Genomic DNA, 57671 nt, shown 5'->3' on the forward strand with positions numbered 1-57671 from the left:
GCCGGATCGGTTGGCCCCCACGCCTCGAAGAACTTCAGAAGTTCCAGCCGCGCGCCATCCTCGCGCCATTCGCGATCCGCTTTCATGATCTCGAGAAGCAAGTCCGCCGCAGCGGCCCGATCGCCGGTCGCGGCGCGGATCTGCGCAAGGTCGAAACGGGCATCGTGATCGTCCGGCTTTTCGGCCAGCCGGCGTTCCAGCTCCGCCGGATCGCCTAGACCCGCGACCTTTTCGGCCAGTTCCAGCCGCGCCTTGATGGAGCCCAGTTCCACCGATTCGGCGATGCCTTCCGGCGCGCCTTCGACCATCTGCTTCGCCTGAGCCGTCTCGCCCGCGTCAAGCAGCATGCCCGCAAGCCCCGCATAGGCGGCGGCGTTGTCGGGAACCTGCTGCAGGATCATCTGGTAGATCTGCGCCGCCTGGCCCGTGTCACCGGCCTCGAGCGCCGCTTCGGCCGCGCCGAGCGCCTGCTCGATCGCCTTTTCCTTGTCGTCGCCCTTCGACGCACCGGCAAGCTTGGCAATGAACTCGTTCAGCTGACTGTCGGGCACCGCCCCCATGAACCCGTCCACCGGCTGGCCGTTGTGAAAGGCGACCACGGCCGGAATCGACTGAACGCCCATCTGGCCCGGAATCGCCGGGTGATCGTCAATGTTCATCTTGACCAGCTTGACCTTGCCGCCGGCCTGTTTCACCGCAGCCTCGATGCGCGGCGTCAATTGCCGGCACGGACCGCACCACGGCGCCCAGAAATCGACCAGAACCGGCTGGTTGCGCGATTCCGCGATCACGTCCTGCTGGAAATCGGCGGTTGTCGTGTCCTTGATCAGGTCTCCCGCCGGCGCGCCGCCCATTGCAGGCGCGGGCTGAGCGGCACCGTTACCGGCCGCGCCGAAACCCACCGTCTGTGCGCCGTAACCGCCCTGATCGGAGGCAAACGGATTGTCGTTCGAATTCATGATGTCTTCCTTCGCACCAGGTGCCAAAACTTGTCCGCTTATGTCGCGTTTTCACCGGCCAGTTTCAAGACATTCCAGCTGTGACCGGTTGCCTCGACGAAACGCTTCATGTCGGACATCGCGATCGAGGTCGTCGCGTCGTTCGTCAGCGGATGGGCGTTGATCACGTCATGGGCGGCCAGCGCTTCGTCGAAAATCAGCGTCACGGCGTTTTGCGTATCGTTGAGGACGCCGAACGCCGTGACCGCGCCCGGGATGACGCCGAGAAACTCCATCATCTGCTCCGGCTTTCCGAAGGACACCCGGCCGCTGGCCCCGATGAACGTGTGAACCGTCTTGAGATCGATCGTCGCATCCTCGTCCACGGTGAGCAGGAAATACCGACCCTTCTTGTCCTTCAGAAACAGGTTCTTGGTATGACCGCCGGCAATCTCGTCGCGAAGCGCCTTGGATTCCTCCACCGTGAAGACCGGCGGATGGTACTTCGTGGTCACCTCGATGCCGAGACTGTCGAGAAATGAAAAGAGATCGTCCCTCGTCTTGTGCGCCGTGTCGCTCATCTGTCAGACCTTGTCCGGTTTGGCGTCTCAATAGGGTCTGGCCCCGCCACTTGGCAAGCCGGACGGCCTTTCGCCGAAAAACTGCGCGACGGCCCCGTATTTTGGTGTTGCATTCGATCTGCGCTTGCGGCATAGAGCGCGGCAGCCGATTTCAAGGCGCGCCGAGCGGGCGTAGCTCAGGGGTAGAGCACAACCTTGCCAAGGTTGGGGTCGTGAGTTCGAATCTCATCGCCCGCTCCAGTTTTCTTCAAGGTCGAGGCCCCGGTTTCCGGGGCTTTTGCTTTTTCGGATATTGTGAAAGTGGAATGCGCGGAAGCGGCTCGAAGGGTCGCGGTTACACGCGGATTACCGTTTTGCGGATTCGGCTGAAAATGCTCGATGTTTAACCGACCGGTATGGCGTCATTCCAAAACTGCTCGTACGCAGATATCTTTAGACGCCCAAGTTCGGGATCGATCCTTATTATCGATGCGTGCGAGCGTTTTGCCAGGTCCCTGAGAGATTGCGTCACCGTGAACACGTCGTGTTCGTCAATGAACACCAATCTGTCGTGTAATTTTCCTTTCGATGTTAGCCGCGCCTCGAGCGGTCGATCACCTCCGAACTGCTGCTGAAAACGACGAACTGCCGGCTCAAATGACGCTTTTACGGTTGCCGCATCAGAAAGAAGTTGAACGAAAATCCCTTCGTTAGCCAACACTGCGTAGTCGGTAAGTACAGTTTCATCCATATAAGGATCTATGATCCAAACTGACCCCAAGGCTGTCTTCAGAATCTTTGCCGCGCCAGCGAGCGCATCCAGATCGTTTCCGGCCTTAATAAACGTGCCCTGCTGCTGGATCGGAGCGTCCAACTCGACATATGCGAGCGCGCGGTACAAGACCGCATTAGCCCGATCACGAACTGACCATGGATCAAGCTGCAATTGTACAGAAGTAGCGGCCGCAATTGCCCCTGCCCAAGTCTCTGAAACCTTTGCCGCAAGTGCTTACGCTCTCCCGAGCCACCGCATGAACTGCTTCATATCGTCGACGTCGGGCTGGTCCTGGAGTAGCGACCCGATTGCTTGTTAAAGTGCGCCGGCGTCTAGGCCGCGGACTCATAAACGCGCAGCCATAGCCGAATGGCGGCGAGCTTGAGGAAGGCGAGGAAGTTAGCGGCGCGTTTTTCACAGCGCGTCGCAACGCGCCGATAGTGCTTGATCCGATTGAAGAACCGTTCGACCTGATTTCGGTGGCGGTACAAATACGGGCTGAAGCAGATCGGATCACGCCGGTTCCGACGGGGTGGGATGGTTGCCCAGCCTCCACGTGAACTCACGAACATTCGTATGTCGGTCGCGTCGTAAGCTTTGTCCGCGAGCACCATTCCGCTGCTCGGCAAGCCTTCAAGCAGAGTGCGAGCGACCAAGCTGTCGTGCTGCTGACCGCCGGTGATTGCAACGTGGAGCGGGAGGCCGTTCGCGTCGACGACGGCGTGGATTTTTGTCGTCAGCCCACCGCGGGAACGTCCAAGGTCTTCTCTGCCGCCGCTCCGGACACAAGTCTCGTGCTGATGGGCGCGCACTATTGTGCTGTCGATCATCTGCACCTCAGCATCGTCCCGATGCGAGATGGCAGTCAGGATACGATCCCAGACGCCTGCACAACGCCAACGCACGAAGCGGTTGTAACAGGTGGCACAAGGTCCATAGCGCTCTGGCAGATCACGCCAAGGCGCGCCAGACCTCAAGACCCAGAAGATGCCATTCAAGACGCGCCGGTCATCGACGCGCGGGATGCCTCGCGGCTTGCAGGGAAGGATCGGGGCAATCAGCCGCCATTCGGCGTCAGTGAGGGCGTGTCGCACGTTCAAGTCTCCTTTTCGGAGCTTGAATCATGCCGGCTGGCCCAAGTTCAATGTCTGCTTTGCCTCCAGATTCGGTCACCCGATCCGCGAAACGAACCGACTGCTTCTGACCCGAAGCGGACGTTTTCTAGAAATCATACGAAAGAAATCCGCTATCCGTTGATGAAACGGCATTCTAGGTCCCGAATGCTCGTCAACAGACAGGCCGCAACTACTGCGACTAGTTCGTTTCGTTGACAGCACGACCTCCAGTTTGCAACATTAATCCCTACTCGTGAACTTCGCTTATTCTCGCATACGATTTCTGTTTTTAAATGCGCCTGACCCTATTGATTTCCGTTTGTCTGATCCTGGCTTCTGGGCCGCTTCAGGCGCAGGATCAAATGGAGCCGGACTGGATAGACAGGACCGGCGAGGCCGGCCCGCTATTCCCCAATCAGCTCGATTCAGCGGGCACCGGCAAGTGCGGCGCATGGTTCCAAACGGGCAGCGGAGCTACCATTGTACCCCACGATCGATTTCGGGATGCCCCTTACAATTACGAGGAAGAGCGCGTTGAGGGGGATGGGCCGGAGGTCGTCAGATATCGAGCAAGCGATGCCTGCGGCCTGCGTTTCAGCAATCTGAACGGCGCTTGGGAAATCCAGGCAGCGAACCTAGGAACGCAAATCGGGAGATTCTTCAACATCGAAGGAGAGGAGCAACAATACGGTCAGGAGCGGCAGCAACTGCTCGTCTCCCATGATCGAGAAACGGGCGCCTTTTCAGCCCGCTTGCTCTACGTTCCGCCCGACAAGGAACCCCGCAGGAGCTTCGGGATCGGGGTCGGCGATCTTCTGCTCGAGGGTCGGCTAAGTGCCGACGATATGTGGCTCGATGGCATTGGATACTTCTCGCTGGCGGACCGAAAGCGATGCCCGGCGGCCATCCGTTACCGTTTGCCGGTTGATTTCATATCGCTTAGCTACCAAGCCTATGAGGACAAGGCTTCAACGCCTCTCCTCAGACTGCATTGGCCGATGATGGATGTCGCAGAGGACTGCAGCTTCAGTATTCGAAAGCGAGGTTCTCCGCTCAGCCACAACTGGATCAACTTCGAGTTGCCGGAGCGCGTTCCGTGAACCGAGTGATCGTTCTGCGGGCGGCGGCTCTCGTGCTCTTTTTGGCTGCCACGGCGGTCGGGGCCTTTTTGCTGACACAGCGCCCGTCGAAGGATGAGGCCAGCGTGATCGCGGCGCTGGAAGAAGCTGTCATTGCGCTTCGTTTCCCGGGAAGCACCGTCGAAGAGGCAGCCGCCGAGTTGAAGACACCGGAGAACGCCGCGGCCTTTGTAAGGGAGCGCGTGTCCGAGACTGGCTATAAGGGCGCGATCTTCACCCCGGAAGACGTCCTGCAGCAACGGGTCGGCAACAGGATGGACCGTGCCCGGTTGCTGGTAGCGCTGATCGAGGCCCAGGGCGGCACGGCGCACATCATGGCGGACGGACGATCTGCGCAAAGAGCGCAGATGACGGAACCGGAGACTCCCGGGGCACTGGTCAAGCTCGCTGCACGGTTGCATGTGAATACCGACGAGGCGGAAACCCGAGCGATGGAACGCCACCGCGACAGGCTTCTGGCTATCCGCGATGAGATTGACGCATCGGAGGCGCTTATCACGGAACTACTTGGACCCAGGACTGTGCCTGAACCGTCCAGCGTGTCACCGGTGCCGCATCTGTGGGTCGAAGGCGAGGACGCGCAGGGCGCGGCGTTTGCGCTTGCGATCGGACCCGACCCGGTCCCGGCAGCAGGCGAGAACCTAGAGGCCGCACCCAACTCGTTGGCTTTGAAGGTGATCGGCATCGGCCGTGATGGCGCCCGTCACGTTTTGTTGGACTATAAAGGTCCGGTCGCCAGCACGACGAGCCTATCTTTCCAGCCGGTTGTCGGTCCGGTCGAGGCGTTCGGGAAACCGCCGTCACCGGAATCCGTGCCCCTCTGGGCGCCCGTGCTGGTCATAGGCGATAAATTCGTCGGCGGCACACCTTTTTCCCCCTTGGGCGCGGCGGTTCCCGCGACAGAGCCGGGACGGCCTCCGTTGCTGCCAGAGCCGAACGGAGGATCAACGCCCGCTCCTGACATCGACGACCTTCGTGCCGTGTCCATCGATACTTCCGGCTTTCCGGAATTGCGTGCCACCCTTACTGGAGGTTTGCCCGAGGGCGAGTACTGGCAGGCCCCTTGGGTCGATGTCTTCGACGATGGCATCGCGCGGCACGCGCGCATCTCCTCGCTCCCACAAGGAGGGCAGACCGTTTTGCTTCTGATCGATGCCTCCGCGTCGATGGCGCAAGGCTCCCGGGTGTTGCGCGCGCGAGATCTTGGCCGGGCCATCGTCTCGCATTTGCCTGTCGGCACGAAACTCGCCATCGCCGGTCTGAACGGTGAGATTCCGCTCGTGACTCGCCGCCCGGGCATCATAAGCGCGCATGACCAGCAGACGTTGGGTGAGGCCGTCGACGCCGCGCTGGTCATGGGTGATGGGTCCAATCTTCCGGATATGCTCGAGACCTTGTTGAACGATTCCGAGTTGAAGATGCAGGCGGCAGATATCATCCTGATCGGAGATGGTGCATTTAAAGCGTCTGAACGTTCCGAACTCGGTTCCCTACTTTCCAGCAACCTTTCACGATTGTTCAGCGTTTCAATCGACGCGCCCGGCGACGCCTTTGCCCCCGTCGGAGATGTCATAGAGTGGAAAACGTCGGAGTCTACCGTAGCCGAAACCGCGAACATGATTTTGCGGGCGCGGGGTTCGCAAGTCACTTTCGCCTGGCAAGCCCCGGAAGAGGTGCGTGAAGGACAAAGGCGCAGGGTTGAATTCAAACCGGTCGCGAAGAACTCCCGGCCTGCCACGATCGAATATGTCACGCCCGCACCAGATACGGGAAAGCGCGACGATCCGGGCCTTTTGGCGTCTCTCGCTTTGGAAATCACTCTGCCGGACGGCGGGACAAAGCTGCGGCCATTGTTTGCACTGGGCGCCGATGCGGATCCCTGGAACCTGGAAACCGGCTACCGACTGACGATCAGTCCGGGCCCGTCCCCCGATCGTGTGCTGGCGACCGCCGCGCTTGAGGAATGGCTCGCTCTTGCGAGGGCGCGTAAAGCTGGCGAGGAAGCAGCGGCAACGCGTGTCGAGACCATAGGTTTCGCCGCGCTCCAGAAAGTATCGTCGCTGGTTGGCTATCGGGCTGTCGTGACGGGGGTCGCGCCGGCGACTACATCGCCGATCGTGATGCTGGAGCACTATACGCCGTTTCCGCAGGAGAATGCCCTGGCGGTGCGGCGCAGCCTCGATCTGGTCATGGATGGTGGACTGCTGGACGGAGCAGGGCCGAGAGCTGGCCTTGCCGTTGCAGCCGCCGAGGCGGCCTTGACGGGCGGGGCCAGCGTTAATGACAGGATTCGCCGCGCCGACGACAGGACCGTCCTGCGCTCCAGCGATACCTTGCCCGGCTGGTCCGGCGTTCTCGACATGGATGGCGGCGAGGCAATCGCGTCGCCGGCTGCCGGTGCGGCTTGGGTGCTTCGCGAAGCCGGCGGGCTGGAAGCGCGGTTGTTCCGTCCTGTCGCCAAGGGGGCCAGCGACGTCATGATTGCAGGGGAATTCGCTGCCATCCGTTCGCGACTGGAAATGGTGAGCATCACATCGGGCGCCGCTGGTTCGGTAGCCGGTGTGAGCGGCGTATTGAATGGCGGGGTTGTCGGTTTGCTGGACCAGAATTTGCGGCTCTGGTGCTATTCCTCGGTGATGATGGGTTATGTCGCGGACCAGATTTCGAACCTGCCGACTCCAGGCGGCGGAGATCCGGCTGCATGGAGGGCCAGGGCGTTGGAGCTTTGTGAACTTGCCAATGCAGATGGACTGGCGGAAGCCTATTTGAAAAGCGTTGGTATTGGCATGGCGGGTGGATTGCTCGGTGATCAGTTGAGTGCGCTCAGCGGAGGTTTGTTCTCATTGGAACTGGCGCGGCGCGCGGCGGAAGTCTACCGAATCTTTCCGCGAACATTGTCTCCGGGCGAGGCCGGCGGCATCAGCCTTTTCTGGAACGAAATCCTTTGGTTCTCCGAAATATCCGCTGCGCTGGACACGGCGATTACAGCGGATCCGGGGGAAACATGATGCATTTGGATCTGCCCGTTGGCTGGGAGTCACCCGACCCGAACAGGGCTCGGCAGCTAAAGGCGCAGTTCCTTACTGAACTGGAGCCCGATCATCCGCTACACAAGCTTCCGTTCGAGGTTGTCGGCGTCCATTCGGGACAGGACACAGTCGTCGTGTGCACATCGGATCCCGATCTTTCGTTCCAGGCGATGCACTTGAGCTGGGCACGGAACGAAACTCAAACGCCACACGAAGTCGAACGTTTGGCCGATTTGCCGCTGATATTTGAACCGCCGGCCGACAGCGTGGATGAAGTGACGTTGTGGACTGATGGCGAGACGGAGAAAGGTCTGGTGCTCGTCCAACATCTCCTGAACGGCGACCAACTCGTCACTTGTCTGGATTGGCCCTACGGACTTTCGATCCCCAAAACAGCGAGGGATCTTGAAGGGGCTGGCTGGCGACAGGTCAGGGGTCCGCTGAACCCGAGGGCGCCATTAGACGGAGCCATGGTTCCAACGGGTCAAACCGTCGAATATTGGGTTCGGCCGATTGTCGATGACTTCATGCTTTTCCGCGTTGTCGCGACACCGGGAGAAGCGCTTTCCCTACGGCAGTTGATCCCCCCGAAGCCGGATGTCATCGAGTTCGATACAGAAGACCAGTTCCGTTTATATCTTCCGCGAGGTTTTGCGTGCCGGTTTGTGTCTCCGGTCTATCCGGGATACGGGCTGTCTGGATTTAACGATCTGGATAGAAGTCACACCCCCTCTTCGGACTGAGGGTTGGCGCACTGTCCGTTTACTCGCGAATACCAATACGATTTCAGCTGCTCTCTGGTTTCGCCACAGGATGCACATGGCCGCTTTTGGCACGTTTCGGACATGGCAGCGCTTTCGGCAATGTCCGGATGGGCGCCGAAAACAGCGATCAACTGATCGTCGTGTATGAGTACAGGTCCTAGAGTATATCTCGAACCGTTCATCGGGCGAGCCGACGCGCCACGCAGACCCTCGCCGACCAGCTCAGGTACAACATCTCCGGCTATCTCGACGGCAATCCCCTGAATGTCGTGAACCGAGGGGCGGCGGCGCTCAGCCCGCGCCGATGTCGAAGACCCTGCGGTCGAGCTCTGCCCTGCGCCACACTGGTCCGATAGCGCTTGGCTATCGACCTTTGAAGCTGCTAGCATCTTCCCCTACGACATCGATCCCGACCAGCGGAGGGCAATCATGAGTATGTTTTTGAAGCGCAGCCTGATCGCAGCCGTCGCGCTGAGCCTTTGCGCCGGTTCCGCCCGGGCCCAGGAGCTCACCTCAGGCCAGGTCCTCGCCGCCCTGTTTCGCGCGGGGGATTCCCGGCCGGTGGTGATAGCCGATCCCGGTTTCCGGACATACCTGTCCGAAGCAGGCTTTCGCGCCGATCTGCCGGGCGCGCTGGCCGCGGTTCTCACGATCAACGACCCGGATGCGCCGAGTGCCGCGGAGCCACAACTTGTCACTGTGCATCATGAGTGCGCAGCGAAGGATGACGGTTTCCGGTGCGACCTGTTTCTCGATCTGGCAGGCGTGGAGGACGGAGACGGGATGGCGTCGACGGTCATCTTCCGGTTTCAACTGGAGCCCGATCCGGACGCCACGGCGGGCCAGGTGCGGCTCGCCGACGGCGTCACCATCCTGACCGCGGGCTGACGGATGGGCTGGGTCGGGGGGCTCGCAAAGCGGGCATTGCTCTATGTCGTCGTCAGCCTGGCCGTCGTGCTCGGCGTCTTCTTCGGCGGTCAATTGCTGTTCCCGGAGGCCTTCCAGCCGACGCCCGCCGAAGACAAGAACCTTTTCACCGAGATCGACCGCGAGGACCTGTCGATGGAGGGCCGCACGCGGATTCAGGTCACGATCGCGCCCGCAGCGCCCATCGGGCCGCATCTGAACTCCCTGCACGAGGTCCTGTTGCGCCAGGCCGCGCGAAACCTGGCGGACGCGAACGACGCCGATGCGGTCCATGTCGTGCTGGCGGTCGACGACCGCCTCGCGGCCGCGCCGCCGCTCGGCGAACTGCAGTTCGCGCCCGACGGTCGCGGATGGTCCGGCGACGAAGGCTGGACATATCGGTTGCGCATGCCGCAGCCGCCTTTTCCCGAAGAAGCCGGGCAAATCATGCAAGCGGTTCTGGAGTATCGCGCGGCGACCGACGCCGGGGCGCGGTCGGACCGGGATCTGGAGGATTTCATACGCAGTTCGGTCGAGACCAATTCCGCCGCGATCCGGTCGGTGCTGCAGCCCAATTACGAGACGACCACCGGGAACGCGGAAGATTGACCGGCGGCTATCGCGCGCAGAGGGCCTGAGCCAGCGAAGCGATCTCCTTGTCGGCCTTGCCTTCCGCATCCGCCAGTGCCGGCAATGACAGCCTTGGCGGTATGGACTGATTGCATGTCGGCCTCGCGCCGCAAGACTCCAGAAGCTCGATGGCAAGTTCCTCCGCGGTGGCGGCGACGCCCAGATCGAGCGCCAGATCGTCCATGCACTTCGCGGAGTCGCGCAATACGGTCGCGCCATCTTCGGACGACGGCGCATTGGCGTCCGTCGAGACGTCCGCGGACGCCATCCGCGCGGCTTCGGCCATTTTCGTCAGGCGCTCCTCCAGCGTGAGGACATCGCGGGCGGTTTCGAGCAAGCGAACGCGCAACATGCCCTGCTGCGATGGCTGAAGCTCGGCAGGTGTGGAGAGAGCCGCTTCGATGTCGCCGCCGAGAATCGGCAGCCTCTCCGCGATATCGATCATGGAGTCACCCAGAGGCTCCGCGCCTTCCAGTACCTCCAGACCGTCGAGTGTTTCGACAAGCGCCGCCAGATCGGACAGGTCCTCGGCCGACGCCTTCCATTCCGGATCCGCGACCGATGCTCCCGATCCTCCGGAAACGGACGCCATGGCTCGCTCCAGCAGCCGCAAGACGCCTCCCGCGTAGAGGCTGTATCGTTCGGCTAGCGCGGCTTCGAACGGGACCGCCCGCGCCACCGCCTCCTCCGCCAGAACGCTCGCCTGTCCGAGCGCCGACGCCGCGCGCTCGAAAGCGGCGGCCCGCGCATCGAGACCCATCTGCGCCCCGCACCGTTCCGCTTCGTTGAGCACCGGCGCACACGTTCCGCCGCAGGTTTCGATGGAAACGGCCAGACGTTCGGCGCGCAAGAACGCCCGGTCGCTCATCGCGCGAAGGTCGCCCGGATCGGCCAGCAGCGAGGCGTTGGAGCACGCGGCGGCCGGATTGGCCTCGGGAGGCGCGAACGGGGCCTTATCGACCGATTTCAACACCGTCTCGAGTTCCTCGGTCGGCGCGTCCTTTCCGAACGCGGTCAACGCTTCGCAAACCGGACAGTCCTCGGCCTTCGCGCCGACGGACGCGGACAGGTATCCCGCCAGCGCCAGTGCGATCAGACTGACTTTTCTCGCATCACTCATGACCGGCTTCCTTCCCTGCGATTGTCGTGGAGGCCGCCGCTGTCCCGAAGCCCGACGATACCGTCAGTCCGGAGAATGGGCAGCCCATGTTCCATGCTAGCCGCCGTCCGGCGCGAACTTGCTGCGCAATTCGGCCTCTACGCTAGGATCGAGGCGGGAATACTCGAAATACCGCAGCAGATTGTCGGAAATCGCGCAGGTCTCCCGATCGCTGATCCACGGCACGTTGAAGGATGCGGAGATCGTGTCGTTCGACGCGAGGTACTGCATTCTGGCTCGCAGGTCGCGGCTGCCCGGCGCGCAGGTCGCCCCAGTGGCCTGCGGATAGCGGTAGCGGAAAGAGCCGTCCGAGATCAGCAAGGTGGAGGGATTCGCCCGAAACGAGAAGAGAAGGTTGCCGGGCGTATAGCCATGATCGGCCCAATGGCGCCCGGCTTCGATCATCGCCGCCTCGTAGAGCGTTCCCTGCGCGCTGTCCGTGTTGACCAGGTCGGTTTCCCCCCTGGCCCTGATCTCGACGACCGTGCCCCACTGATCTTTCCACAACCCCTCGATACCCAGCCGGAAACGGTGATTGAGGTCGGGGCCGTCCTCCCGGGACAGCCAGAGGAGTTGCCCCAGATCGAGCTTCACCGGCGTCGCGGGATTGCTGTCGAGGCTGGGCCACGGCGTCGCGCCCGGCCCCGGCGACACCGAGAGCTGCAGGTAGCCATCGCCGTTCGTGTCGATTCCGACGCCCCGTCCACCGCCCAGCGTCGCCCGCCAGCCGGTCGCATTCCCCGCCCCGCCCGTCACGGTCATGGGCGTTTCATCGAGCAGGACCTGCGGCGCCCGGTCCAGCGGCTGCGAGAAGCGCATTGCGATCGTCAGATCCCCCAGGAAGCTCGGCGCGCCATTGCGTGCGACCGACAGCGCCAGCGGCTGCTCGCCCGCTTCTTTCATGTATCGAAGATAGGCAAGCCGCGCCTTCAGCCGCGCCCGCATCTCCTCGACGCCGCGACCCGCGCGGAGCGCCAGGTCGTATTGGCCGGCGAACCAGACCGCGGTGACCAGTTCCTGATTAAAATCCCTCATGACCCCTTCGCTGGTCGCTTCGGTGATGGAAGCGATGACCGCCTTCATTCCCGTGACGAGCGCGAAGTTCTTGGCCTCGGAGCCGAGCTTTGAGACGAAATTCCTGAGCCCCGGCAAGGACTTCAACGTCTGCAGGGACGACTGGGTCGTGATGGCGTCCGCTCCTGCCGCGAGAAGCGTTTCGATCGTATCGCCGATGATGACGTCTTTCGCGTTGCCGGTGGCGATCGGAAGATCCCCGGTGATGCCGACAAAATCCGACGTCCAGCCGATGAAATCGAAGCTCCAGTGATCCAGAAGAATGGCAGCCCACTGCTTGCCGAACGCATCGTTCGCTCCGCCGAGACTGGTCTGCGACAATGCGGTGATTTTGGAGTTCTTCTTTGCGAGTTCCAAAACCCCATCCAGGCCTTCAACGACCGTTCCCGCATTGATCGCACCCGTCACGGCCGCCGCGAGTTCCAGCAAGGCCGGCGCGATAACCTCGTTTCGCTCCGTCAGCGCCACATATTTCGCGAGAAACACCAGCCTGAAATTGGAGGATTGCTGATAACCGATGAGATCGCCGCGCGCCCGGCTGAGGGTCTCGAGGATCTTCTCGGCCTCGGCGATCTCCGACTCGATGCGCGCGATCGCGCCATCCAGCAGCGCCTCGTATTCCGGATCGTCCGCGCCGCCCTCGGCATCGGCGTCGGGGTCCGGCGACCAGACGCCCGTATAGAAGACGTCACCGCCCGCATCCATGGTGACTGCGGCGAGGTGCGGAGGCGGATGGCGAAGAACCAGCGTGGTATAGGCTTCGAAGGCCTTGGCGACCTGATCCTCGAAATATCCCAGCGTTCTCGACATTCTTTGCGCCGCGAGGTCGGCCGCCCGCCATTTCAGGTAGAATGTGCCGGCTTCGAGTGGCTCGACCTTGAACAATGCGGCACGCGCCGCCTCCAGCCTCGCCTCTGCCTGACGCCTCGCCGCGCGCGCCGCGTCCCTTGTCTTCAGGGCCTCGCTGGCGCGTTCGGAGACACGTTCGCCGCGCGCCGGCCTGAGTTGCTGATAGAGCCTGTCAGCCTCGACCTCGCGCGCGCTGGTGGTTTCGACGGCCTTCTGCGCATCGATCACAGCCTGTCCGAGTTCTTCGGTGCGGCGATTGTATTCCACCAGGGAGGAGAGATAGGAGCGTCGCGCCGCCTCCGCGCGCGTCTCCACCGCCTCAATGCGCGCGACAAAGTTGCGTTCTTCCTTTTTCGCCGTCTCGTAGGCCAGCCGGCTCGCCCGTATCTCGGGGCCGATGCGCGGCAGATCCTCGATCGTCTGGGCCGCCGCCGGCACGGCCGGCAACGTCCACAGCGCAAGCCCGACCATGGCGGAAACGAAGCGCGTTTTCCGTGACGAAGAAGCACTCGTCATGGCGTCACCGCCTGAGACCAGCGTGAGATCATCGCCATTGAACCGCCCGCCGGACGAAATGCGCACCGCTGAATGTCGTGCCGGACATCGCTCCCCCCGAAACTGTGCGCCAGCGTCAATTACGGCATCTCAAGACGAAGACCCGACCTGTCGCAGCGCAATCGGCAAATTCGTGCTTTCTTGACGCAAGGTCATATCTGACAACAGGCGCATCTGTCTTGTCAACTTGGGCAGGCATTCGGCGCAGACGCTTCGAACCCGCAGGGCCAGCAGGCCCGACCGGGCGTCCGAGCCTCCGTGACAATGCGGAGATCGCTCTTGCCGATGGCATCTTGTCCGTACAGCGAGCATGGTTGAAAGCCCGCGATAATTACGGCGACACTTACCAAGGGAAGGATTACCGATGTCCGATCGCGCCGCCCGCCGCAAATCCCTCACCGAAGCCGACCGCCTGCAATTCGTCCGGGAAGCCACGGACGCGCATCACAGGCTTGCACCCTACCTAATCGCCCTCTCGCCTCTCAGCGATGACTACAAAGCCATCCAGCGGCTTTCTCAGGCGCTACGGGCGGCAATCCGTGAGGTAACTGGCGAAGAGCCAGGGAGCAGCGCCGGTTTCCGAGGCTTTTGCTTTTTCGGACATTGTGAAATGCGCGGACGGGGCGACAGGTGTCGTGCTGCGCGACGTCGAGCCGGGTTCTGCAATCGCTCTGAGCAGACTTATTTCTTTGGCAAGGCCCAAGACCTTGTCGCCCGCGACAGACCGCCGTTCTCGGCCCTCAATGAAAATTGCGCCCCCGAGGCATGGCCCTAGCGGTGGACTCGTCATGCTTCAGCGTCTCGTAATCGCCTCGCAGTTGCGGCGCATCCTTGAGCAGTTGCGCGAGCCGTGAGCGCGGTCTCAGCTTTTCGCGGATTTCGATGACCGGCCGGCGAACCTCGTCGGCATTCGCTAGGCCCGCATCGCCGAGCTCCATGTCGCAAAGGTCATCGCGTTCCAGTTCGGCAAGCATCGGGGTCAGATCCTCGATCCGGTCGGCGACGACGTGGATCACACCCTTTTCGTTCTGCAGCCGGCCGGAAACGCGCACCAGCCGGGAACCCAGCACAAGCGCACGGTAACGCTCGAAGGTCTTCGGCCAGACGATGACATTGGCGACCCCGGTCTCGTCTTCCAGCGTCATGAAGATCACACCCTTGGCCGATCCCGGCCTTTGCCGCACGAGAACGAGGCCGGCGACATCGGCCCGACGCCCGGACGGGACAGCGTCCAGTGCCTCGTGGCGCATCACCCCCTTGCGGTCGAGCCGGCCGCGCAGGAACGAGACCGGGTGCGCCTTCAGCGACAACGACACATAGCGGTAATCATGCACCACCTGTTCGCCGGGCGGCATCGGCGGAAGCCGCATCTCGGCCTCGCCGGCGATCTCGATGCCGGCCTCGTCCGGGTCGGCGGCCGCGCTTCCGCGCTCGAACAGCGGCAGGTTCTCCTCGGCGGATTTCGGATCCAGCGCCCGCACCGCCCAGAGCGCGGCACGCCGGCCGAGCCCGATGGAGCGGAAGGCGTCCGCGTCGGCAAGCCGCTCGATGCATGCCCGGTCGAGCCCGGAGCGCAGCCACAGGTCGCGGACCGAGTCGTAGCCCGCGCCGCGCCGCGCGGCGAGCAGCGCCATGTCCTCCTCGCGCAGGCCCTTGACCTGCCGGAAGCCGAGCCGCACCGCCTTTATCGCGTCGATGACGGTCTTCATTTCGCGGTGGCGCGGTGCGATGCGCGCGGCGGTCTCCGCCTCGTCCGCGTCCCGGTCTTCCAGCGCGTTGTCCCAGGCCGAGGCATTGATGTCGACGGGACGGATCTCGACGCCATGCTCGCGCGCGTCGCGCACCAGCTGCGCCGGCGCATAAAAGCCCATCGGCTGCGCGTTGAGGATCGCCGCGCAGAAGACATCCGGGTAATGCGCCTTCAGCCAGCAGGACGCATAGACGAGCAGGGCGAATGAGGCGGCATGGCTTTCCGGGAAGCCATATTCGCCGAACCCCTCGATCTGGCGGAAGCAGCGTTCGGCAAAATCGGCCTCGTAGCCATTGGCGACCATGCCCTCGATCATCTTCTTCTGGAAGGTATGGATCGTGCCGACCCGCCGGAACGTCGCCATGGCCCGGCGCAGCCGGTCGGCCTCGCCGGGCGTGAAGCCGGCGGCGACGATGGCGATCTTCATGGCCTGTTCCTGGAACAGAGGCACGCCGAGCGTCTTGCCGAGCACGCCTTCCAGTTCCCGGCTCGGATAGCTGACATCCTCGAGACCCTGGCGGCGCCTGAGATAGGGATGCACCATGTCGCCCTGGATCGGGCCGGGCCGCACGATCGCCACCTCGATGACGAGATCGTAGAAAGTGCGCGGCCGGAGCCTCGGCAGCATGGTCATCTGCGCCCGGCTCTCTATCTGGAAGACGCCCAGCGTATCGGCCCGGCAGATCATGTCGTAGACGTCCTGCTCCTCCTTCGGGATCGAGGCCAGCGACAGTGGACGGTCGTAATGATCCTCCAGCAGGTCGAAGGCGCGGCGGATGCAGGTCAGCATGCCGAGCGCGAGGATGTCGATCTTCAGGATGCCGAGCGAATCGAGATCATCCTTGTCCCATTCGACCATGGTGCGCCCGTCCATCGCCGACTTGGTGATCGGCACCACCTCGTCAAGCCGGTCGCGCGTGATGACGAACCCGCCGACATGCTGCGAGAGATGCCGCGGGAAGCCCATGATCTCCGAGGACAGCTGCAGGACGTTGCGCGTCGTGCGATCGTCAGCATCGAGACCGGCCGCCTTCGCCTCACGGTCGCCGAGATCGGCGTTCGACCAGCCCCAGATGGAGCCGGAGATCGCGCCGGCGACATCCTCCGAGAGGCCGAAGGCCCGGGAAACCTCCCGCGCCGCCGACCGCGCCCGGTAGGTGATGACGGTCGCCGCCAGCCCGGCCCGTTCCCGGCCGTATTTCTCGTAGATGTATTGGATCACCTCCTCGCGGCGCTCATGCTCGAAATCGACATCGATATCGGGCGGCTCGCGCCGCTCCGGCGAGATGAAGCGCTCGAACAGGAGATCGGTCAGCGCCGGATCGACCTCGGTGATGCCGATGCAGTAGCAGACCGTCGAATTGGCCGCGGAACCGCGCCCCTGGCACAGGATGTTCTGCGCGCGGGCATAGCGCACGATATCGTGCACGGTCAGGAAATAGGGCGCATAATCAAGGTCCGCGATCAGCGCCAGTTCGTGGCGGATCTGGCTCGTGACCTTCTCCGGGATGGTCACGCCGTAACGATTATGCGCGCCCTCCCATGCCAGCCGTTCCAGCTCCGCCTGCGGCGAGGCGCTTTCGCCATAGGGCTCCTCCGGATATTGATAGCGCAGTTCCTCAAGCGAAAAGTCGAGCTCGCCGAAAAAGGCCATGCTTTCGGCGATGGCGGCAGGTTCGGAGCGGAAGAGCCGCGCCATTTCCTTTGCCGGCTTCAGATAGCGTTCGCCGTTTGCCGAAAGACGATAGCCGGCCTCGCCGAGCGGACTGTGCTCGCGGATCGCGGTCAGCACGTCGCCGAGAACGCGGCGCTGCGGATCGTGATAGATGACGTCGCCGACCGCCATCAGAGAAACGCGCGAGGCGGCGGCGAAAGCGCGGCTCGCCTCGAGCGTCGCCCGGTCGCGCCCGTCATAGCCGGGGGTCAACGCCAGCCGAACCGCCCGGCCGAAGCCGGATCGCAACGCGTTCAGAAAGGCGAGACAGGCCTCGTCCAGCGCCTCCGGGCGCGGCAGGACGGCAAGCGCCAGCCGCTCGCCCCATTCGAGCAGGTCGCCGCGCTCGAGCAACGGCGCGCCCTTCTCGCCGCGCAGATTGCCGGCGGTCAGAAGCCGGCACAAGTTTCCCCATCCGCGCCGGTTGACGGGATAGGCGAGCACGTCCGGCGTGCCGTCGCAAAAGACCAGCCGCGCGCCGGGCCGGTAGGAAAGCCCCGCCTCCTTGGCCGCCATATGCGCGCGCACCGTACCGGAGACCGTATTGCGGTCGGCAAGCCCCAGCCCGGCAAGCCCCAGCTGCTTTGCCGTGACCGCCAGTTCCTCGGGATGCGACGCGCCGCGCAGGAAGGAGAAATTCGATGCGGCGGCGAGTTCCGCATAGGCCGGCTCATCCTCCGTCATGCGAACATCCCGTGCAGGAACCACTCCGGCGCGACACCACCGCCCGCCGCACCGTAAAGCCCGCGGCGAAACAGCCAGTAGCGCCGCCCGTCCTCATCCTCGACGCGGTAATAGTCGCGGGGCGCGGGATGCAAATCTTCTGGCGCCTCGTGGCCCCACCACTCTCCAGCGATCCGCTCCGGCCCTTCCGCCCTGGTGACACGGTAATGCGCGCGGCGCCAGCGGAAGTGCTGTGGCGGACCTTCAGGCACGCCGGCCACCACCTCCACCGGTTCCGGCCGGGCGAGAAGCCTCGCGGGACGCGGCACGGCGGGCGGCAACGACATATTATTTGCCGGCAAAGGAGATCTATCTTGTGAAGCGGGCCGCAACTCTTCGGCGCGCTCCGGCTCGTGACTTTCGACCGCCTGCAGCCGCGAAACCGGGTGCCGTGCATCCACCGGCGCATTGGCGCCGAGCCGCGCGGCGATGCGGTCGAGCAGGATGGCGAGATCGGGATCGCCACCATCCGTCCCGTCGGAAAAGTCGCCCTGCCCGTCATCCATCGCGCCGTCCGCCAGCACGGACAACCGGACCACGTCGAAGCCGAAACCGGCATCCAGTTCGTCGCCGACGCTCGCCAGCCGTTCGCGGAACAGCTTGACGACGGTTTCGGGATCGCGCACCGGGCGCGACGCGCCGACACAAAGCCGGTAGACGACGCCGTCGACCCGAAACAGCGCATATTCCAGCGCCCGAGCGCCCGCGCCGCGACGTTCCAGCCCGCCCTGCAGCCGCATCGCCAGCGCCAGCAGCAATTGCTCGACATCCTCGATACGGCCGACCGGCTCGGCAAGCCGGCGCTCCGCCGACAGCATCGGCACCGGAAGGCGCGGCGAGATCGCCTCCTCGACAGCGCCGAGCGCCTGGTCGAGCCGGAGCAGGCACTGCCGCCCGAAACGGCGGGCCAGCGGCGCGCGCGGCGCTTCGGGGAGCTGGCGGACGGTCTTCAGACCGACCTTGGCGAGACCGGCCAGCGTCTCGCCGTCAAGCCTGAGCGCGGCAAGCGGAAAAGGGCCGAGCACGGGCGCCTCCGCGCCCGGTTCGACGATCAGCGGCCCGTCGGCAAACCGTGCCGCCGCCCAGGCGGCCCCCGGCGTCGCGGCGACCGAGGCACACGCCGTGAAACCCTGCTCGAACAGCCGCGCGAGCAGATCGGCCAGAAGCCCCTGCTCGCCGCCGAACAGATGCGCGCAGCCGGTGATGTCGAGAAACAGCCCGTCCGGTGCGTCGAGCGCCACCAGCGGCGTGTAGCGGTCGCACCAGTCGGCCAGCGCGGTCAGCAGGCGGCGGTCGGCCTCCGCGTCGGCGGGCACGATATCGAGATCGGGATGGGCGGCGCGCGCATCGGCCAATCCCTGACCGCGCCGAAGGCCCCGCGCCTCCGCCGCCGCGTCGAGGCCGGCGATGCGCATGGCGTTCTTCTCCTTGTGCGCGGTGACGAGCGGCGGCGCTTCAGCTCCCGTCTGCCGCCATGTCCTGCCGTGACGGCCCCGCGCGATGCGGTCGGTCGAAAGATGCGGAAAGGTCAGCGCCAAGATGCGCCGCGCCGGGGAATGCGACGAGCGTGCCGCGTTCGCCGGCGGCGGCGTCACGGCGGTCGCGGCGGCGTTCGTCCCGTTCGGTAAAGAATATGCGTTCATGGCTGTTCCAGTGCAGCAGATGGGTCCGCCCGGCGGGACCGGCCTTGTTCTTCTCGATCGTCACGGCGAATCCCGGCGGACCGATGCCGCCCGGCACGGCGCGGGCATGCGGCGTGCCTGCCAGCACCATCGCCGGCGCGGAAGGAGCCGGCGCGAGGACGAGGCGGAGCGGAGCGGCGGTCGCGTCGGCCTCCGCCGACTGGCGCAGCAGCAGGACCGGCCGCCCGGAAGCCTGACCGCGCCGATGCAGGCGCTGCGTCTCGCGCAGGCCAAAGCCCGGCGCCGCGCCACGCATGTCGAGCACCGTGGCGGCGAGGCCGCGCGTGCGCGCCGCTTCCTCGGCGACCCACAACGCATCGCAAAGCCGTTTCGGCTCGACCAGCAGGAGCCGCTCCGGCGCGAGACCGAGCGCGCAAAGCCCGCGCCCATGCGGCAGCCCGGCCTCGGCAAAGGCACCACGCGCGCCGATCCACAGGACGGGAAGCCCCGACAGAAAGCCCGGCGCGGCCGCCAGCGACAGCAGCGCGGCGACGAAGCCGGAGGCCGTTCCCGCATCACGCGCCGCGCGGGCGTGGATCTCGGTCAATCCGGCCAGCGCGATGCCGCCATTCAGTTCCCGGTCGAAGTCCGCGACGCCGGTGGCGAGGACCGTGTCCCGCCCGGCTTCCGGGCCGTCGGACCAGCCCCGGCCGCCTTCGGCAAGGGCCGGCGGAGCCTTCTCGATACTGGCAATCTGCCGGCGCAGGGACAAAAGCGTCGCCCGCGCCGTGGCGCGTTGTGCTGACGCCATGGCGTTCGTCCCGTGTTCCTGTTTCAAAATCCGGCCGCAGCGGGTTCATTCACGCATTCGCGGCTATGTTCTTGTTATGTTCCTATTGATTCCGACAAACCGCCAAAGAGTCAAGACGGATGGAAAAAAGAATTTATTCCTCTAAATCCGCGTCATTTTCCGCCCCCTCGCGCGGGCCGCCAAGACGCGATATAGAGGGCGTGAAAACGATGCAGAAAACACCATGGACCGCACTGACCAGAGCGGCGACTGGGCCGACCGGCTCTCGCCCGACCTCGCCACCATCGAATCGATCGCGCTGACGGCCTATTCGCACCTGCCGCAGGAATTTCGCGCGCTCACCGGCGACGTGCAGATCGTCATTGCGGACTTCCCGACCGAGGAGATCAGCGACGATCTGGGCCTCGAAACCCCGTTCGACCTGCTCGGCCTGTTCGAAGGGCGCGGCGTCGCCGAGCGCTGGAACCCCGGCACCGGCGAGCAGGTCAACCGCATCACGCTCTATCGCCGCGCCATCCTCGACTACTGGTCGGAAAACGAGGAATCGCTGGGCGACATCATCACCCATGTGCTGATCCACGAACTGGGTCACCATTTCGGCCTCTCCGACGCCGACATGGAACGCATCGAGGAAGCAGCCGAGTAAGGCCGGGCGATACTGCCTGGCAGGATTTCGCCATCGGCACCGCAAAAGGGCGGTTTTTTCCGCAGGCTTAGCGGAGGTAACGCGAACCCGGAACGTCGTCCGCTTTTCGCTCGCCTGGCGCGGACAAGTAACTGAGCGCCGCACCATTGATCTCGCGCAGGAGCTTGCGCTTCATCGCCGCCTCGTAATCGGCAAAATCGCGCGCGATCTCGACGAAGGCGCCCGGACCGTGGATCACCTCGGCGCGGTAATAGGCCACCGGGTCCGGCTTCTCGCCCTCGATGACCAGGCCATTCACCGTGACATTGGAAAAATCGAAATTCTTGAAGGCGAGCGCCGGCTCGTAACCCTCGTTGTTGACGCCATCGCCCGACACATCGACCACGGCGCGCGCGCAGGAAAGCGGCGCGCGCGACAGGCGGATCGCCGAATGGCCGAGCGCGTAACCAAGCGCCGTCGGGAATTCGTCGAACCCGCGCTCATGCAGCCCGATCGCCCCCGCGAAGGCGAAGACATCCGCCTCGCTGGCAAGAAACGTCCACGGCACGATGTCGACGACCTGGGTGCGCCCGCTCCATTCGAACGCCATCGCCTGAATACCGCCGGCCTCGACGATCGCCTGCACGATGGAGGGATCGCGCAACGCACGCGACAAGCCGCCCATCTGCAGGGCGAACTCGTTCTCGTCGATGCTGGAGGACACGTCGAGCGCCAGCACCAGCGACACGCCGCATCGCGATTGAGCGGAGACCGGGCCCGACATGAAGCCGAAGAGAAGAACTATCGCGACAAGAACCCGGATACCGCCGCTCCTATTGTTCGCCGAGTTTCATCGTGGGGTCGTATTCCTCGCCCTCGACGGTCTTCACCACCGCCTGCGCGCAACGCAGGGAATGGGTCTGGGCATCGAAAGCATAGGACGGCGAGCCATGCAGCGACCAGCCCTTGTTCAGCGCCGCGGTCACCTTGTGGCAGAAGGTCGAATCGTCCGGGCCTGTCAGCAGGCGATAAAGCTGCATGAATTTCCTGTCCTTTCAGCCGCCCTGCTGGAGAGCGGCAAGCGCCAGCGTGCGGCGCGCTTCTTCAAGATGCAATCGTTCCACCATGCGTCCGTCAAGCCCGATCACGCCGGCATCGCGGTTTTCCGGCCGCTCGAACGCTTCGACGATCGCGTTTGCTTCGGCCTCGCGCGTCTCGGAAATGCCGAAAATCTCGTTCGCAACGGCGATCTGGCCCGGATGGATCAGGGTCTTGCCGTCAAAGCCCATCGCGACCGAGCGGCCGCATTCCGAACGGAAACCCTCCTCGTCGCGAAACGCGTTGAAAACACCGTCCAGGACGTCGAGCCCGAAGGCGCGGGCGGACAGGACGAGATCTGCCATGAGAGGCCCCAGCACCGCATGGTCCCGGCCGGGCAAGCGCAGATCCTTGGCGAGGTCGTTGGTGCCCGCCACGAGGCAATCGAGCCGGGAACCCGGCGTTTCGCCCCATTCGGCGATCTGGCCAACATTGAGAAAGGCCTTCGGCGTCTCCATCATCGCCCACAGCCGGATCGTGTCGGCGGCGTCCGTTTCGGCCAGCATGTCGGCGACATCGGCAATATCGCGCGGCAGGTCGACCTTGGGGATCAGGATCGCGTCCGGCTTGCAGGCGCGCGCGGCGAGGAAATCCTCCGGGCCGAACGCGCTCGAAAGCGAATTGATGCGGATGACGCGCTCGCAGCGGCTTTTCGGGTTCGCCTTGAAATGATCGCGCAGCCTTTCACGCGCCTCCTCCTTGGCGGCCGGCGCGACAGCATCCTCCAGATCGTAGATCACCGCGTCGCAAGGCAGCGAAACGGTCTTGGCGACGGCCTTTTCGTTGGAGGCGGGCACGTAGAGAACGGAGCGGCGAAGGCGAAGCGGGCGCTTGGTCATCGCCACGTTTGACAATATTGCGCGACACCCCGCAAGTAGCGTTGCGAACGGAGTCGCCCATGACCCATCAAAGCTGCGATATCGCGATCATCGGCGGCGCACTGGCCGGCGCGGCGACAGCCTGGCACCTCGCCCGGCTCGATCCCGGCGCCTCCATCGCCGTGTTCGAGCGCGATCCCGCCTTTTCCCGCGCGGCCACAGCCCTTTCGGCCTCGGGTATCCGGCAGCAATTCTCGCGCGCCGAAAACATCGCCCTGTCCCGGCGCTCGCTGGATTTCATGCTGAATGCTTCAGAAAATTTCGGAGACGAAACGAATATCGGCTTTCGCGAAAATGGCTATCTCCTCCTCGCAAGCGATGCCGGCCGCGAGACGCTCGCCGCCAATCATGCGGTACAAAAGGCATGCGAGGCCGATGTCGTCTTGCTCGATCCGGCCGCGCTGGCCCAAAGATTCGGCTGGCTCAATCTGGAGGGCGTCGCCGCCGGGTCCTTCGGACTGTCGCGCGAGGGCTGGTTCGACGCCATGGCGCTGCTCTCCGCCTTCCGGCGAAACCTGAAAGCGCATCCGAACGTGACACTCGCAACCGGTTCGGTCGCTTCGATCGACAGCGCTGATGGCAGGGTCAGCGGTCTGCGCCTCGATGACGGCACGCATTGGCACTGTGGCACGATCGTCATCGCCGCCGGGCCATCCTCCGGCGCGGTCGCGCGCATGGCCGGCCTCGACTTTCCGGTCGAGCCGCGCAAGCGCACCGTATTTTTCTTTCATGCAAGGGACAGTTTTCCCGATATGCCGCTGACGGTCGACCCGACAGGTCTCTATGTCCGACCCGAGGGTGACGGCTACATCACGGGCATTTCTCCGCATCCGGACGCGGACGGTCCGGCCAACCCCGACGATTTCGACCCGGACTGGCCGCTTTTCGAGGAGACGATCTGGCCGCTTCTCGCAGAACGCGTTCCCGCTTTCGAGGCGATCAAGCTGCATTCGGCATGGGCCGGTCACTACGACTACAATCCCTTCGATCGCAACGCGCTGATCGGCATCGTGCCCGGTATCGGCGGGCTCTACGCGATATCCGGTTTTTCCGGCCACGGTGTACAGCAGGCCCCGGCGGCGGGCGAAGCGCTCGCCGAATTGATCCTTTTCGGCGAATATCGATCGGTCGATTGCACAGCCTTCGCGCCCGATCGCGTCGCCGCCGAACGGCCTTTCGCCGAGCGCAATATCATTTGACGCACCGACAGCGCTTCATTTTTGCTGCGCGCTTTGCTATTGGCCTGCCGAGAATTCCAAGCGAAAGCGGTCACCATGGACAAGTTCACCACGCTGAGCGGCGTCGCCGCGCCCCTTCCGATCGTCAATGTCGACACCGACATGATCATTCCGAAGGACTATCTGAAGACCATCAAGCGCACCGGCCTGGGCAAGGGCCTGTTCGCCGAGATGCGCTACAATGAGGATGGCAGCGAGAATCCGGACTTTGTCCTCAACAAGCCAGCCTACCGCAATTCGAAGATCCTTGTCGCCGGCGATAATTTCGGCTGTGGCTCCTCGCGCGAACACGCGCCTTGGGCCCTGCTGGATTTCGGAATTCGCTGCGTGATCTCGACCTCGTTTGCCGATATTTTCTACAACAACTGCTTCAAGAACGGCATCCTGCCGATCGTTGTCAGCCAGGAAGACCTGGACAAGCTGATGGACGATGCCGAGCGCGGCTCCAACGCCACGTTGACGGTCGATCTCGAATCCCAGGAGATCAAGGGTCCCGATGGCGGCTCGGTGAAGTTCGATATCGACGCCTTCAAGAAACACTGCCTGCTCAATGGCCTCGACGATATCGGCCTGACCATGGCGAAATCCGCGAAGATCGACACGTTCGAATCACAACTCGCCGAAAACCGCCCCTGGGCCTGACGCACCCTTGAAGCCCTTTATTCCCCGGCGGCTCGAGCCCGTCATATTCGGATTGCTGCTGACCGGCATGATGAGTGCGCTGGTGTCCGGCCTCTCGACCTTTCTCGCGGCCGGCGCCGTGGCCGGTTTCGCCGCGCTCTGGGCGAAGGCATGGCTGTCGTCATGGGTGCTCGCATTCCCGTCGGTACTTGTCGTCACGCCGATTGTGCGCAAAATCCTCCACAGGATCGTCAAGCCCGACTGATCCGGAAAGCGAGGCGGGACATGAAGACGTTCATCGGTTGTCTGGTTGCGGCCATGGCGTTTGCCGGCATGGCAATGCCGGTCAAGGCACAGGATAAGGGAATCCCTTTTGCCGGCGGAACGATCCGCATCGCCGAAAACGACGATTACGAACGTGTCGTCACCTTCGATGACCGCGAGATCGCGCGCGACTACATGGTCTTCTTCGACCGGATCGTCTCCATAAACGACACCGAAGTCGCCTTGATTTCCATCGGACCGGGCGGCAATGCCTGCGGGGCCAACACGCTGATGGTCTGGCCTGACGGGGAAGGCGGCGTGAAGACCGATTCGCTGCCCGGCGACTGCGGTTGGCCTACTCCGGCCGTCTCCGATTACCGTATCCTTTTCGTTCCCTGGGTCGGGCCTGGGGAGGAACTGGCGATCCGCAGCTGGCAGCCGGATGCGGGCTTCTCGATGGCCGGAATGCTGCGATTCGCCCCCGAACCGGGCACGACGTGGTCGGACCTGAGCGCCGACCCCGCACGCCACCCGATCGACTACTTCCTGAACGAGGCGCTGTTCGCAGTCGCGTCAAACGCGCTGGGAGACGATCTGGAGGAATATGCGACGGGCTTGCGCGTCTCTTCGGAAATGGAGGAGGTCGGCGACGCCCTGTTCGCCGCCAGCGGATGCGTGCCACATAATTGCGGCGGCGCCGATTCGCTGCTCGTGGTCGACCTGAAGTCGGAAACGGCCTGGTTCGCGCAGATGCGCGGAAACACCGTCGCGCACTGGCCGGAACTCGACAAATGGCCCGAGCCGGCACGCGCACAACTGAGCCGCCTCGGCATCAACTGATCGAACGCATACCGGTCCGCCAGATTGACATTCGTTTTTCCTTCGGAGCAAAAAGGATGGCGGGGGTCGGCAAACAGTTTGCCGGTGAAGCGTTTCAGGGAAGTTTTTAAATGGCGGCCACGGTTCTCGACACGACAATACGGATCATCGCGGAAAAGACGGAAATCGATCCGGACAAGATCAAGCCGGACACCGAGCTGGAGTCGCTTGAAATCGAATCGCTCGACCTCGCGGATATCATTTTCGAGCTCGAAGACGAATTCGACATCGATATCGACCTGAACGCGGCGTCCGCATGGGACAAGCTCAAGACCGTCTCCGATATCGCGGATTCGGTATCGGCCCTGATCGACAAGGGCAATTGAATGACAAGACCGCGCGTGGTCGTCACCGGCATCGGAGGCCTTTGCTGCCTCGGCCGGAACGTCGATGAAATCTGGCAGTCGATGCAGGCGGGACGGTGCGGCATCGGTCCGCTCACCATCCCCGACAAGGACGACCTGAAAACCGAAATCGCGGGCGAGATAAAGGAACTCCCGCCGCACGAATTCGACCGCCGCAAGCTGACCTCGACAGGCCGGATCGGCCTTCTGGCGGCGCTTGCAGCTGCCGAAGCGCTGCAACAGGCGGGGCTATCGGTCGAAGACCGCCCACCGATGCGCATCGGCGCGGTAACCGGTGTCGGCGTCTATGGCGGCGATGCCGTCGAGGCGGCCTACCGGGCGATCTTCCTGAATCACAAGAAACGCACAGATATTTTCACGGTGCCAAAGGCGATGCCGTCCACCGCCGCGGTGCACACCAGCATGATCCATGGCCTGACCGGCCCGGTTTTCGGCGTCACTTCCGCCTGTTCCTCCTCCAATCACGCATTCTTGTCAGCGCTCGACCTCCTGCGGGCGGGCCGTGCTGACGCGATCGTCGCCGGCGGCTCGGATGCACCGCTGTCCTACGGGGTCGTAAAAGCCTGGGAATCCATGCGGATCCTCGCCAAGACCGGCTGCCGGCCGTTTTCCGCCGACCGCGAGGGCCTGGTGCTCGGTGACGGCGCGGGCGCGCTGGTGCTGGAAACGCTTGAAAGCGCGCAAAAGCGCGGTGCGCCGATCCTGGCTGAGCTGCTCGGCGCGGGCATGTCGGCCGACGCGAGCGATATCGTCGCGCCGACGCTCGAAGGTCCGGTCACAGCCATACGCGAATGCCTTGCCGATTCCGGCCTGGATATCTCCGACATCGACTATATCAACGCACACGGCACGGCCACGCTCGGCAACGACCGCACGGAGACTTCGGCGATCCGCGAGGTTTTCGGCAAGCATGCGGACGGGATTTCGGTGTCTTCCACGAAATCGATGCATGCCCATTGTCTTGGCGCATCCGGCGCGCTGGAAGCCATTGCCTGCATCAACGCGATCCGCGACGGCGTCATACCGCCGACGGTGAACTATACCGAGCCCGATCCGGAATGCGATCTCGACATCACGCCGAACGAAGCCCGCAAGCGCGATGTAAGCGTGGCGGTCAGCAATTCCTTCGCCTTCGGAGGCGCCAATGCCGTCGTGGCGTTCCGCGCATACGATCAGGCGTAATCGCGCACCAGCGCAATCGGCTTTTCACCGGCATCATCCTGTCCGGCCGTGACATAGGCTGCAATCGCGGCATGAACGCCTTCGTCGCGAAGCACGCGGCGATGACCGAGCCCGCTGGTCGTATGCAGCCGGACATGTCGTCCGGCCCGCGCCATGCGCAGCGCATCCGTATAGAGAACGTCCGTATCGTCCATGTCGTGAACGACAAGGACCGGGAGATCCGTATCGGCGAGTTGGTCGCCCGCAACGAACAGGTCGAGCGACCGGCCCAGCAATGACAACACGCGCCGCTCCAGCGCCTCCTGCGCCACTGGCGGCAAGCCGATTCGGCGGCCGAACCAGCGAAACAGCGCCGGCAGGGAATTGGGTGCACCAATCGTGACCAGCCTCTCCGGCCGCCGTGCGGGGACGCACATCGCCGAGCCGAGCGCCGTGTTCAGCACGACGGAACCGCCGAAGGAATGCCCGATCATCGCATCGAATGGTCCGTAATGACGCCATGCGGCATCGACCGCCTCGATACCTTTGCCGAGATGCAGATGGCGACCGGTCGATGCACCATGACCCGGCAGGTCCAGCAGCACGGTGTCGATACCGGCATCGTTGAGTGATCGGGCAAGCGCCAGCAGGTGCAGCGACCGCGAATTCCAGCCATGCACAAGCAACGCCTTTCGGCCGATGGGTCGCGACGACGGCATGTCCCATGTCGCGACGAGGCCGCCAGCGTGTTGCAGCATCAGGGGACGGACGCCCTCCGGCATTCCCGTGGTCCCGGACGTTCCCTTCCGCCGCGCCGTCCGCGTGAAGAGCCTGAACGCGAAATCGGCGGTGGTTTTCGGCCAGAGGGTGCCCGCGCGTGCGACCAATCCCTTTGCAATTCGTTGTCCCGCATGCATCATCGGCAAAAGACCTTATGTTCAACCATGAACAGAATAGTACAACTATGAACAATAAACAAGGTGCCGCGCAGGACTCCGCCGTCGAAGACGCGCCGATGTGGGCGAATCCGCGATTCCGCAACTGGATCGCCGTCGCCCGCGCCTGCCATCTCGTTCAGCAGGAACTGGCGCGCAAGCTGAAGTCGCTCGACCTCAAGACGCCGCATCTCGACATCATGGTGAATCTCGTCCGGTCGCCGGGCATCAGCCAGCAGGACCTCGCCCGCAAGCTGTTCGTCGGCCGGTCCAACATGACCATGCTGCTGCCGCAACTCGAAAAGCGCGACCTCGTGGAACGCCGGCCAGATCCGGGGGACCGTCGGGCTCTGCGCCTCTACCTGACGCCGCAAGGCGAGGCGCTTGCCAAAGAGGCGATCGCGATACAGGCCGGAATCATCAACGACATCATGTCGCTGTCGACGCCGGAGGAATGCGAGTTGGTCGGCGATTGCATGCGCCGTATCGCCGATCACCTGCTCGGCCATTCCGATGATGCCGACAAGACGGAGAACACACGATGAAAACGCGCCGCCTGGTTTCCACCGGTTCGCCCTTCGAGAAGGAGGCCGGCTATTCGCGCGCCGTCGTCCAGGGTGACTGGTGTTTCGTGTCCGGCACCACCGGCTACGATTACGCGACCATGACCATGCCGGAAAGCGTCGCGGCGCAGACCGAGAACATCCTTCGCACCATCGACGATGCGCTGGCCGAAGCCGGTTTTTCGCGCGGCGATGTCGTGCGCGCGCAATATACGGTGACCGACGCATCTTTTGCCGACGAAGTATTCCCGATCCTGGGACGATATTTCGATGGAATCCGGCCCGCGGCCACAATGGTCGTCGCCGGATTGATCCGGCCGGAAATGAAGATCGAGATCGAGGTGACCGCGCTGCGGGGCTAGGCGCCTCGCGGCAGAAAGCAACGGCCAGTTGAATTCGCGCCGTACAGCCTCTATTGCCCTCATCGACACTTCAAACCGACGGATATCCAGATATGACGACGCGTTCCCTCTTCCTTCTCCCCGGCGACGGTATCGGCCCCGAGGCCATGACCGAGGTTCGCAAGCTGATCAGCCACATGAACGAGAAGGAAGGCGCCGGCTTCGTCACCGACGAGGGACTGGTGGGCGGCTCGGCCTATGACGCCCATGGCAAGGCCATTTCGGACGCGGACATGGAAAAGGCGATGGCGGCCGATGCGGTGCTGTTCGGCGCGGTTGGCGGACCCAAATGGGACGGCGTGCCTTACGATGTGCGCCCCGAAGCCGGCCTCCTACGCCTGCGCAAGGACATGGCCTTGTTTGCCAATCTGCGCCCCGCCATCTGCTACCCCGCGCTCGCCGCGTCCTCCTCGCTGAAGCCGGAAGTCGTGGAAGGCCTCGACATCCTGATCGTGCGCGAACTGACCGGCGGCGTCTATTTCGGCGAACCGAAGGAGATCATCGATCTAGGCAACGGCCAGAAGCGCGGTATCGACACGCAGGTCTACGATACGTTCGAGATCGAGCGCATCTCCGGCGTCGCCTTCGAACTGGCGCGCACCCGCGCCAACAAGGTCTGTTCGATGGAAAAGCACAATGTGATGATATCGGGCGTGCTCTGGAAGGATGTCGTCACCGAGACCCACAAGGCGAAATATTCCGATGTCGAGCTGACCCACATGCTGGCCGATGCCGGCGGCATGCAGCTCGTGCGCTGGCCCAAACAGTTCGACGTCATCGTCACCGACAATCTCTTCGGCGACATGCTGTCCGACGTTGCCGCCATGCTGACGGGCTCGCTGGGCATGCTGCCTTCGGCGTCTCTCGGCGCGCCGGACCCTGTTTCCGGCAAGCGCAAGGCGCTCTACGAGCCGGTACACGGTTCCGCGCCCGACATCGCCGGCCAGGGCATCGCCAACCCGATCGCCATGATCGCGTCTTTCGCGATGTGCCTGCGCTACTCCTTCGGCCTGATCAACGAGGCCGACCGGCTGGAGAAGGCGATCTCCACCGTCCTCGACAAGGGTCTTCGCACCGGCGACATCATGTCCGACGGCTGCACGAAGGTGACCACAGGCGAAATGGGCGACGCCGTGCTCGAAGCCTATGCCGGCGCCGCCTGACGCGATAAAGGGCCGTTGTGCGGGATTCGGAGATCGCCTTTCGTCACGCAACAGCGGCTATTGTGGCACATCGAGCGGCGCGCCGAAGCCTGACAAGCCTCGGCGCGCCGTGCAAATGGCCTACTGCCAGGTCGTGAAGCCGATTGACAGGGTCTTGGGCGATCCGCCGGAAAGCGCATTGATGCGGAACTGGGAAATCCGGCCTTCGTTCGTCTTGGCGCAGATATAGCTGCCGACCGGAAGGTCGCTCAACGACACGCGATCCCGGGTCATCCGTGCGGAGGCGCAGCCCGCCGCACCGCGATTGGCGCGGTTGCCGACGCCGATCCGCGCGCCGTTCTGCGGAACGAGATAAAGCAACGCCCGAGTCTCCGCCTGGAACCAGAAATCCGCGCCGTTGCGCGTCACCGCGCCACGGTCCAGATCGAACAGGTAGGTCTGCGGGATATCAAGCCGCCCTGTCGCCGAGGTTCTTGGTCCGCCACCGCCGGACGCCTGGCAATCGAACCCGCCGCGCGCGGCCCGGCAGGTCTGGCCCCGCGGCGCCTCGCGCTGGATGCTGCCCGACGACCCATAAATGCACATCAAGGCGGGCTTCCCGCCGATGGCCTGCACCTTTGTTTCCGACAGCCGGTTGATCATGGGTGTGGTCCACCAGCCGGAAGGGAGATTGTCGGTGATCGTGCGCCGCGCCTGGTCGAGCGGGCAACGGATGAAGTCGGCGCTGGCTTCGGATGTCGCGCCCGCAATCACGGCCAGGACGGCCGCGGCCTTGATGAGGATGTGCATGGTCTTTTCTCCTTGCGTCGCCGGAAGCGGCGTTTGCGGTGAGACTAAACACGGCCGACTGAAGCCCGATGTTGACTTTCGCACAGTCCTGCATCAAAACGCCGCCACCATGAGCACCGCAACGTCGAAAACCACGAAGACGACCTGACCGCTCCGCCCCTCACTCTCCCGGGGGCGGGACGAGTGGTGCTTGCCAAGCAAAGGGGAGAGAGGAGCAAGAAGGGCCATGGGCTTTACAATCGCCATCGCAGGCGCAACCGGCAATGTCGGTCGCGAAATGCTCAACATACTGGAAGAACGCGGTTTCCCGGCAGACAAGGTCGTGCCGCTCGCCTCGCGCCGCTCCATCGGGCAGGAAGTCTCCTACGGCGACAAGACACTCAAGGTCCAGGCGCTGGAAAACTACGACTTCTCGGAAGCCGATATCTGCCTGATGTCGGCAGGCGGCAACGTGTCCAAGGAGTGGTCGCCGAAGATCGCCGCCAAGGGCTGCGTCGTCATCGACAACTCCTCGGCCTGGCGTTACGACTCCGACGTTCCGCTGATCGTTCCCGAGGTCAATGCCGATGCGGTCGAGGGCTTCCGGAAAAAGAATATCATCGCAAACCCGAACTGCTCCACGGCGCAGCTCGTCGTCGCCCTGAAGCCGCTGCACGACGCGGCGACCATCAAGCGCATCGTGGTATCGACCTATCAGTCGGTCTCGGGTGCCGGCAAGGAAGGCATGGACGAGCTCTTTACCCAGACGCGCGCGGTCTTCGTGTCCGATCCGCTGGAGAACAAGAAGTTCACCAAGCGCATCGCCTTCAACGTCATTCCCCATATCGACGTCTTCATGGAGGACGGCTACACGAAGGAGGAATGGAAGGTCCTGGCCGAAACCAAGAAGATGCTCGACCCGAAGATCAAGGTCACCTGCACCGCAGTGCGCGTGCCCGTCTTCATCGGCCATTCGGAAGCCGTCAACATCGAGTTCGAGAAGCCGATCACGGCCGACGAGGCACGCGAGATCCTGCGCGAGGCCCCGGGCTGCCTGGTCATCGACAAGCATGAGGACGGCGGTTACATCACGCCGTATGAAAGCGCCGGCGAGGACGCCACCTATATCAGCCGCATCCGTGAGGACGCCACGGTCGAAAACGGCCTCAACATTTGGGTCGTCTCCGACAACCTGCGCAAGGGCGCGGCATTGAACACGGTGCAGATCGCCGAGCTCCTGGTCAATCGTCACCTGATCGAGCCGAAAAAGAAGGCTGCCTGATTGGCGAGTGTTCGATACCGGGCGGGGAGGGGAACCTTCCCGCCTTTTTCATGCGCCGCACTGCGGCAAATTGTGCATTCCGAGCGGACGCACTGGAATGCTTAGGTTGATATCAATATAATTCGGCGATGAAAAAAACATCTGCCTTTCCCTTCGAGTCCACGCTCGAGGTGCGCGACGCATGCCTGTGCCTGCATCTGCAACGCGCCGCGCGCAAGGTCGCGCGCATTTTTGACGACGCCTTTCGGCCGCTCGGCATTACCAACGGGCAGTTTTCGCTCCTGATTTCGCTCAACCGACCGGAACCGCCCGTCATGGGCGATGTCGCCGCACTGCTGGCGCTTGATCGAACAACGTTGACAGCCAATCTGAAACCGCTTGAACGGCGCGGCCTCGTGGTCGTTTCTCCCGATCCGAACGATCGTCGCAGCCGGCGTCTGGCGTTGACCGCCGAGGGCGAGGAACTGATGAACAGGGCCTATCCGATCTGGCGCGAAACCCATGCGCTGATCGACAAAATGATCGCCGATCCCGACCGCCTGCGCACCGATCTGCTGGCCCTCTCCTGAACAAAAAAGGCCGGCTACGAGAGCCGGCCTTTTATGTTCATCTGTCGTCCGGGGCCTATTCGGCGGCTTTCGGAAACTCGTGGATGTTCTCATAGGGCTCGGACTGCTCTCCGGTCTCGGCCTCTTGGTTCTTCGGCTGTTCGGCAACTGCCTTCTTCTTGCGACGAAACAACTTGGCGAGCAGGCTGCGATCATCCGCAATCCAGGCATTGTCGCGCGTGAACACCATCAGGGCGGCCGGGGTCACCACGAGCGTCAGCATGGTGGAGAAGGCGAGGCCGAACACGATCGCGCTCGAGAGGGAGATCCACCATTGCGTCGATGGTGCGCCGATCGTCACCTCATGGCTCAGAAGCGCCAGATTGACGCCGAAGGCGATCGGCAGCACGCCCAGAATGGCCGTGATCGCCGTCAGCATGACCGGACGCACGCGTTCGCGGCAGGTTTCCAGGACGGCTTCAAGCTTGTCCCAGCCTTCCGAACGCAGATGCACGTAGGTGTCGATCAGGACGATGTTGTTGTTCACGACCACACCGGCCAACGCGATCGTGCCGACCGCTGTCATCACGATCACGAAAGGCTGTTGCATGATCAGAAGACCGAGCAGGACGCCGACCGTCGACATGACCACGGCTGTCAGCACCAGCCAGACATAAGTGAACCGGTTGAACTGGGCGAGCAGCAACGCGAAGATCAGGAAGATCGCGACCCCGAACGCCTTGCCGAGGAAGGCCGAAGCTTCCGCGCTTTCCTCGTTCGAGCCGCCAAGCTTCCAGCGCACGTTTTCCGGCAAGTCGAGCGTGGGCAGCGCGTCCGCCACCTGCTGCTGGAAAACCGAATCCTGCGCGCCTTCGGTGAGGTTCGCGGACACGATGACCGTGCGCGTGCCGTCGATGCGCTTGAGAGTGCCAAGGCTCTTGGCCGGTTCGCGCGTCACGAAATTCGAAAGAGGAACCGAACCCTGCGGGGTCTCGATCCGCAACTGCTCGAGTGTCGACAGGGTGCGCCGGTCTTCCGGCAGGCGCAGCCTTATATCGACCGCATCATCGGCGCCGGCCGGACGATAATCCGACAATTTGAGGCCGGTCGTCACGAGTTGCACGACAGTCCCGACGGAACCCGGCCCGATGCCGTATTTGGCGGCCTCGGTGCGATCCACCTTCAGCTCCCAGTCGATCGACGGCGGCGGCGCACCGTCCGAAAGGTCGATGACCTCGGGAATCGTACGCAGGTAATTCGCGACTGTCGCCGCAGCCTCGTCGAGCCCCTCCGGATTGCTCGCGGACAGTTCGACCTGGATCGGCTTGCCTTGCGGCGGACCCGCATCCGGAACCGAAACCTCGGCCTCGACGCCGGGAAGACCGGAAAGCGCGCCGCGCAGATCCGTCAGGATCTCGCTCGCTTCCTTGCGCTCGCGCCAGTCGACAAATTCGTACTGGATCGTTCCGATGACATCCTCGTCCGGCGAACCACCCATTCCGCCACCACCGCTGGAAGCGCCGACGCGGGTATAGACGGTTTCAATTCCGGGCCAACCGAGCACACGCTCCTCGACCGTGGATACGGCCTCGTCCTGCTCGTCGAGCGACAGGTTTCCGCGCGCATGCACATAGACGAGCCCGTATTGCGGTTCGACGCTCGGGAAAAACTCGGTCCCGCTATTATATTTGCCATAGGCGAAGACGATTCCGACCATCAGGGCCGAAACGAAGCCAAGCGTCGGCAGCGGATGACGCACCGCTTTCTTGACGACCGCCATGTAGAGCCCGTCCGGCTTGCGCTCCTCGACCACGGCCTTGCCGAAGATCGAGCCGAGCGTCGGCGCGAAGAACAGGGCGTAGAGAATAGAGGCCGACAGGGTGAAGATCAGCGTCAGCGGCAGATAGCCCATGAACTCGCCGACAATGCCGGGCCAGAACAGAAGCGGAGAGAACGCGGCGATACGCGTTGCGGTTGCCACCACGACCGGACCGAACATGCGCCGCGCGGCTTCCGCGAAGGCCGGGCCCGAAGGCATACCCTCGGTCATGCGCCGCTCGGCGTATTCCGTCACGATGATCGCATCGTCGACCAGCATGCCGACGGCCAGGATCAGGCTGAACAGCACGACGAGGTTGACGGTCAGCCCGGCCAGCGAAAGCGCAAGGATGCCCATCAGGAACGAAGTCGGGATCGCCAGACCGATCAGGATCGACGACCGGATGCCGAGGAAATAAAGGATCACGATGAAGACGAGGATGACCGCCGTCAGAACCGAGTTCTGGAGGTCCTCGAGCAGCGTGCGGATATCGGTCGACTTGTCCTGGCTGTAGGTGACTTCCACACCGGTCGGCAAGTTGGCCTTGAACTCCTCGGCCGCCGCCTTCACGCCGTCCACGGTCTCGATCAGGTTTGCGCCGGTGCGCTTCGAAACCTCGATTGCGACAGCCCGCTTGCCGTTCAGCCGCGCCTTGCTTTTCTCGTCCTCGAAGGTGGACCGGATCGTCGCCAGGTCCCGGGCGCGCACGACGGCATTGCCGTTCGCCGCGATCGGCAGGTTGGCGACATCCTCGACCGTCTCGATCAACGCCGGCACCTTGACGGCATATTTGCCCTCGCTGCCTTCCAGCGTGCCGGCCGCAACGAGCTGGTTGTTGGCCCTCACGCCGCCGATCATCTGGTCAAGCTGGAGATTGTAGGAGGAGAGTTTCGCCGGATCGATGATGACCTCGACCATCTCGTCGCGCGAACCCTGCAAATTGGCCTCGAGCACGCCGGACACGTCCTCGATCTTTTCCTGCAATTCCTTGGCGGCACGCGTCAGGACTCGCTCCGGCGCATCGCCTGAAAGCGTCACGACCAGAACCGGGAATTCCGAGATGTTGACCTCGTTGACGGACGGCTCGTCGGTCCCGTCGGGAAATTCGCGCTTGGCGTCGTCCACTTTTGAGCGGACATCCTCCAGCGCCGTCGAAAGATCGGCGTCGGGTTCGAATTCAAGAACGACGTTGCCGCCGCCCTGGTAGGCGTTGGACGTCATCTTGTCGACGCCCTTGATATTCTGAACCTGGGTCTCGACGGGCCGCACAAGCATGCGTTCCGCATCTTCGGGCGAGATGCCCTGAAGATGCAGGCTCACGTAGATCACCGGAATCTGGACATCCGGCTCGGCCTCTTTCGGCACGTTGATATAGGCCACGGCGCCCGCAATGATGATGAAGATCAGCGCCGTGATCGTCAGTCGCGCGTTGTTGACCGCGACTCCGAGGAAATTCAGCATGTTCAGATCGCTCCCGCGGATGCTTCCTCGATAAGCCGCTGGATGGTCTCCCCATCGGCCTCGACCGGTTTCACCTTCACGCCGTCACCGACGAAATTCTGGCCGGCGACGATCACGCGGGCGCCTTCCGGAATGCCCCCGAGTATCAGCGCACCCGTGGAATCGTCGACGATGTCGATCGGGTGGAAGACGACGACATCATCTTCGTTGACCGTGCGCACGCCGATCTCGCCATCGTCGTTGAGTGCCACGACGGAACGCGGTACCGGCGTCGCCAGGACCGGCTCGCCCCGCAGAACGACTTCCGCAGTCATGCCGGCCGGGATTGCGAGTTCCGGGTTGGATACCTCGACTTCGACCGTATAGGTGCGGGTCGCCGCCTGCGCGGATCGGCTTATGTAGCGGATCGTTCCCGTCACCGTGGATCCGTCGACCAGCCGCAGATCGGCCGGGTTGCCGACCTTGACCACGCCAAGGTCGCTTTCGTTGACTTCGCCGGTGCCGATAATCGGATCGAGCGCGATGAGAGTGGCAACCGGCGTCCCGGTCGATACAGACGCGCCTTCCTCGACATCGACGGAATCGACCACCCCGTCATAGGCAGCCACGACTTCCAGTTTGTCGACTTCGGCCTGCGCCGCCTCGACCTGGCTCTCTGCGGCACGCAACGCGGACTGCGCGGCATCGCCCTGCAGTTTCGCCAGCGTGCCCTGTTCAACGAGCTTCATCTTGGCTTCGGCTTCCGCCTTCGCCTGTTCCAGCGCCTGTTCGGCTGAACGCAGCGCGGAAATACGGCCTTCCGGCGCGATACGGGCGATGACGTCGCCTTCCTTGACGATAGCGCCTTGCTTGACGGCCAGTTCACCGATGATACCGGCGGCGCGAGCCGTCAGCTTGGTCACCTTGTCCGCCTTGGTCACGCCGGAAATATTGACCGACCGTGCGTGCCGGATCTGCGGGATCACCGCGACACCAACAACCTGCAGCGGTTTGGATGGCTCGGAAGCGGCGGCCTGTTCGGCCGGCGTTTCGCTCGCACTTTCCTGGGCGCTTCCAACCGACGAGAATTCGCCGGTGGCGATCCATGCGGCCGAACCAAGGAAAACAAGAATGGCTATGTAGCGGTTCGCTTTCATATTCGTCTCTTCGATACATCGGGAACGGGCCGGCGCCAGGAAACTGACTTCAAATGGCCGCGAGCACTACTTATTCAACACTTCCGATCCCATGACCGGTCGATTCTTAACATTTACGGGACCGATTGTTGTTGGATTACCACATATTGCACTGCACAAAACAATCCATCATCGACTACGCGAATTGAATCTCTCTGTTAAGAGGCAAGTTGCGAAATAGTATTCCCTCTTGGGAATCTCGTGAACGCAGAACGATGTTCAGCGCATACGCCGTTTGACAAATTGACAAAATAACGAAAAATGTCATACCGTCAAGTGATGATGCTCCACACCACCCCAGACAAACGCGGAACGATCCTCGCCGCCGCCTTCGAGGTTTTCATAAGCTACGGCTTCCGGAAAACATCGATGGACGATATCGCGCGCGCCGCCGGCATGTCGCGTCCGGCGCTCTATCAGGTCTTCCGGAACAAGACGGAGATTTTCCGCGCCGCCAGCCAGAGCCTTCTCGTCAAGTTTGGCCACGAGACGCGTGCCGCTTTCGATAGCGACAAGCCCTTCGCCGAGCGGCTTTTCAACTCCATCGACCAGAGCATTCTCTCGCTGCACCGCAAGATCGATGCGACCCCGCATGGCGCGGAACTCATGGGCGTCAACGCGGAAGTCGCAGGCGACATCGAGGAGAAATGGTGCGACATGATGGTCGATGCGATTGCCGAGGGCGTCACCGAAGCCGAAAGCAAGGGCGAGATCGCGCTCGCGCCGCTCGGTGTGGATGCACACCGGGTCGCGACAATCGTCATGCAGGCCATGGAAGGCATGAAGGCGAAATACCTGCGTGGAGAACCGATCGAGGACGATGTTCGCCACATGGTGAATTTCGTCGCTGGTGCCCTCGCCATTTCCATAAGAACCACCAGCGAGTGCAAATCAGGTCTTGGCTGAACATCAGCATTGGAATGCGCGTTCGAGCCGAAGGCGAGAGGCAGCGCATTTTGGTTCGATTGCGACCTGAAATGCACTAGCCGCGTTTCGTGCGCAGCCTGTTCATCGCTTCGCGCATGCGGTGACCCGTGGTCTTCTTCGACGCCTCCGGCAGGATATGCGGGCTGATCTCCTCCGAGAGGTCCAGCGTCGCGCGTTCTCCGACGGCATCGAAGCTCTGCTCGAGAAAATCGGCCGCCGCCGCACGACCCATCTCCTTGAGATAGAGCAGGAAATTCCACTCCGCATTGATCTTGGACGAAGCGGAAAGCTCCTCGACCACCGCGTCGGCGGCAATCCGGTGCATGCGGATGTCACGGTAATTCATGCCCTCCAGCCGACCGGCATTGATCAGCCGCCGAACGAATTCGATAGCCCTGAATTCGCGCAACAGACCCGCATTGAACGTGATCTCGTTCATGCGGTCCTGGATTTCCAGCGCCGTGCGCGGTGTCTTGCGCGTCTCGATCGGATTGATCTGGACAAGCAGGCAGTCATCTGTGCCGGAGTCATAGAAAAACGGAAACAGCGCCGGATTGCCGCCGAAGCCGCCGTCCCAATAGGGCACCCCGTCGATTTCCACGGCCTGGAAGATCGTCGGAATGCAGGCCGACGCCATCACCACATCCGGCGTGATCTCGTTATGGTCGAAGACCCGGACCTTTCCGGTCCACACATTGGTCGCGGAAACGAAGGTCTTGATGGCGGTGCATCTGCGCACGCGATCGAAATCCACCCGCCTTTCGACGACGTCGCGCAGCGGATTGAGATCGAGCGGGTTGAGATCGTAAGGCGAAAACACCCGCGAATAGAGGTCGAAGATGCGGTAGCTCGGCGAATTTTCCATGCTCCAATTGCCCCAGAGCATGTCGATCGGCGTACGTTGCACCGGCGAGAACCGGCCTTTCAGACTCACCGCGTACCAGAAATCGTGCAGCGCCTCGCGCGCACCGTCGCGCCCGTCCCGCTCATAACCGTCCACCAGCGCGACGGCATTCATCGCGCCGGCGCTAGTGCCGGAAATCCCGTCGAATGCGAGCCGCCCGTCTTCCAGCAGCGCATCGAGCACGCCCCAGGTGAACGCGCCATGCGAGCCGCCGCCCTGCAGCGCGAGATTGACGAGTTTCGGTTTCTCAGCCTTGCCGTTCTTAGCCATGGCTAGAGCGCGGTCCAGCCGCCATCGACGGAGATCGTTGTCCCGGTGATCTGCTCGGCATTCGGCGAACAGAGGAAGACCACCGTGCCGCCGATCTGTTCGACCGTGGCGAATTGTTTGGAGGGCTGGCGTTCCAGCAGCACTTCGCGCACCACCGTATCGCGGTCCATGCCGTATTTCTCCATCGTGTCGGGAATTTGCGCCTCGACCAGCGGTGTCAGCACGTAGCCGGGACAGATCGCATTGCAGGTGATCGGGTCTTCGGCCGTCTCCAGCGCCACCACCTTTGTCATGCCGACAACGCCGTGCTTGGCCGTGACATAGGCCGATTTGTAGGGCGAGGCCGTGAGGCCATGCGCCGAGGCGATGTTGACGATCCGGCCCCAACCGGCCTCGCGCATCATCGGCAAGGCGGCGGCCATCGTGTGGAAGGACGAGTTCATATTGATCGCAATGATCCGGTCCCAGGTCTCGACGGGAAAATCCTCGATCGCCGCGACATGCTGAATGCCGGCATTGTTGACCACGATATCCACGCAGCCGAACTCCGCCGCCGCCTTCGTGATCAAGGCGCGACATTCATCGGCCTTCGACATGTCCGCCTTGATATAGAGCGTCTTGTTGCCGTGCTTTTCGGCGATCTCGCGGGCCAGCGCATGGTCCTCGTCGCGATCGCTATAGGAGTTGATGACGACATTGTGCCCTTCGGCGGCGAGCGCGTGGGCGACGCCCAGCCCGATGCCCGAATTCGATCCCGTGATGACAGCCGTCTTCGTCATGATAAGTCTCCGCGAGGTTTCTGCTGCGGTGCAACATAGTGCGCCGCAATCGCGATGTCAGGCTTAGATTGCCTTGACCTTGCCAAATCGATCGAATCTTTTCGCGGATGACGGCGGGACCGGGACGCGTTTCCAAATCCTGTCACGCATTGCCGATAATCAGGGGAATTGATGAATCCGATGACCGTTCATATCTATGGCTATCCGGGCTGCACGACCGTGAAGAAAGCGCGCGAATGGGCCGAGGCCGAGGGACTGGATCCGCACTATGCGCATTTCTCGAAACTGCCGGACCTGAAAGCCAGCCTCGCCGAATGGATCGAAAAGGCCGGCATCGATTCCGTCTTCAACGACCGCGCACAGACGCTGAAGAAGATGCCGGAATCCGAACAGCAGGCGATCACGGCGAGCGACGACGCGAAGATCGCAGCCATGGCCGCTGATCCGCGCCTGATCAAGCGGCCGGTCGGCACGGATGGAAAGACGGTGCTCACCGGGTTTAAACAGCCGGAGTGGGAAGCCGCCTTCCGGTGACATGCGGGCGCGATTGCGCCCGATCCGGCGACACGATATGGAAGCCGCCAATGGCAGGCACAGGTAACCGATGAGCCAGTACCAGAGCGAACCCCTTCTCCGCCACCGCACCGTGGGCGTCGATGTCGGCGGCGTGATCGTCGGCGGCGACGCGCCGGTCGTCGTCCAGTCCATGACCAACACAGACACGGCCGATATCGACGCGACAGTCGCGCAAGTAGCGGCATTGCATCGCGCCGGCTCGGAGATCGTGCGCATCACGGTGGATCGAGACGAGAGCGCCGCGGCCGTGCCGAAGATCCGCGAAAGGCTGGAGCGGCTTGGCGTCTTCGTGCCGCTGGTCGGCGATTTCCACTATATCGGCCACAAGCTTCTCGCCGATCACCCGGCCTGCGCCGAAGCCCTCGCCAAGTACCGGATCAATCCCGGCAATGTGGGTTTCCGCGAAAAACGCGACCGCCAGTTCACCGATATCGTCGAGATGGCCATCCGCCACGACAAGCCGGTACGCATTGGCGTCAATTGGGGCTCGCTCGACCAGGAACTGCTCACGCGCCTGATGGACGAGAACCACGCGAACGGCGCACCGCTGACCGCCCGCGAGGTAACCCGCGAAGCCATCGTCCAATCGGCGCTGCTTTCAGCCGACCTCGCCGAGGATGTCGGCCTGCCGCGCTCGAAGATCATCCTGTCGGCCAAGGTCAGCCAGGTGCAGGACCTTATCGCCGTCTATATCGAAATGGCCCGCCGAAGCGACCATGCCCTGCATCTCGGCCTCACCGAGGCCGGCATGGGCACGAAGGGCGTCGTGGCGTCCTCCGCGGCCATGGGCATCCTGCTGCAACAGGGAATCGGCGACACGATCCGCATCTCCCTGACGCCGGAACCCGGAGGCGACCGCACCCGCGAGGTCCAAGTCGCGCAGGAACTGCTTCAGACCATGGGCTTCCGCCAGTTTCTGCCCGTCGTCGCCGCATGTCCGGGCTGCGGCCGGACAACCTCGACCGTCTTTCAGGAGCTCGCCCAGACGATCGAGGGCGATTTGCGCGAAAACATGCCGGTCTGGCGCGACAAGTATCCCGGCGTCGAGAATCTGAAGGTCGCGGTGATGGGCTGCATCGTCAACGGACCCGGCGAATCCAAACACGCCGATATCGGCATTTCCCTGCCTGGCACCGGCGAAACACCGGCCGCACCGGTCTTTATCGACGGCAAGAAAGCGGCGACCCTGCGCGGCCCCGACATAGCGCGCGATTTCCAGGCGATGGTCAGCGACTATATCGAACAGCGATTCGGTGACGGAACGCAAAGGAAAGCCGGCTAATGAGAAGGCGGCGAGGGGCGGTGTCCGCCGCAAATCGCGCCCTTTCCGCTATCGCGGCGCTGCTCCTGTCCGCTCATCCTGGATTTGCCGAAGATGACGGCGTTCGCGTCGTCCTGCCGTTGCAACTCGACGGTGCGTCTCCGGATGCCGATTTCGAGCGCGTTGATCCCGACGAGGACAAGAAAACCTACGATATCGGCGCCTTGTGCGACATGATCGCGGCATCTGCGGACGAGCATGGATTGCCGCGCCCGTTTTTCGCCCGCCTCATCTGGAAGGAAAGCCGGTTCGACATCAATGCCGTCTCGCCGGTCGGTGCGCAGGGCATCGCGCAATTCATGCCGGCGACCGCCCTGCGGCGCAAACTGCGCAATCCATTCGATCCGGAACAGGCACTTCCGGCGTCGGCGGCCTATCTCGCCGATCTGCGCCGGGATTTCGGCAATCTCGGCCTTGCCGCCGCAGCCTACAATTCCGGGGAGGAGCGCGTTTCGCGCTGGCTGGTGCGTGGCGGACGCCTGCCATACGAGACCGAGGACTATGTCCTGACCATTCTCGGCAAGTCCGCGGAAAATTTTCGCAACATGACCGAAGACGACATCCAGCAGCCGCTCGACGCCGAAAAGCCCTTCGCGGAGGCATGCCGCGCACTGCCGGTGAGACCGGCGACGGCCACCCTCTATGCATCGACCGACATTCCGCCCTGGGGCGTGCAGGTCGCCGGCAATTTCAATCTCGGGATCGCGGTGAAGAAATGGGAACGCATCCGCGATCGCCACGCGCGGATCATAGGCGATGTCGAACCCGCGATTTTCGCCAAGCGCGGCGCGATCGGTCTCAAGGCGATGCATGTGGTCCAGATCGGAGCGTCCGACAGGCGCGAAGCGAGCGATCTGTGCAATCGGCTCCGAATCGCCGGCGCTTCATGCGTCGTTGTCCGGAACTGACCCATTCCGTTTCCGAATCGATCCCTGAATTTTAGAGTTTTCAGGATCGCTTCCAGGCTACGATTGACGATCGGCGACGAACCGCGCCGCCTCGGCAAGCACCGTTCCCTTCGCACCAAACGGAGCAAGAAGCGCTTCCGCCGAACCGACCAGCCGGCCCAGTTCGCCCCGCGCCCAGTCTTCCCCGCGCAGGCTGACCAGCGTCGCCTTGCCCGCGTCGGCATCCTTTCCCGTCGCCTTGCCCATGGCTGTCGGCGTCTGAGTCACGTCAAGCAGGTCGTCGGCCAGTTGGAAAGCGAGACCGATGATCTCTCCGAAGGACCGCATGCGGGCGACATCCTCATCGCCTGCGCCGGCGACCAGCGCCCCGGCCTCGCAGGCAAACCGGATCAGCGCGCCCGTCTTCATCGCCTGCAGCGTGACGATACCGTCGGCGTCCGGTTTCTGCTCCGCCGCGGCCAAATCCAGCGCCTGTCCCCCGGCCATGCCGCCAAAGCCCGCGGCACGCGCCAGCCGGTTGGCCAGCTCGGCCCGGATATCGCCAGGCAATCCGTTGTCCCGACCGCTCACCAGATCAAAGGCGAAGGTCAGCAGGCTGTCACCGGCGAGAATCGCCGCCGCTTCGTCATAGGCGCGGTGAACCGTAGGCTGGCCCCGACGCATGTCATCATCATCCATGGCCGGCAGATCGTCATGGATCAGGGAATAGCAGTGCACGCATTCCAGCGCGGCGGCGGCCGGTAACGCCTGACCCTCCGCTGCGCCGAACAGCCGTGCTGTCTCAAGGACGAGGAACGGCCGGAAGCGCTTCCCTCCATTCAGAACACCGTGACGAATCGCCGCCATGAGGCGTTCCGGACGCATCGTCTCGCCCGGCAACGCGACGGAACCGAGCACCTGCTCCAGATAGGTTTCGATTTCGGCGGCGCGAGCGGTGAGCGCTCGAGTGAAAGACGTGTCGGACATGGCTTTCCGATGGCCGCTCCGCGCGTTCCGGTCAAGTCCGCAACACGATCCATGTTGCGGGGTCCCGTCGAATTGCCTAGGAATCTGCGACGCCGCGCCCGGCAGATACGCAACGCCCAGGACCATCGACGATTTGGCCCCGAAACGGAAAACCGCCGCCGCGGCCGGCAGGAAAAGCGGAAACGCATCCTCCGGGAAGAAAAAATCCCGCTGGTCCGCTGCGGCGTGGCGCAATCGCGGCGCCCGCGTGCTGCGCTACGGGCTGATCGGTCTTGCGGTTCTGCTGATCGCGCCGGTCGTGGTTGCCGCCCTTTATCGCATCGAGGCGGTCCGTCCGATATCGACCCTGATGCTGCGCGACACCGTGCTGCTCAGGCACTGGGAGCGCGACTGGGTCGAGTTCGACGCGATCGCTCCCGTCCTGGTCCAGTCCGTCATGATGTCCGAAGACGGTCAGTTTTGTACCCATAACGGCGTCGACTGGGGCGCCCTGAACGCGGTTATCATCGATGCGCTGGACGGTTCTCCGACGCGTGGAGCATCCACCATCACCATGCAGACCGCCAAGAACCTGTTCCTTTGGTCCAGCCGCTCCTTTCTGCGAAAGGGCCTGGAAGTGCCGTTGGCGGTATGGATCGATCTCGTCCTGCCGAAAAAACGGATCATGGAGATTTACCTGAACATCGCCGAGTGGGGTGACGGCATTTACGGCATCGAGGCGGCAAGCTGGACCTATTTCGGTCGCCCGGCATCCGAATTGACCGCGCGACAGGCGGCGCTCCTGGCGGTGACCCTGCCGAACCCATATCAGCGCGACCCGCTATCCCCCGGACCGCGGCTCAGCCGGTTGGCGAATGTCATACTCGGACGCGCGGCCTCATCCGGCGCTTATGTCCGCTGCCTCTACTGAGAGCGGCACAAAATTTGCCGGCGAGTCTGGTCAAGACGCATTTGAGCGTGTATAGGCCCGCAATCTTTTTCAAGCACATGTCGGGCGATTGTCGACCGGAGCGGTCAGCACACCGGCTCGCCTGATGTAACTGGAGACGTAAAATGGCTGTTCCGAAGCGAAAAGTGACCCGCTCGAAGCGCGGCATGCGCCGTTCGACTGACGCACTGAAAAACCCGTCCTATGTCGAGGACAAGAATTCCGGCGAACTGCGCCGTCCGCACCATATCGACCTGAAGACCGGCATGTATCGCGGTCGCCAGGTTCTCGAGCCGAAGGAAGGCTGAGGCCTTTCTCGCCTTCGAATGCGTATCAGGCCCGCATCCACGAGGATGCGGGCTTTTTCTGTTTGAGTTTTACTTGTCGATTTCCGCGGCCATGATGGCGATGGCCTTCTGGTAGACCCCGGCGGCATTCCAGCCCTGGATCGCCCGGAAATTCGCCTGTCCCGGCTGATATCCGGCACCGCGCCGCCATCCATGCGCGCGCAGGAAATTCGCCGTCGAGGCGAGCGCGTCCCACTGCGATCCCGCCAGATCGACCCGTCCATTGCCGTCGCCATCGACGCCATAGCGAAGAACGCTGCCCGGCAGGAACTGCGTGTGCCCGACCTCGCCATGCATCGCGCCTCGGGTTTTTGAAGACAGGACCCCACGATCGACCAGCTGAAGCGCGGCATAAAGGTGTTCGGTGAAAAACGCCGAGCGGCGGCAATCATAGGCGAGCGTCGCGATGGCCGAGACGACATTGGCGTTGCCCATGAAACGGCCAAATCCGGTTTCCATGCCATGGATGGCAAGGAGCGGCCCGGCCGGAACGCCGTATTTGCGCTCGATCGCCGAGAAGAAGCTGGCGTTGGACGCCTTGCGCCGCCTGCCCTGCGAGATGATCGTGCTGGAACCACGCACCTGCATGAACTTCTGCAGCGAATAGCGGAAACTCTTCTGATTGCGGTCGGCGTGGATGGTCTTTGTTGCGTAGCGGGTGCCAGCAAGCGCCTGCAGCCCCCTGTTTCGAATGCCGTTCGCCTTGGCTTCGGCCGCGAACTGGGCCTTCCAGCGCTCGAAGCCGCCGGCATTGTTGCCGCACTGGGCCGCGTGCCCGACACCGGTCAGCATCGCCGTCGCGACGACCACACCCAATGCCAGTCTCGCCAATCTCGATTTCATGCCATGTTCTCCAGATGAAGCGTAAATTCGGTCACCCCGCGCGGAACATGCCCTATTCAAACTGAAAAGTCAGCGCTGATTTCGTACCAAAATCACGTCCATTTAGCGCCCGCCAAAGATCGCAGTGCCGACCCGCACGCTGGTCGCACCAAACCCGATAGCCGTTTCGAAATCGCCTGACATGCCCATCGACAACTTCTCGACATCGTTCTCGCCGGCGAGCTTTCGCAACAGCGCGAAATGCGGTCCCGGGTTTTCATCGAAGGGCGGAATGCACATCAGCCCCTCGACCGTCAGGCCAAGTTCATCGCGGCAAAGTTTGATGAATGCCGCGCAATCATCCGGCGCGATCCCGGCTTTTTGCGGTTCCATGCCCGTATTGACCTCGACATAGAGCCGCATAGGTTTGCCCTGTTTTTCGATTTCCTTCGCGATGGCGCGCGCGATTTTCTCGCGGTCGACCGTCTGGATCACGTCGAAAAGGGCGACCGCTTCCTTCGTCTTGTTGGATTGCAGCGGCCCGATCAGATGCAACTCGACATCGGCATAGTCGGCTTTCAGACCCGGCCATTTGCCCTGCGCTTCCTGGACGCGGTTTTCGCCGAACACCCTCTGGCCCGCGTCCAGCACCGGCCGGATCGCGTCGGCGTCAAAGGTCTTGGAAACGGCGATCAGCTCGACATCCTGGCTTTGGCGACCCGCCTCCCGCGCTGCCGAATCGACGCGGCTTCGCACGTCCTTCAAACCATCCACTGCCGACATGCATGCCTCCGGCTTCGTTCTGGCCGATCCGGCCGGTTGTTGACGGCTTGCCCTTTTACCGGCAAGAGACCGTTGATTTGTTTCGCGGCGCAAACCTGCACGCCGCCACGAAGAATTCAAGAGTTTCAACTCCATGACGACCGAACGATACAATCCGCGCGAAGCCGAACCGAAATGGCAAAAGGCCTGGGCGGACGCGAAGCTTTTCGAGACCGACAACGACGACCCGCGGCCGAAATACTACGTGCTGGAAATGTTCCCCTACCCGTCGGGCCGCATCCATATCGGCCACACGCGCAACTACACGATGGGGGACGTCGTCGCACGCCACCGCCGCGCGCTCGGCTACAACGTGCTGCATCCCATGGGCTGGGACGCCTTCGGCATGCCGGCTGAAAACGCCGCGATGCAGAACAAGGTCCATCCCGGCGAATGGACCTACGCCAATATCGAGACGATGCGCGAGCAGCTCAAGCTGATGGGCCTGTCGATCGACTGGTCGCGCGAATTCGCCACCTGCGATGTCGATTACTATCATCGCCAGCAGATGCTGTTCGTCGATTTCCTCGACAAGGGCCTTGTCTACCGCAAACAGTCCAAGGTGAACTGGGACCCGGTGGACATGACCGTGCTCGCCAACGAACAGGTGATCGATGGCTGCGGCTGGCGCTCAGGCGCTCCGGTCGAGCAGCGCGAACTGACGCAATGGTTCTTCAAGATCACGGATTTTTCCCAGGATCTGCTTGATTCGCTCGACACGCTCGACGAATGGCCGGAGAAAGTGCGCGTCATGCAGCGCAACTGGATCGGCAGGTCCGAGGGTCTGCAGATCCGCTGGGAGCTGACCGGGGACACGGCCCCGCAAGGCGAGACCGAGCTCGAGGTCTACACGACCCGCCCCGACACCATCTTCGGCGCTTCGTTCATGGCGATCGCGGCCGATCATCCGCTGGCGAAAAAGGCCGCGGAAAACAATCCGGACCTTGCGGCCTTCTGCGAGGAATGCCGGCGTGCTGGCACCTCGGTCGCAGAGCTCGAAACAGCCGAGAAGAAGGGCTTCGACACCGGTATCCGGGTTGTCCATCCCTTCGATGCCAGCTGGACGCTGCCGGTCTATGTCGCCAATTTCGTGCTGATGGATTACGGCACCGGCGCGATTTTCGGCTGTCCGTCTGGCGATCAGCGCGACCTCGATTTCGCCAACAAATACGGCCTGCCGGTCATCCCGGTTGTCATGCCGAAGGATGCTGATGCGGCGACCTTCCAGGTCACCGAGGAGGCTTATGTCGATGATGGCGTCATGATCAATTCGCGCTTTCTCGACGGCATGAGCCCGGAAGCCGCCTTCGAAGAAGTGGCGAAACGGCTCGAGGAAACGGCAATCGGGAACGCCCCGCAGGCCGAGCGCAAGGTGCGTTTCCGCCTGCGCGACTGGGGTATTTCGCGGCAACGCTACTGGGGATGCCCGATCCCGGTCATTCACTGCGATGATTGCGGTGTCGTTCCAGTACCGAAAGCCGATCTTCCGGTTAAATTGCCCGACGATATCGACTTCGAGAAGCCTGGCAATCCGCTTGATCGCCATCCGACCTGGCGCGACGTGAACTGCCCCGCCTGCGGAAAAGCCGCGAAACGCGAAACCGATACGATGGATACGTTCGTCGATTCGTCCTGGTATTTCGCACGCTTTACCGCACCGAAAGCCGACAACCCGACCGATCCGGTCGCGGCCAATGACTGGTTGCCGGTCGACCAGTATATCGGCGGCATCGAACACGCGATCCTGCATCTGCTCTATTCGCGCTTCTTCACCCGCGCGATGCGCGAAACCGGCCATCTCGACCTCGCCGAACCATTCAAGGGCCTGTTTACCCAGGGCATGGTGGTGCACGAGACCTACCGCACTGGAACCAGCGCGAAGGGGCAATGGCATGCGCCATCCGAGATTCGCCTGGAGGACAATGGCGGAAAGCGCCGCGCCATCGTGATCGAAACCGGCGAGGAAGCCGCGATCGGTTCTTTGGAGAAGATGTCCAAATCGAAGAAGAACACGATCGGGCCGGAAGAAATCACCCAGAGTTACGGCGCTGACACCGCGCGCTGGTTCATGCTTTCCGATTCGCCACCCGACCGCGACGTGGAATGGAGCGATCGCGGCGCCGAGGGCGCGCACCGTTTCGTCCAGCGGATCTGGCGCGTCGTATCCGGCGCGGCACCGACAATCGCTCCGGGAAATCCCGACGAGGCCGGCGCAGAAGCGCTCGCCATGCGCAAGGCGGCCCACAAGGCGCTGAAGGCGATCGGCGAAGACCTGTCACGGCTCGGCTTCAACCGTGCCATCGCCCGCGTGCACGAACTGGTCAACGAAATCGCTCCGGCGGCAGAAAAAGCCGGAAAGGGAGCTCCGGCCGACAAGGCAGCCGCCCATGAGGCGCTTTCGATCCTGGTGCAGGTCATCGCACCGGTCATGCCGCATCTTGCGGAGGAATGCTGGCGCGTTCTTGGCCACGAGACCATGGTCGCCGAAACCGCATGGCCTGAATTCGACCCGGACCTCGTCCGCGAGGATACGATCACGCTCCCGGTCCAGATCAACGGAAAGCGCCGCGGCGAAATCTCCGTGGGCAAGGACGCCGACAAGGAGTCGATCGAAAAGTTGGCGCTGGAGGCGGATTTCGTCATTCATCACCTCGGCGGGGCCGCGCCGAAAAAAATCATTGTGGTTCCCAACCGCATCGTCAACATTGTCGCCTGATGCAGACGGGAGCCCGATTGCAATGAAAAGGCTTGTTCGATGATAAGAATTGGCGCGAAGATCGCCGCCCTCGCCATCACGGGCTTTCTGGCCACGGCCTGCACGGTTCAGCCGCTCTATGCGCCCTCGGGTCCGGCATCCACCGTTCAAAATGCAGCGCTTGCCTCGATATATGTTAAGCCGGCTGACGATCGGGTCGGTCAGCAGGTGCGGAACGCGCTGATCTTCCTCCTGAATGGCGGGTCGGGCCAGCCGGCCAATCCGGCATACGAACTCGACCTCAAGGTTTCGAGATCGAATCGCGGAACGCTCGTCATCCAGACGCCAACCGATGGCGAACCGACCGCGAGCACCGTCACCGTGACCACGAATTACACCCTGACCGACACGGTCGACGAGACGAAGATCTCCGCACGTCGTGCCAGTGCGTCAGCGTCCTATGATGTTTCGGGCCAGGAATTCGCCAATGCGCGCGCCGAGCGGGATGCCGAGAACCGGGCCGCCCGCGACGTCGCCGAACGAATTCGCGCATTGCTCGCCGCCGACCTGGCGCGCGCAGGCAGGCAGTAGGCGTGAGCGAACTCAAGGCCGGTGAAGTCGACCGGTTCCTCGCGAAACCGGACACTTCGAGGCTCGTCTATCTCGTTTATGGGCCGGACCGTGGCCTGGTTTCCGAGCGGGCCGAAAGGCTGGCGCGTTCGACCGGTGTCGATCTTTCCGACACCTTTTCCACCATCAAGCTGGACGCCAATGAACTGGCAAGCGATCCCGTTCGCCTGGTCGATGAAGCATATACGGTTGCGATGTTCGGCGGCGACCGGCTGATCTGGATCCGCAATGCGGGCAATCACAAGGACGTCTCGGCAAACATCGAGAAAATCCTCAAGGAACCGCCCGACGCCGTGAAACTCCTTGTCGAGGCAGGCGACCTGAAGAAGGGAACCGGCCTTCGGGCGATCGTCGAGAAATCGCCAAACGGGATCACACTCCCTTGTTATGCCGACAACGCGCAGACTCTCAACGGACTGATCGACGCCACGTTCGGCGAAGCGGGTCAGCGCCTGTCGCTCGATGCGCGTCGCTATATCCAGGATCATATCGGGGGCGACCGGCGCGCGTCGCGGGGCGAACTCGAGAAACTTGCGCTCTATGCCCATGGCGAGGAGGAAATCACGCTCGACATGGCGCGCCAGAGTATCGGCGACGCGTCGGCGGTCTCCTTCGATGAAGTCGTAGATGCGGTCATAACCGGCAGGTTGGCGGATTTCGACGATTCAATGCAAGCCTTCATTTCCGGCGGATCGAATCCCCAGCCGCTGCTTGCCGCAGCGATCCGACAATTCCAGCAGCTCGATCTTCTGCGCGCCGAAATGGACAAATCGGGAAAGCCGGCGGGTGCCGTCATCGCCGCCGCACGGCCGCCGGTGTTTTTTACCCGCCGCAAGACGGTGGAACAGGCGCTGACACGCTGGACGGCACAAGGAATTCGCCACGCATTGAGACGGTTACAGGATTGCGTTCTGGAAAGCCGCATGAATTCGGCGTTGACGGTGCCGGTTGCGAGAACGGCTTTGCTCGCCATCACGATACAAAGCGCAAGAAGACGTTAGCCGGCTTATAATATCGGGAATTCAGACGCCCTGAAGCCGATGGCAAAGCGAATCGAGCTGTTCCAAAGTCTTGTAGCGAACCTTCAGTTCCCCGCCCTGACCGCTATGGGCGATTTCGACACGTAAGCCGAGTTGATCGGTCAACAATTTCTCCAGGGCCAGCGTATCGGCGTCTTTCTGTTTGGCGGCAGCGCCGACGGACCGGCTGGTCTTTTGCGTACCGTCCGCGTCTTGCGCAAGTTGTTCTGCCTGTCGCACCGAAAGACCGCCTTCGACTATGCGACGCGCAAGGGATTCCGGATCGGACGCGGTGATCAATGCCCGCGCATGGCCGGCCGACAATGCACCGATACGAACCTGCTCGCGGACGGGATCCGGCAGCTTGAGAAGGCGCAGCGTGTTGGCGACATGGCTTCGGCTCTTGCCGATGACATCACCAAGGTCGGCCTGGGTATAGGCATATTCGTCAAGAAGCCGCTGATATCCGCCCGCTTCCTCGATCGGATTGAGATCGGCACGCTGGACGTTCTCGATGATCGCCAGTTCGAGCGCGATCTTGTCGTCCACGTCACGGATAATGACGGGGATATCGACAAGCCCGGCCCGCTGGGCAGCACGCCAGCGCCGCTCGCCCGCGATAATCTCGAACATGTCGGCATGGCCGGCCTGCGGACGCACGACGACAGGCTGGATAATGCCATGCTCGCGGATCGAAGCCGCGAGATCGGCCAGGTCTTCCTCGGCGAATTCGCGGCGCGGATTGTTCGGATTGCGGACGACAAACTCGATCGGCAGCCGGCGATCGGCGGGTTGCGGCTGCTTCGCCTCTTCCGCGGGCTGGTCCATTTCACCGATCAGTGCCGCGAGGCCGCGTCCAAGTCTTTTGCGGGAAGCGTCGTCTGCCATGGTCGTACCGTTTGTTTCGTTATCGAATCGCTTCAGGCCGCCGTCAGCCGGCGTTCACGCCGGATCACTTCCGACGCCAGTTGCAGATAGGCCTGGCTGCCGGCGCAACCCAGATCGTAAAGGATCGCCGGTTTTCCATGCGATGGTGCCTCCGAGACCCGGACATTGCGCGGGATGACCGTCTCGTAGACCTTGTCTCCAAGATGCGACCGCACATCCTCGACGACCTGCAAGGCAAGGTTGTTGCGCTTGTCGAACATGGTGAGCACGATACCCTGGATTTCGAGCTTCGGATTAATCGACCGTTTGACCTGGTCGACGGTCTTGAGAAGCTGGCTCAGGCCTTCGAGCGCGAAGAACTCCGTTTGCAGCGGCACGAGGATAGAATCGGCGGCCGCCATTGCATTGAGCGTCAGGAGATTGAGCGACGGAGGGCAGTCCACCAGCACATAGTTGAACCGGGTCGAGACGCGATCGAGCGCGGACCGCAGCCTGAATACGCGATCCTGCTTGCCCGAAATCTCCATCTCGACGCCCAGTAGGTCCATTGTCGATGGAACAATGGAGAGATTGGGCACAGCCGTTGGCACAGCCGCGTCAAGCGCGTCAGCCTCACCGAGAAGGACGTCATAGGAGGAAACTTCGCGATCTTCGCGGTCGATACCGAGCCCGGTGGACGCGTTGCCCTGCGGATCGAGATCGACAATGAGAACGCGCTCGCCGATAGCGGCAAGCGCGGTCGCCAGATTGATCGCCGTGGTCGTCTTCCCCACGCCGCCCTTCTGATTCGCTATGGTTATCACGCGACAACGATCCGACATCGAAAGTCCCCGGTTGCAGGAAAGATTCAGGCCGGTTTCGGTTGCAGATTCGAGATTTCGAGAATGACGGAATCCGCGTCGATCCGGCTCTTATGTATTACCAGATCGAAAACGTGTTTGGCACGGCTTTCTTCGATCTCGCCGGCATATCCACGGCCTTTGTGAAACAGAGCGCGCGTACCGGACGAGAGCCAGGCCGAGGTCATATCGAGAAGCGCCGGCAGCGCAGCCAACGCCCGCGCCGTTACGATATCGGGCCTTTTCATCGCCGGGATTGCTGCCTCGATACGGGCAGGATGGATGATCGCCGACGGTGCACATTGTGCCTTGACCGCCTGTAGAAACGCCGTTTTCTTCCGGTTGCTTTCGATCAACTCAACCCGCGCATCCGGTTGATCCTGCAGAAGTATCGCGATCACCATGCCCGGAAATCCGCCGCCCGAACCGAGATCCGCCCAGTGTTGCGCCTCAGGCGCGAGATCGAAGAGTTGAGCGCTGTCTGCGATATGGCGCCGCCAGAAATCTTTCTGCGTGGACGGTGCGGTCAGATTGATCCTCGGCGACCACTTCTCATAAAGCGCCGCGTAATCACGCAAGCGCGCATGTGTTTCACGTGAAACACCGCCCAGGAAATCGGCATCGTCGAAGGCAGCGTTTCCGACCATGATCAAGCGACGCGCGGCTTCGCAGCGCGCCGCTGCTGCTGAATATGGGCGATGACCAGCGCAATCGCCGCCGGCGTCATGCCTTCTATGCGCTGCGCCGCTGCCAGTGTCTCGGGCTTCCGGCTTTCCAGCTTCTGTCGCAGCTCATTCGAAAGCCCCGCGATAATAGAATAATCCATATCGGCTGGAATCGCCGTTTGCTCCTCCCGGCGCACAACCGCGATATCCGCCTCCTGACGTCTCAAATAGACCGCATATTGCGCTTCAATTTCGAGACGCTCCCGAATCAAAGCAGGGAATTCCGAGAATTCTGGCCAAATACGAGCAATATCGTCTGAAGAGACGGATGGATAGGACATCAGATCATACGCCGAACGACGGACGCCATCCTGATTGATTTCGAGTCCGAATCGAATAGCCTCCTGCGGCGTGACCGCATGGGCTTTTGCAAAATCACGAGCAGCATTCAGGTCTCCGCGAACCGCGTCGAAATGAGTCCTGCGGACACTCCCGGCCAAACCAATCTCGATCGCCATCGGAGTCAGACGCATATCCGCATTATCGATACGCAAGGAAAGCCTGTACTCCGCTCGCGACGTAAACATGCGATAGGGTTCCGAAACCCCGCGAGAGACGAGGTCGTCAATCATCACGCCGATATAGGAGTCCGTTCGGCTGAAAACGACCGGATCTCCACCGGAAGCCTGACGCGCAGCATTCAGCCCCGCGACGAGACCCTGCGCTCCCGCCTCTTCATATCCGGTTGTTCCGTTGATCTGCCCGGCCAGGAAAAAACCGGAGGTCCCACGCAGCTGCAGCGACACTTCAAGCGCCCGCGGATCGACATGATCATATTCGATCGCATAACCCGGCTGCAGTATCACCGCATCCTCAAGACCGGGGATGGTTCGAAGCAATGCACTCTGCACCTCTTCCGGCAACGAGGTGGAGATCCCGTTTGGATAGACCGTATGATCGTCGAGCCCTTCCGGCTCCAGAAATATCTGGTGACCATCCCGTTCCCCGAACTTGACGATCTTGTCCTCTATCGACGGACAGTAGCGCGGACCGACGCCCTTGATATTCCCGGAATACATGGCGCTCCGGCCGAGATTGGCCTCGATGATCGCATGCGTTTCCGGTGTCGTGCGGGTAATCCCGCATTCAATCTGCGGATTCGTGATCCGCTCCGTCATCGTGGAAAATGGTACCGGATCCGAATCGGCTGCCTGCATGGCAAGCCTATCCCAATTAATCGTACGGCCATCCAGACGCGGTGGCGTCCCGGTCTTCAACCGGCCGAGAGGAACGCCGAGTTTCTCGAGCGTTACAGACAGGCCAACACTCGGCGCCTCGCCCATTCGGCCGGCCGGTATCGTCTTGTCACCGATATGGATCAGGCCGCGAAGGAATGTCCCGGTCGTGAGCACGACGGCGCGACACGAAATGGTTTTTCCATCCGCCAGAATCACGCCGCTGACCGTTCTGGATGAATCCAGTTCCAGATCGGCGACCTCACCCTCAATGACCTCAAGGTTCTCTATGGCCAAAATTTCGCGCTGCATGGCTTCGCGGTAGAGCTTGCGATCCGCCTGGGTCCGCGGCCCGCGCACAGCGGGCCCTTTGCGGCGATTCAACATTCGGAACTGAATACCTGCCGCATCGGCGACACGGCCCATCAACCCGTCCAGCGCATCAATCTCCCGGACCAGGTGTCCTTTTCCAAGCCCTCCAATGGCTGGGTTGCAGGACATCGTTCCGATCGTCGCGAATGAGTGCGTCACCAACGCCGTTCGCGCGCCAACGGCTGCTGCCGCGCGAGCCGCTTCGCACCCGGCGTGGCCGCCACCGATGACAATGACATCGAATTCGCGTTTCATGGTTCCACCTGTTTGAATGTCCGGGAGATGAAGCAGGATCAGGCCCGCGTCAAGACCCGCCATGTTTCACGTGAAACACTGACCGCTGATGAAACATTCCATTCAGGCCTTCTGATCCGTTACACGTGAATCATTTGCCGATACAGAACTCTGAAAAAATGACACCGAGAACGTCCTCGACGCCAAACTGTCCGGTTATCCGCCCCAGGCTATAGGCCGAAAGACGCAGTGACTCCGCACGAAGTTCCAGCGGCATAGTACCATTCTCCGTCGCATTCCGAAGTCCCGACAGCGCTGACCGCACATTCTCGATGTGCCGCTGGCGGGTCGGGAGCGAGCTAACGTCATTCCCGACAGAATCTGCGAGATGGGAACCAAGCCGATTCAGGAGTTCATCGAGGCCATCATCTTGCCGCACCGAAATCGATAACGCATCCGAATCGAATCCTGCGTTCTTGATGTCGCCTTTCGACACGATGCGCCACACCGGAACATCCCCGAGATCTTCTATCGCTTCCCATGACCCATCAGGCGAAAGATGGAGCACAAGATCCGCTTCACCAGCCTTTACAAGGGCTCTCCGAATGCCTTCTGTTTCGATTGCATCTCCCGCATCGCGAATCCCGGCCGTATCGGTAATGACGACCAATTGTCCGCCGATCGAAAGCCGCGACTCGACCGCGTCCCGCGTCGTCCCGGGTATATCCGATACAATAGCGACATCGCTACCCGCTAACGCATTAAGAAGGCTCGACTTGCCAGCATTCGGCGCACCAATGATCACGATGCGGAATCCGTCTCGCACCGCCCGGGCTCGATCCGCACCCGCGAGATGGCGACGCATTTCATCGGCCAGCGCCGACATATCCTGCCAGACACGATCCGAAACGGAACCAGGAACATCCTCTTCGTCCGTAAAGTCGATTTCAGCTTCGATCATCGCCCGCGCATGGAGCAGGCGCTTCTGCCAGCCCTCATACACCCCCTTCAAAGCGCCAGAGGCCTGTGAAAGCGCCAGTATTCGCTGGGCTTCCGTCTGCGACGCAATGAGATCCGCGAGGCCTTCCGCCTCGGTCAGGTCGAACTTTCCATTGGCGAAAGCCCGCTTTGAAAACTCGCCCGCCTCAGCCAACCGAAAACCATCAAAGCCCGACAACTCTTCCAGAAGTCGATCCACAACAGCCCGTCCGCCATGAAGATGGAATTCAGCGACATCTTCACCCGTGAAACTGCCGGGACCCGGAAACCAGAGAACAAGTCCCCTGTCGATCTCCATATCATTGCGGCTGCGAATCGAACGAAGCGCCGCCTCTCGCGCCTCCGGAAATGATCCGGACAACGCCTTCACCGCATCGCCAGCACCGGGACCGGATACCCGCACGACCGCGACACCGGACGGAAGACCGCCGCTCGACAATGCATATATGGTTTCCATATCCTTAAAGGCCCGACGCGACAAAGGAAGCTGAATTGACGGATGCCCTGCACAACAGGCTCGCGGACGCCGCCAGCCCGTATCTACTGCAACACAAGGACAACCCTGTCCACTGGCAGCCCTGGGACGATGCCGCGCTCACAGCGGCAAAAAACCTCGACCGGCCGATCCTTCTATCCATCGGCTACGCCGCCTGTCACTGGTGCCACGTCATGGCGCATGAGAGCTTCGAAGATACCGACGTCGCGAAGCTGATGAACAGCCTCTATGTCAACATCAAGGTCGATCGCGAAGAGCGGCCGGATATCGACCAGCTCTACATGGCCGCCCTGACCGCCATGGGAGAACAGGGCGGATGGCCGCTCACCATGGTGCTGACACCGGACGGAAAACCTTTCTGGGGCGGCACCTATTTCCCGAAACAAGACAGCTACGGACGGCCCGGCTTCGTAGACGTTCTTGTCCAGGTCGAAACTGCTTGGCGCCAACGCCGCGACGACATAGACGCAAATGCCGATCGCCTGCAGGCGCATTTGCAAAACCAGCTCGCCGGCGCGGCAACGCCTGCGACATTGACCCCGGAAACGATCCGCAGCTTCTCCAAACGTGTCGCGACGCTGTACGATCCTGATCACGGCGGCCTGAATGGCGCGCCGAAATTTCCGAACGCGCCATTTCTCGAAACCCTTTGGCGCGGGTGGTTGCGCGACG

At 62.5% G+C, this 57671-nt stretch carries 53 protein-coding genes and 1 tRNA gene (2 of these 54 running past the window's edge); 28 read left to right on the forward strand and 26 right to left on the reverse strand.

Going from position 1 to position 57671, the window contains the following annotated elements; genetic code table 11:
- Together trxA and LC343_RS13010 are read right to left on the reverse strand one after the other, a co-directional pair.
- Nucleotides 1-959 carry the 5' portion of a thioredoxin gene (gene trxA, locus LC343_RS13005; protein WP_223477568.1) on the reverse strand. Its footprint begins 46 nt before the window's first position, so the window shows 959 of its 1005 coding nt (coding positions 1-959); the start codon lies at nt 957-959; its stop codon lies off the left edge, out of view.
- Between the two features lie 38 nt (nt 960-997).
- The gene (locus LC343_RS13010; protein WP_223477569.1) at nt 998-1519 is read right to left on the reverse strand and encodes a prolyl-tRNA synthetase associated domain-containing protein; all 522 of its coding nucleotides are present in this window, start codon (nt 1517-1519) and stop codon (nt 998-1000) included.
- Between the two features lie 165 nt (nt 1520-1684).
- On the opposite strand from LC343_RS13010, the gene LC343_RS13015 reads away from it, so the two are divergent.
- Nucleotides 1685-1759: transfer RNA gene (locus LC343_RS13015), tRNA-Gly, on the forward strand.
- Between the two features lie 142 nt (nt 1760-1901).
- On the opposite strand, the gene LC343_RS13020 is transcribed toward LC343_RS13015, so the two are convergent.
- On the reverse strand, nt 1902-2399 hold the full coding sequence (locus LC343_RS13020) for a phosphatidylserine/phosphatidylglycerophosphate/cardiolipin synthase family protein (RefSeq protein ID WP_223477570.1): 498 nt from the start codon (nt 2397-2399) through the stop codon (nt 1902-1904).
- Nucleotides 2400-2605: 206 nt separating this feature from the next.
- The gene (locus LC343_RS13025) at nt 2606-3367 is read right to left on the reverse strand and encodes an IS5 family transposase (protein WP_223477571.1); all 762 of its coding nucleotides are present in this window, start codon (nt 3365-3367) and stop codon (nt 2606-2608) included.
- Between the two features lie 314 nt (nt 3368-3681).
- Between LC343_RS13025 and LC343_RS13030 the strand changes: the two genes are divergently transcribed.
- The 5 genes from LC343_RS13030 to LC343_RS13050 all read left to right on the forward strand — a co-directional run bounded on the left by LC343_RS13030 (nt 3682) and on the right by LC343_RS13050 (nt 9835).
- Nucleotides 3682-4488, forward strand: coding sequence for a hypothetical protein (locus tag LC343_RS13030; RefSeq protein ID WP_223477572.1), 807 nt, complete (start codon nt 3682-3684; stop codon nt 4486-4488).
- Entirely contained in the window at nt 4380-7535 is a 3156-nt protein-coding gene (locus LC343_RS13035) for a vWA domain-containing protein (RefSeq protein WP_223477573.1), read from the forward strand. Before LC343_RS13030 ends, LC343_RS13035 begins: the two co-directional genes overlap by 109 nt.
- Nucleotides 7535-8299, forward strand: a complete 765-nt coding sequence (locus LC343_RS13040; RefSeq protein ID WP_223477574.1) for a hypothetical protein — start codon at nt 7535-7537, stop codon at nt 8297-8299. Before LC343_RS13035 ends, LC343_RS13040 begins: the two co-directional genes overlap by 1 nt.
- 450 nt (nt 8300-8749) lie before the next feature.
- Nucleotides 8750-9208, forward strand: a complete 459-nt coding sequence (locus LC343_RS13045; RefSeq protein ID WP_223477575.1) for a hypothetical protein — start codon at nt 8750-8752, stop codon at nt 9206-9208.
- A gap of 3 nt (nt 9209-9211) precedes the next feature.
- Nucleotides 9212-9835 carry a DUF4875 domain-containing protein gene (locus LC343_RS13050; RefSeq protein ID WP_223477576.1) on the forward strand — a complete coding sequence of 208 codons (624 nt, stop codon included), beginning with the start codon at nt 9212-9214 and terminating at the stop codon, nt 9833-9835.
- Between the two features lie 7 nt (nt 9836-9842).
- Here the strand turns inward: LC343_RS13050 and LC343_RS13055 are convergent, their stop codons facing one another.
- The 5 genes from LC343_RS13055 to LC343_RS13075 all read right to left on the reverse strand — a co-directional run bounded on the left by LC343_RS13055 (nt 9843) and on the right by LC343_RS13075 (nt 20113).
- Nucleotides 9843-10976, reverse strand: a complete 1134-nt coding sequence (locus LC343_RS13055; RefSeq protein WP_223477577.1) for a hypothetical protein — start codon at nt 10974-10976, stop codon at nt 9843-9845.
- A gap of 96 nt (nt 10977-11072) precedes the next feature.
- Nucleotides 11073-13454, reverse strand: coding sequence for a hypothetical protein (locus tag LC343_RS13060; protein WP_223477578.1), 2382 nt, complete (start codon nt 13452-13454; stop codon nt 11073-11075).
- Nucleotides 13455-14233: 779 nt separating this feature from the next.
- Nucleotides 14234-17641, reverse strand: a complete 3408-nt coding sequence (locus LC343_RS13065) for an error-prone DNA polymerase (RefSeq protein ID WP_223477579.1) — start codon at nt 17639-17641, stop codon at nt 14234-14236.
- Entirely contained in the window at nt 17638-19218 is a 1581-nt protein-coding gene (locus LC343_RS13070; protein WP_223477580.1) for a Y-family DNA polymerase, read from the reverse strand. The genes LC343_RS13065 and LC343_RS13070 overlap by 4 nt, the downstream gene beginning before the upstream one ends.
- The gene (locus LC343_RS13075) at nt 19136-20113 is read right to left on the reverse strand and encodes an ImuA family protein (RefSeq protein WP_223477581.1); all 978 of its coding nucleotides are present in this window, start codon (nt 20111-20113) and stop codon (nt 19136-19138) included. Before LC343_RS13075 ends, LC343_RS13070 begins: the two co-directional genes overlap by 83 nt.
- 223 nt (nt 20114-20336) lie before the next feature.
- On the opposite strand from LC343_RS13075, the gene LC343_RS13080 reads away from it, so the two are divergent.
- The gene (locus tag LC343_RS13080) at nt 20337-20759 is read left to right on the forward strand and encodes a metallopeptidase family protein (RefSeq protein WP_223477582.1); all 423 of its coding nucleotides are present in this window, start codon (nt 20337-20339) and stop codon (nt 20757-20759) included.
- A 67-nt stretch (nt 20760-20826) separates the two neighbouring features.
- On the opposite strand, the gene LC343_RS13085 is transcribed toward LC343_RS13080, so the two are convergent.
- The 3 genes from LC343_RS13085 to LC343_RS13095 form a co-directional block, all read right to left on the reverse strand.
- Nucleotides 20827-21486, reverse strand: coding sequence for a DUF1194 domain-containing protein (locus tag LC343_RS13085; RefSeq protein WP_338018589.1), 660 nt, complete (start codon nt 21484-21486; stop codon nt 20827-20829).
- A gap of 85 nt (nt 21487-21571) precedes the next feature.
- Nucleotides 21572-21778, reverse strand: a complete 207-nt coding sequence (locus LC343_RS13090) for a DUF1737 domain-containing protein (protein ID WP_223477584.1) — start codon at nt 21776-21778, stop codon at nt 21572-21574.
- A gap of 15 nt (nt 21779-21793) precedes the next feature.
- Nucleotides 21794-22675, reverse strand: coding sequence for an HpcH/HpaI aldolase/citrate lyase family protein (locus LC343_RS13095; RefSeq protein ID WP_223477585.1), 882 nt, complete (start codon nt 22673-22675; stop codon nt 21794-21796).
- Between the two features lie 59 nt (nt 22676-22734).
- On the opposite strand from LC343_RS13095, the gene LC343_RS13100 reads away from it, so the two are divergent.
- The 6 genes from LC343_RS13100 to LC343_RS13125 all read left to right on the forward strand — a co-directional run bounded on the left by LC343_RS13100 (nt 22735) and on the right by LC343_RS13125 (nt 27263).
- Nucleotides 22735-23913 carry an NAD(P)/FAD-dependent oxidoreductase gene (locus LC343_RS13100; protein ID WP_223477586.1) on the forward strand — a complete coding sequence of 393 codons (1179 nt, stop codon included), beginning with the start codon at nt 22735-22737 and terminating at the stop codon, nt 23911-23913.
- Between the two features lie 75 nt (nt 23914-23988).
- A complete protein-coding gene (gene leuD, locus LC343_RS13105; RefSeq protein ID WP_223477587.1) occupies nt 23989-24594 on the forward strand; it encodes a 3-isopropylmalate dehydratase small subunit in 606 nt (201 codons plus the stop codon).
- A gap of 7 nt (nt 24595-24601) precedes the next feature.
- A complete protein-coding gene (locus LC343_RS13110) occupies nt 24602-24838 on the forward strand; it encodes a DUF2798 domain-containing protein (protein ID WP_223477588.1) in 237 nt (78 codons plus the stop codon).
- A 20-nt stretch (nt 24839-24858) separates the two neighbouring features.
- Nucleotides 24859-25677 (forward strand): Ivy family c-type lysozyme inhibitor, encoded by an 819-nt coding sequence (locus tag LC343_RS13115; RefSeq protein WP_223477589.1) that lies wholly within the window; start codon nt 24859-24861, stop codon nt 25675-25677.
- 110 nt (nt 25678-25787) lie between these two features.
- Entirely contained in the window at nt 25788-26042 is a 255-nt protein-coding gene (locus tag LC343_RS13120) for an acyl carrier protein (RefSeq protein ID WP_223477590.1), read from the forward strand.
- Nucleotides 26043-27263 (forward strand): beta-ketoacyl-[acyl-carrier-protein] synthase family protein, encoded by a 1221-nt coding sequence (locus LC343_RS13125; protein ID WP_223477591.1) that lies wholly within the window; start codon nt 26043-26045, stop codon nt 27261-27263.
- Here the strand turns inward: LC343_RS13125 and LC343_RS13130 are convergent.
- On the reverse strand, nt 27254-28000 hold the full coding sequence (locus LC343_RS13130) for an alpha/beta fold hydrolase (protein WP_223477592.1): 747 nt from the start codon (nt 27998-28000) through the stop codon (nt 27254-27256). The genes LC343_RS13125 and LC343_RS13130 overlap by 10 nt on opposite strands.
- A gap of 206 nt (nt 28001-28206) precedes the next feature.
- Here LC343_RS13130 and LC343_RS13135 point away from each other — a divergent pair, with 206 nt between their 5' ends.
- The 3 genes from LC343_RS13135 to leuB all read left to right on the forward strand — a co-directional run bounded on the left by LC343_RS13135 (nt 28207) and on the right by leuB (nt 30304).
- A complete protein-coding gene (locus LC343_RS13135; RefSeq protein ID WP_223477593.1) occupies nt 28207-28722 on the forward strand; it encodes a MarR family winged helix-turn-helix transcriptional regulator in 516 nt (171 codons plus the stop codon).
- Complete coding sequence (locus LC343_RS13140) at nt 28719-29102, forward strand: RidA family protein (protein WP_223477594.1); 384 nt, start codon at nt 28719-28721, stop codon at nt 29100-29102. The genes LC343_RS13135 and LC343_RS13140 overlap by 4 nt, the downstream gene beginning before the upstream one ends.
- Before the next feature lie 92 nt (nt 29103-29194).
- Complete coding sequence (gene leuB, locus LC343_RS13145; protein ID WP_223477595.1) at nt 29195-30304, forward strand: 3-isopropylmalate dehydrogenase; 1110 nt, start codon at nt 29195-29197, stop codon at nt 30302-30304.
- A gap of 120 nt (nt 30305-30424) precedes the next feature.
- Here the strand turns inward: leuB and LC343_RS13150 are convergent, their stop codons facing one another.
- A complete protein-coding gene (locus LC343_RS13150) occupies nt 30425-31093 on the reverse strand; it encodes a hypothetical protein (RefSeq protein ID WP_223477596.1) in 669 nt (222 codons plus the stop codon).
- A 226-nt stretch (nt 31094-31319) separates the two neighbouring features.
- Here LC343_RS13150 and LC343_RS13155 point away from each other — a divergent pair, with 226 nt between their 5' ends.
- Together LC343_RS13155 and LC343_RS13160 are read left to right on the forward strand one after the other, a co-directional pair.
- On the forward strand, nt 31320-32354 hold the full coding sequence (locus tag LC343_RS13155) for an aspartate-semialdehyde dehydrogenase (RefSeq protein ID WP_223477597.1): 1035 nt from the start codon (nt 31320-31322) through the stop codon (nt 32352-32354).
- A gap of 128 nt (nt 32355-32482) precedes the next feature.
- Complete coding sequence (locus LC343_RS13160; protein ID WP_223477598.1) at nt 32483-32923, forward strand: MarR family winged helix-turn-helix transcriptional regulator; 441 nt, start codon at nt 32483-32485, stop codon at nt 32921-32923.
- Between the two features lie 55 nt (nt 32924-32978).
- Here LC343_RS13160 and LC343_RS13165 read toward each other — a convergent pair whose 3' ends face one another.
- Complete coding sequence (locus LC343_RS13165; protein ID WP_223477713.1) at nt 32979-36179, reverse strand: efflux RND transporter permease subunit; 3201 nt, start codon at nt 36177-36179, stop codon at nt 32979-32981.
- A 5-nt stretch (nt 36180-36184) separates the two neighbouring features.
- The gene (locus LC343_RS13170; protein WP_223477599.1) at nt 36185-37318 is read right to left on the reverse strand and encodes an efflux RND transporter periplasmic adaptor subunit; all 1134 of its coding nucleotides are present in this window, start codon (nt 37316-37318) and stop codon (nt 36185-36187) included.
- 321 nt (nt 37319-37639) lie between these two features.
- Between LC343_RS13170 and LC343_RS13175 the strand changes: the two genes are divergently transcribed.
- Nucleotides 37640-38263 (forward strand): TetR/AcrR family transcriptional regulator, encoded by a 624-nt coding sequence (locus LC343_RS13175; RefSeq protein ID WP_223477714.1) that lies wholly within the window; start codon nt 37640-37642, stop codon nt 38261-38263.
- Nucleotides 38264-38339: 76 nt separating this feature from the next.
- Here the strand turns inward: LC343_RS13175 and LC343_RS13180 are convergent, their stop codons facing one another.
- Both LC343_RS13180 and LC343_RS13185 read right to left on the reverse strand, forming a co-directional pair.
- A complete protein-coding gene (locus LC343_RS13180; protein WP_223477600.1) occupies nt 38340-39458 on the reverse strand; it encodes a patatin-like phospholipase family protein in 1119 nt (372 codons plus the stop codon).
- Nucleotides 39459-39460: 2 nt separating this feature from the next.
- Nucleotides 39461-40237 carry a 3-hydroxybutyrate dehydrogenase gene (locus tag LC343_RS13185; RefSeq protein WP_223477601.1) on the reverse strand — a complete coding sequence of 259 codons (777 nt, stop codon included), beginning with the start codon at nt 40235-40237 and terminating at the stop codon, nt 39461-39463.
- Nucleotides 40238-40417: 180 nt separating this feature from the next.
- Here LC343_RS13185 and LC343_RS13190 point away from each other — a divergent pair, with 180 nt between their 5' ends.
- The 3 genes from LC343_RS13190 (at nt 40418) to LC343_RS13200 (ending at nt 43042) form a co-directional block, all read left to right on the forward strand.
- Nucleotides 40418-40771 (forward strand): arsenate reductase family protein, encoded by a 354-nt coding sequence (locus LC343_RS13190; RefSeq protein WP_223477602.1) that lies wholly within the window; start codon nt 40418-40420, stop codon nt 40769-40771.
- Between the two features lie 70 nt (nt 40772-40841).
- Entirely contained in the window at nt 40842-42095 is a 1254-nt protein-coding gene (gene ispG, locus LC343_RS13195) for a flavodoxin-dependent (E)-4-hydroxy-3-methylbut-2-enyl-diphosphate synthase (RefSeq protein ID WP_223477603.1), read from the forward strand.
- Nucleotides 42096-42115: 20 nt separating this feature from the next.
- Nucleotides 42116-43042, forward strand: coding sequence for a lytic transglycosylase domain-containing protein (locus LC343_RS13200; RefSeq protein ID WP_223477604.1), 927 nt, complete (start codon nt 42116-42118; stop codon nt 43040-43042).
- Between the two features lie 57 nt (nt 43043-43099).
- Here LC343_RS13200 and LC343_RS13205 read toward each other — a convergent pair whose 3' ends face one another.
- Complete coding sequence (locus LC343_RS13205; protein ID WP_223477605.1) at nt 43100-44008, reverse strand: polyprenyl synthetase family protein; 909 nt, start codon at nt 44006-44008, stop codon at nt 43100-43102.
- A gap of 247 nt (nt 44009-44255) precedes the next feature.
- On the opposite strand from LC343_RS13205, the gene mtgA reads away from it, so the two are divergent.
- Nucleotides 44256-44918 carry a monofunctional biosynthetic peptidoglycan transglycosylase gene (gene mtgA / locus LC343_RS13210; RefSeq protein WP_223477606.1) on the forward strand — a complete coding sequence of 221 codons (663 nt, stop codon included), beginning with the start codon at nt 44256-44258 and terminating at the stop codon, nt 44916-44918.
- A 143-nt stretch (nt 44919-45061) separates the two neighbouring features.
- Complete coding sequence (gene rpmF, locus LC343_RS13215) at nt 45062-45244, forward strand: 50S ribosomal protein L32 (protein ID WP_223477607.1); 183 nt, start codon at nt 45062-45064, stop codon at nt 45242-45244.
- 69 nt (nt 45245-45313) lie between these two features.
- Here the strand turns inward: rpmF and LC343_RS13220 are convergent, their stop codons facing one another.
- Nucleotides 45314-46126 (reverse strand): lytic murein transglycosylase, encoded by an 813-nt coding sequence (locus LC343_RS13220; protein WP_428982551.1) that lies wholly within the window; start codon nt 46124-46126, stop codon nt 45314-45316.
- 102 nt (nt 46127-46228) lie between these two features.
- On the reverse strand, nt 46229-46888 hold the full coding sequence (locus LC343_RS13225) for a YggS family pyridoxal phosphate-dependent enzyme (protein ID WP_223477608.1): 660 nt from the start codon (nt 46886-46888) through the stop codon (nt 46229-46231).
- Between the two features lie 133 nt (nt 46889-47021).
- Between LC343_RS13225 and leuS the strand changes: the two genes are divergently transcribed.
- From leuS to holA, 3 genes are read left to right on the forward strand one after another with little or no spacing between them, the layout of a single operon-like run.
- The gene (gene leuS, locus LC343_RS13230) at nt 47022-49643 is read left to right on the forward strand and encodes a leucine--tRNA ligase (protein ID WP_223477609.1); all 2622 of its coding nucleotides are present in this window, start codon (nt 47022-47024) and stop codon (nt 49641-49643) included.
- A gap of 39 nt (nt 49644-49682) precedes the next feature.
- Complete coding sequence (lptE, locus tag LC343_RS13235; RefSeq protein WP_223477610.1) at nt 49683-50213, forward strand: LPS assembly lipoprotein LptE; 531 nt, start codon at nt 49683-49685, stop codon at nt 50211-50213.
- Nucleotides 50214-50215: 2 nt separating this feature from the next.
- The gene (gene holA / locus LC343_RS13240; protein ID WP_223477611.1) at nt 50216-51253 is read left to right on the forward strand and encodes a DNA polymerase III subunit delta; all 1038 of its coding nucleotides are present in this window, start codon (nt 50216-50218) and stop codon (nt 51251-51253) included.
- Between the two features lie 21 nt (nt 51254-51274).
- On the opposite strand, the gene LC343_RS13245 is transcribed toward holA, so the two are convergent.
- The 5 genes from LC343_RS13245 to mnmE all read right to left on the reverse strand — a co-directional run bounded on the left by LC343_RS13245 (nt 51275) and on the right by mnmE (nt 56960).
- Complete coding sequence (locus LC343_RS13245) at nt 51275-52159, reverse strand: ParB/RepB/Spo0J family partition protein (protein WP_223477612.1); 885 nt, start codon at nt 52157-52159, stop codon at nt 51275-51277.
- Nucleotides 52160-52191: 32 nt separating this feature from the next.
- The gene (locus tag LC343_RS13250; RefSeq protein ID WP_223477613.1) at nt 52192-52980 is read right to left on the reverse strand and encodes a ParA family protein; all 789 of its coding nucleotides are present in this window, start codon (nt 52978-52980) and stop codon (nt 52192-52194) included.
- A gap of 26 nt (nt 52981-53006) precedes the next feature.
- On the reverse strand, nt 53007-53645 hold the full coding sequence (rsmG, locus tag LC343_RS13255) for a 16S rRNA (guanine(527)-N(7))-methyltransferase RsmG (protein WP_223477614.1): 639 nt from the start codon (nt 53643-53645) through the stop codon (nt 53007-53009).
- Nucleotides 53646-53647: 2 nt separating this feature from the next.
- Complete coding sequence (gene mnmG / locus LC343_RS13260; RefSeq protein ID WP_223477615.1) at nt 53648-55525, reverse strand: tRNA uridine-5-carboxymethylaminomethyl(34) synthesis enzyme MnmG; 1878 nt, start codon at nt 55523-55525, stop codon at nt 53648-53650.
- Nucleotides 55526-55655: 130 nt separating this feature from the next.
- On the reverse strand, nt 55656-56960 hold the full coding sequence (gene mnmE / locus LC343_RS13265) for a tRNA uridine-5-carboxymethylaminomethyl(34) synthesis GTPase MnmE (RefSeq protein ID WP_223477616.1): 1305 nt from the start codon (nt 56958-56960) through the stop codon (nt 55656-55658).
- Nucleotides 56961-56995: 35 nt separating this feature from the next.
- Between mnmE and LC343_RS13270 the strand changes: the two genes are divergently transcribed.
- Nucleotides 56996-57671: the 5' end (the start) of a thioredoxin domain-containing protein gene (locus LC343_RS13270; protein WP_223477617.1), read on the forward strand. It continues 1331 nt past the right edge of the window; only the first 676 of its 2007 coding nucleotides appear in the window; its start codon is at nt 56996-56998; the stop codon falls past the right edge of the window.

The organism is Oricola indica, from assembly GCF_019966595.1.
Taxonomy (GTDB): Bacteria; Pseudomonadota; Alphaproteobacteria; order Rhizobiales; family Rhizobiaceae; genus Oricola; species Oricola indica.

Bases quoted from the DNA above. Each gene is read 5' to 3' on its own strand.
- LC343_RS13010 (WP_223477569.1), bottom strand. From the start codon at position 1,519: ATGAGCGACACGGCGCACAAGACGAGGGACGATCTCTTTTCATTTCTC.
- LC343_RS13030 (WP_223477572.1), top strand. From the start codon at position 3,682: ATGCGCCTGACCCTATTGATTTCCGTTTGTCTGATCCTGGCTTCTGGG.
- LC343_RS13040 (WP_223477574.1), top strand. From the start codon at position 7,535: ATGCATTTGGATCTGCCCGTTGGCTGGGAGTCACCCGACCCGAACAGG.
- LC343_RS13045 (WP_223477575.1), top strand. From the start codon at position 8,750: ATGAGTATGTTTTTGAAGCGCAGCCTGATCGCAGCCGTCGCGCTGAGC.
- LC343_RS13050 (WP_223477576.1), top strand. From the start codon at position 9,212: ATGGGCTGGGTCGGGGGGCTCGCAAAGCGGGCATTGCTCTATGTCGTC.
- LC343_RS13055 (WP_223477577.1), bottom strand. From the start codon at position 10,976: ATGAGTGATGCGAGAAAAGTCAGTCTGATCGCACTGGCGCTGGCGGGA.
- LC343_RS13060 (WP_223477578.1), bottom strand. From the start codon at position 13,454: ATGACGAGTGCTTCTTCGTCACGGAAAACGCGCTTCGTTTCCGCCATG.
- LC343_RS13065 (WP_223477579.1), bottom strand. From the start codon at position 17,641: ATGACGGAGGATGAGCCGGCCTATGCGGAACTCGCCGCCGCATCGAAT.
- LC343_RS13075 (WP_223477581.1), bottom strand. From the start codon at position 20,113: ATGGCGTCAGCACAACGCGCCACGGCGCGGGCGACGCTTTTGTCCCTG.
- LC343_RS13080 (WP_223477582.1), top strand. From the start codon at position 20,337: ATGGACCGCACTGACCAGAGCGGCGACTGGGCCGACCGGCTCTCGCCC.
- LC343_RS13090 (WP_223477584.1), bottom strand. From the start codon at position 21,778: ATGCAGCTTTATCGCCTGCTGACAGGCCCGGACGATTCGACCTTCTGC.
- LC343_RS13095 (WP_223477585.1), bottom strand. From the start codon at position 22,675: ATGACCAAGCGCCCGCTTCGCCTTCGCCGCTCCGTTCTCTACGTGCCC.
- LC343_RS13100 (WP_223477586.1), top strand. From the start codon at position 22,735: ATGACCCATCAAAGCTGCGATATCGCGATCATCGGCGGCGCACTGGCC.
- leuD (WP_223477587.1), top strand. From the start codon at position 23,989: ATGGACAAGTTCACCACGCTGAGCGGCGTCGCCGCGCCCCTTCCGATC.
- LC343_RS13115 (WP_223477589.1), top strand. From the start codon at position 24,859: ATGAAGACGTTCATCGGTTGTCTGGTTGCGGCCATGGCGTTTGCCGGC.
- LC343_RS13120 (WP_223477590.1), top strand. From the start codon at position 25,788: ATGGCGGCCACGGTTCTCGACACGACAATACGGATCATCGCGGAAAAG.
- LC343_RS13125 (WP_223477591.1), top strand. From the start codon at position 26,043: ATGACAAGACCGCGCGTGGTCGTCACCGGCATCGGAGGCCTTTGCTGC.
- LC343_RS13130 (WP_223477592.1), bottom strand. From the start codon at position 28,000: ATGCTGCAACACGCTGGCGGCCTCGTCGCGACATGGGACATGCCGTCG.
- LC343_RS13135 (WP_223477593.1), top strand. From the start codon at position 28,207: ATGAACAATAAACAAGGTGCCGCGCAGGACTCCGCCGTCGAAGACGCG.
- LC343_RS13140 (WP_223477594.1), top strand. From the start codon at position 28,719: ATGAAAACGCGCCGCCTGGTTTCCACCGGTTCGCCCTTCGAGAAGGAG.
- leuB (WP_223477595.1), top strand. From the start codon at position 29,195: ATGACGACGCGTTCCCTCTTCCTTCTCCCCGGCGACGGTATCGGCCCC.
- LC343_RS13150 (WP_223477596.1), bottom strand. From the start codon at position 31,093: ATGCACATCCTCATCAAGGCCGCGGCCGTCCTGGCCGTGATTGCGGGC.
- LC343_RS13155 (WP_223477597.1), top strand. From the start codon at position 31,320: ATGGGCTTTACAATCGCCATCGCAGGCGCAACCGGCAATGTCGGTCGC.
- LC343_RS13160 (WP_223477598.1), top strand. From the start codon at position 32,483: ATGAAAAAAACATCTGCCTTTCCCTTCGAGTCCACGCTCGAGGTGCGC.
- LC343_RS13170 (WP_223477599.1), bottom strand. From the start codon at position 37,318: ATGAAAGCGAACCGCTACATAGCCATTCTTGTTTTCCTTGGTTCGGCC.
- LC343_RS13175 (WP_223477714.1), top strand. From the start codon at position 37,640: ATGCTCCACACCACCCCAGACAAACGCGGAACGATCCTCGCCGCCGCC.
- LC343_RS13180 (WP_223477600.1), bottom strand. From the start codon at position 39,458: ATGGCTAAGAACGGCAAGGCTGAGAAACCGAAACTCGTCAATCTCGCG.
- LC343_RS13185 (WP_223477601.1), bottom strand. From the start codon at position 40,237: ATGACGAAGACGGCTGTCATCACGGGATCGAATTCGGGCATCGGGCTG.
- LC343_RS13190 (WP_223477602.1), top strand. From the start codon at position 40,418: ATGACCGTTCATATCTATGGCTATCCGGGCTGCACGACCGTGAAGAAA.
- ispG (WP_223477603.1), top strand. From the start codon at position 40,842: ATGAGCCAGTACCAGAGCGAACCCCTTCTCCGCCACCGCACCGTGGGC.
- LC343_RS13205 (WP_223477605.1), bottom strand. From the start codon at position 44,008: ATGTCCGACACGTCTTTCACTCGAGCGCTCACCGCTCGCGCCGCCGAA.
- rpmF (WP_223477607.1), top strand. From the start codon at position 45,062: ATGGCTGTTCCGAAGCGAAAAGTGACCCGCTCGAAGCGCGGCATGCGC.
- LC343_RS13220 (WP_428982551.1), bottom strand. From the start codon at position 46,126: ATGAAATCGAGATTGGCGAGACTGGCATTGGGTGTGGTCGTCGCGACG.
- LC343_RS13225 (WP_223477608.1), bottom strand. From the start codon at position 46,888: ATGTCGGCAGTGGATGGTTTGAAGGACGTGCGAAGCCGCGTCGATTCG.
- leuS (WP_223477609.1), top strand. From the start codon at position 47,022: ATGACGACCGAACGATACAATCCGCGCGAAGCCGAACCGAAATGGCAA.
- lptE (WP_223477610.1), top strand. From the start codon at position 49,683: ATGATAAGAATTGGCGCGAAGATCGCCGCCCTCGCCATCACGGGCTTT.
- LC343_RS13245 (WP_223477612.1), bottom strand. From the start codon at position 52,159: ATGGCAGACGACGCTTCCCGCAAAAGACTTGGACGCGGCCTCGCGGCA.
- LC343_RS13250 (WP_223477613.1), bottom strand. From the start codon at position 52,980: ATGTCGGATCGTTGTCGCGTGATAACCATAGCGAATCAGAAGGGCGGC.
- rsmG (WP_223477614.1), bottom strand. From the start codon at position 53,645: ATGGTCGGAAACGCTGCCTTCGACGATGCCGATTTCCTGGGCGGTGTT.
- mnmG (WP_223477615.1), bottom strand. From the start codon at position 55,525: ATGAAACGCGAATTCGATGTCATTGTCATCGGTGGCGGCCACGCCGGG.
- mnmE (WP_223477616.1), bottom strand. From the start codon at position 56,960: ATGGAAACCATATATGCATTGTCGAGCGGCGGTCTTCCGTCCGGTGTC.